Below are 57,671 nucleotides of genomic sequence, written 5' to 3'. Positions count from 1 at the left end.
ACAACATTATCAAGTTCATATACCGGCAATTTCACCTCATCGGTTACCAACCTGAATATTTCCGGTAATGTTTCATTGACATCATCCAATTCAGGAGCAAACCTGTTTAATTCTACATTTAAAATAACAGGCGGTACCGCAGCAATTTCAGGTACAATTCAAACTACCAATACCGTGGGTACTACTTCAAGCTTTATAGTTGCACCAACTACAACGGCTACGCTGCAGCTTGCTGGAAGCGCAGCATTATCAGGCCTCTCATCTACCGGCACAAACGTAGTTACCTTTAATAATACAGGTGCTACAATTCAATATTCAGGCGCGGCACAAACGGTTTATACTACTGCCGCCATTACAGGTTTATCCTCTGGTGTAAGTTATCAGAATCTGGCATTCTCCGGAACAGGGGTAAAAACAGCTTTGTCCGGCAACTTAAACATCAACGGAGATTTTACCAATACATTGGCTAATGATGCTTCCAACTATGCAGCGCTGAGCAGCCCGGTTGTAAACTTTACCGGAACTACGGAAAGTCTTGCAGGTGGCCCGGGTAATGGCACAACTTTCTACTATGTTACCTTTAGCGGTGCCGGTACAAAAACTATGACCAGCGGTGGTTTCAATATTGCTTCTTCCGGTGTTTTGACCATGAGCGGAACCAACCCAGCCACAGTTTTAGCAGCTAATGGTAATCTGACCATCAATTCAGACGCCACCGGCTCTGGCTCGGTAGCAGCAATATCAGGGCCAAGCATTACAGGCAATGTCAATGTACAACGTTATTTAACAGGCGGTAACATAGCCTATCGCAGTTATCATTTGGGTTCGTCACCTGTATATGTAGCCTCAAACGGGTCTGTTAACGTTTTCAGTTTAAATTATTTGCAAAACAGCATGTACCTGACGGGGGCCGCCGGTGGTGGATTTGATAAAACCGGTAATCCGACTCTATATATGTTCCTTGAAAATGTTACGCCGTCAAATGCATCGTTCGTGAGCGGAAATTTCTGGGGAGTGGACAAATTAAATAATTCACCGTCTTATAATTATGCATTGTCAGGAGCAACTGGCTCGGGTACTTATTCATTCCCTGTGGGTAATGGCTACCTGTTCTTTTTCAGAGGCAATAGGGCATCGGCTTCAGTTGCTACCGAAACAACAGTGGGTTATGTACCTGTATCGGCTACCATGACGGCAACCGGAACGTTAAACCAGGGACAGGTTGTCGTTTATATTTGGTATACCTCCGGTTCGGCTAATTTAAATTATACAGGCACAGGAACGGGAAGTAATACCAATTACGCTGTTCGCGGATTTAACATGGTGGGTAACCCATACGCCAGTTCTATCGATTGGGAGCAGTTCAACTCCAGTTCACCTACCAGTGGTATTTATGGCAACAATGTAAGCACAACGGTATATGAGCTTAACCCGGCTACGCAAAACTATGATACTTATCAAAAAGGGGGCGCATATACGAACCATGGACGCAGAACAATTGTGAGTGGACAAGGCTTCTTTGTGAAGGCTACCAACTCATCGAGCCCCCAGCTTATATTCAACGAATCAGCAAAAACTGTGAACCAGAATACAGGGTTAAACCTGTTTATGGATACGCAAAGCGGACTGAATACGGCTCAAACACCTGTTGATGAGCATATACGTCTGCAAATGGCAGTAGCGCAAGACAGCATCAATACCGACGATACTTATATAGGATTTAGCTCGTCTTATCACCCGCAATTTGTAGTTGATGAAGATGCGCAATATAAACAGGGCACCGGTAAAGTAAGTATGGCCAGCTATACAAGCGATAGCGTACAGGTCAGCATAAATAAAATGCCTTTACCAGGGGTAAAACCACTAGTAATTCCATTGTATGCATCGGCTCGTGCGGCGGGTAATTATACCATGCAGATGACAGAGCTGGAAGCTATTGAACCAATCTATGAAGTGTGGTTGATGGATAAATATTTGAAGGATTCTGTAGATATGCGGAAAACGCCTCAATATTCTTTCACAATCAGCGCGGATACCAATTCATACGGAAGCAACCGTTTTCAATTGATAATCAGGCAAAGTGATTCGCTGCAATTTAAGCTGGTAAACTTTACCGGTACCAAAACACAATCCGGCTCGCAATTGCAGTGGACTGTAACCAACGAGCAGAATTACACGCACTTCACATTGGAGAGAAGTACTGATGGTGGTGCAACTTACAACATCATATATGGCAAACCTTCAACCGGACAAGGCAACTATAGCTTCCTGGACAGATCTTTCTCGGCAGGAGAGAATATCTATCGCCTGAAAATGGAGGATCTGAACGGAAATATTACTTATTCAAATGCAGTGGCATTGGTATATACCAACGGTCTTGGTGGTAACCTGACAATTTACCCTAACCCGACCAACGGACCGCTTAACCTGATCATTGCTAAGATCGACAATACCATCAGCTCGCCGGGAGGCAACCTGATAGGTAGCCCTATTGCAACGCCGACAACAGTTACCAATAATTACGCTGTTAAAATTGTAAGCACATCAGGAATATTGATAAAAACAATGTCGACTACCAATCCACGCTGGCAAACCGATGTAAGCAGCCTGATGCCGGGTACCTATATATTGCAGGTGGCTGATGAAAGCGATAATAAACTGGTTGGCCAGGCTACTTTTGTCAAGCTATAAAAAGGACTTCATATCGTCTCTAATTAATGCTAAAGGCCCGGTGTTACAGCCGGGTTTTTTGTTGTAATTTGCAAGGATTAAGCCGATATCCGAATAGTGACAGATACCATTAACCATACTCGAATAGCGCCTACCCCAAGCGGTTTTTTGCATGTGGGAAATATTCTGTCGTTCGCCATTATATCTGCCTTTGCAAAAAAGAACAATGCCAAGGTTTTACTGAGGATTGATGATCTTGACCAGGCAAGGGCCAATGAAGAATACGTCCAGGATATTTTCGATACGCTTAATTATCTGGAGATTTCGTGGGATATTGGTCCGCGGAATGTTCAGGACTTTCATGATAATTGGTCACAAACTCATCGGATGGAGTTATATCATGAAGCTCTTAATAAACTATGTGATAAAGGATTGGTCTTCGCCTGCACCTGTTCGCGCCAACAAATTAAGAATATACAGCCTTGTACTTGTCTTGAAAAGTATATCCCTTTGGATACTGAGAATGCAGCCTGGCGATTGATTACGGATGAAAAAGAGTTAGCTATCAGAAATTATGACGGAGAGATAACTTACGCCACTTTACCGCCAGAGATGCAGAACTTTGTTATCAGGAGGAGAGATAGTATACCAGCCTATCAGCTGGCTTCGATAATTGATGATCTTCATTATAATATTGATCTTGTTGTCCGTGGGCAGGATTTGTGGTCATCTACCATTGCTCAACATCAACTGGCTTTGGCTTTAGGTGAAGACAGGTTTAGCAGGATAAGATTTCATCATCATCCTTTACTGACAGAGCCATCAGGTCAAAAGCTATCAAAATCTGCAGGATCAACATCAATTAAATATCTGCGCGAGAATGGGAAAAAGCCGTCGGATATTTACACGATGATAGAAAGAATGCAGGATAAATAATAAGCAGATATGCAAATGTGCGGATGTGCAGATGAAAAATACATCGTAGTCAGATTTTGGAATTAAAAAGGGCATTCGCCATATTATAAAATTAAAAATCCATTTGCACATCTGCACATCCGCACATCTGCAAATCAATTCCATCTGCACATCTACTCCATCTGCACATTAAAAGGTTAAGGCCCTCTCTCCAAAGGGCCTTGTGTTAATAATAACCGAACTTATTATAAAGAACTAATGAGAATTCAGCTTAACCTGGTAGCTATTTCTTTTTGCTGCCACCGCCAAAGAAGGCGCCTATCTTGAAGGCGAAATAATTGGCGCCTTTACCCATAGCATCATAATCGGCAGATACACGGAGGTGCCCGTATTCAAAACCAAGCTCAGGGAACGCACCAACACGGCTTCCACCCGAAACCAAACCGGCGTAGTCACTATCACCACTTGCCGATCTTTGGTATACAAGACCTGCGCCAGCACCTATGAACGGCCTGAAACCATTGTTGGTGAAATAATATTCGGCAGTAAGCATATAAGAGGTAAGCAGGTAAACTTTGGTATCGGAACTAACAGCCTTATTGATATACCCAATAGCGGCGCCTTCAAGGCGTAAACCAAGCGCAAAATCGTTAGAGATTCTATAATGCGGCTGAATAGTAAAGGTCGCACCACCTTTGGTACCTCCATCGCCGCTGCTGCCGCTCGGACTGGCGTATCCAACCTGGATGTCAACCTTGAATGCATGGTAATCAGTTGATTGAGCATTTGCCATCAACGCGAAAGCAAATAGCAGGGGTAGTAGTAATAGTTTTTTCATTTTGTGTCAGGTTTTTTATGATTTTTTTAGATGATTGATTGTTTTATCTGGTACAGTAAATTGCTGTAAGTAATTCAAAAAGAATTGCTTATATAAATATGAATGAAATATTAATGTCGAAATTTTAAACTATACGAGCGAGCGTGTTTACTATGCAACTGTGCAGAAATACTACACCAATGGATGCGGCCTACGCAAGGGAAATCTTTTGACAGAGAGATAATTAAGGTTTTTGGCTTTTAAAGACCAAAATTGATTATTATTGCGTGTACCTATAACACAGTTAGGCCAGGTAACTGTACCAATTATTTTATGGATCAACAACCTAAAACAAGGAAGTTTTTGATAGCTACCCATGGTGCTTTTGCAAAGGGGGTAAAGTCGGCTTTGGACATGATTGCTGGCGAAATGGAGAATATACTCCTGATACAGGCATATTTGGATGAAAGCCGCCCCGTAGAGGATGAACTGGCAGATGTGCTTGCAACTATTTCTGATACAGATGAACTGATAATCTTTACCGACTTGCTTGGCGGCAGCGTGAACAATATTATGTTGCGCAATGCGCTTCGGGATAATGTGCACATAGTATCCGGTTTTAATTTGCCTTTGCTGATCGAGATCGCCCTGTCTGACGCGGATACCCCGGTAACCGAAGTAATTGAAGAAGCCATTCATAATGCCAAAGGACAAATGGTATATGTAAACCATCTCATCACCCTGAATAACGATAATGATTAAGCTAACCCGTATTGACGACCGTTTATTGCACGGCCAGGTATCTTTCACATGGACTCCCGCTATAAGCGCCGATTGCCTGATAGTAGCCAACGATAAAGTTGCCGCCGACGAGTTCATGAAAATGACGCTCAATTTGGCCAAACCACCTTCAGCAAAACTGCTTATCAAGTCGCTGGCTGATACCATCACTTTTTTAAATGACCCACGCAGTCAGCCTATGAAAGTTTTGGTGCTGATCAATTCGGTAAAGGATGCAGCTGCGCTGGCCAATGGGGTAAAAGAAATTCAGTCCATCAATTTCGGTGGATTGCGAACCAAAGAAGGGACAAAACTGATATCAAAAGCCATTGCAGTAACCGATGAAGATATTGAGATTGCAAAAGAATTGCTTGCCAAAGGAATCGAACTGGAAGTGCGGCAGGTGCCAACCGATAAAAAAATATTGATCGAAACGCTGATTTAAAACCCGATACCGTGCTCGCAACCTACCTGCTGCTTACCGCTATAGCCATTTTCGGTCATTTTGAAGACTTCCTGGGAACTACATTACTGAGCAGGCCGCTTGTTTTAGGACCTTTGGTAGGATTGGTGTTAGGCGATGTGACTCAGGGCGTAATGATCGGCGCCACGCTGGAATTGATCTTTATGGGAAATATCAAGGTAGGAGCAGCTATTCCGCCGGATATTATTACAGGTGGAGTGTTGGGTACTGCTTTTGCCATCATCTCGCATAAAGGCCCGGCTATTGCTTTGGCGCTGGCTGTGCCGATCTCTATTTTATCAGAAATGGTGATCAGCGGTTTGTTTGTTTTCAGGGCTGTGTTCAACAAGAAATTCAACCAATGCGCCGAGGAAGGAGATTACAAAAGTATACAGCGACTACATATCCTTTCGGGATTGTTGAAGCCTGTTCTAATGGGCATCATAATTTTTATTGCGTTAGAACTAGGTACCAATGCCGTAAAGTCTTTCCTGGATATGATACCGGCCTGGGTGCAATCAGGCTTACAGGTGGCAGGAAACATGTTACCTGCACTCGGCTTTGCCCTGCTGATGAACCTGATGTTCAACAAACGTGTCGCGCCTTATTTCTTCCTGGGTTTTATGCTGGCGGCTTTTTTAAAACTACCCATTATTGCGATTGGCGGATTGGGGGTGATCATTGCCCTGATCGTTACTCAAGATCCTCCAAAACCTGCCGCGACAACTAATGATGATTTCGATTTTGACGAACCTGCGCCAGAACCTGTAACCGTTTTAACCGGTCAGAAATTAAGCAATAGCACTATCAGATCGTTGTTTTTTCGGTCGCTTACCCTGGAGGCGAATTTCAACTTTGAAACCTGGCAGAATACAGGTTTTGCTTTTACTATCATCCCGGTTTTAAAGAAACTGTATAACACAAAAGAGGCCATGGCGTCTGCATTAAAACGCCATTTGCAATTGTTCAATACCAGTCCCTATGGTTCAACGCTGATCATCGGCATTACGGCGGCTATGGAAGAGCAAAATAGCCAGGACGCAGACTTTGATGAAGATTCCATCAGCTCGGTAAAACTGGGTTTGATGGGACCATTAGCAGGCGTGTTCGACTCGTTGTTTTGGGGAACTTTTAAAGTGATCGCGGCCGGAGTGGGCACCTCATTGGCCATGAAAGGTAATGTTTTAGGGCCGATTCTTTTCTTAGTGATATTTAACGTGCCACATTTGCTGCTTAGGTATAATCTCACTTTTATTGGCTATAATGCAGGAACTAAATTCCTTCAAAATCTGTCAAAAAGTAATGTGATGGATAAATTGACTCAAGGTGCTGCTATATTGGGATTAATGGTAGTAGGCGCTATGCCTGCAACTTTGATGTCCATCAAAACACCTTTGTCAATCGGTGGATCATCTTCCGCAGTTACTGTGCAGAGCGTTTTAGACCAGATCGTTCCCGCAATGATACCGCTGGGGTTGACCTTCCTGGTATACTACTTTGTGAAAAGGAATGTAAAAACTACCTACCTGCTGCTGGGCTTATTGGCGCTCGGCTTTGTGGGCAGCATAATCCATCTTTTTGTATGACGATCAGTGGCATAGGCGTTTCTCCAGGCATCGCGATAGGCAAGGCCCGCGTGATCAAAAAGCAGGCGGTTGCGCTGACTGGCACTCTTTTGTTGAATAATGAGGAAATTACTATCGCGATAGAAAAGTTTGATAATGCTGTAGCCGTTTCAGTTACCGAAGTGGAATTGATGATGAGCAATCACGACGCTTCACAGGGAAGTGAGGGCTTGGAGATACTTGAAGCGCACATCGAACTTTTGGGCGACCCGCAGATACGTGAAGATGTAGTAGAGAAGATCAAAGCAGAGCGGAAGAATGTAAACGATGCCGTAATCGAGGTTATTCAAGCTGCTGTTGAAGTATTCAAAAGCATGGATAATGACTACATGAGCGCACGTGCTGCCGATATAGAAGACATTGGCAATCGCATAGTCAAAAATTTAACTCCTGCCATAGGTATTGATCAGGACTATGAGGCAGGCACTATCATCATTGCCGTAGACCTGGCTCCATCAGACACCATTTCAATGGATATCACTAAAATTGCCGGATTCGCTACACAGATCGGTGGTAAAACATCCCATGCGGCTATTATTGCTAAATCAAGAGGAATACCGGCGGTTTTGGGATGTGGTGCAGATTTGCAATCTGTTGAAGACGGCGATGGGCTTATTCTTGATGGGCAAAATGGATCGATTATTATTAATCCTGATGGAGAAACAATAAAAGAATTTGAAGCAAAGCGTGATTCCTGGGTAAAGGAATTGAATTTACTCAAGTCACTAAAAGATACTCCTGCTAAAACGATAGACGGAACGGAAGCCCACCTACTTTCCAACATAGCTGACGCAGCTGAAATGGAAAATGCTTTGGAGTTTGGTGCACAGGGCTCGGGCTTGTTCCGTACCGAATTTCTTTTCCTGGGACGGAATGATTTTCCATCCGAAGAGGAACAATTTGAGTTTTATAAAGCGGTAGCCCTGAAAGCCAAAGGCAAGCCCGTTACTGTTCGCACCCTGGATATAGGCGGAGATAAACAATTACCCTATTTCAATTTTCCGGAGGAACAAAACCCCTTCCTGGGCTATCGGGCTATACGTTTATGCCTGGACAGGAAAGATATTTTCATTACGCAACTCAAAGCTATTTTACGTGCAAGCGCCTTCGGTAAACTGAAGATCATGTTCCCAATGATTGCTACGGTGAATGAGATCAGGACGGCAAAAGCTATTCTGAAAGAAGCAATGCAGGAACTAGCTAATCAAGGCATTTCATTTGATCGTGATATCAAAATTGGTATTATGATCGAAATACCATCTGCTGCGGTTATAGCTGATCTTTTGGCTAAAGAGGTTGATTTTTTCAGCATTGGCACCAATGACCTTACCCAATATACCCTTGCGGTCGACCGGATGAATGAGAAGATCAAAGATTTGTATGATCCGTTTGATCCTGCGGTATTGCGATTGATCGCGAATGTGATCGAGCAAGGGCATAAAGCCAATATCGAGGTAGGTATGTGCGGCGAGTTGGCTGGTGATCCGAGGGCGACTTTGTTATTGTTAGGCATGGGATTGACAGAATTTTCTATGAGCGCTTCATCCATTCCGGTGGTAAAAAGTAAGATCATCAAAGCCAGTTTAGCAGAAGCGCGAAAGGTATACGAAGATGTGAAGCAAATGGACAATTCCAAAGACATCACCAATTATTTGCAGGAGAAAACTCAATGATATCAAAAGATTACATTATCACTTCAGCTGAAGGGATACACGCCCGCCCGGCAACGGCTTTGGTAAAGCTGACCAAGAATTATAAATCAGTCATCAGCATAAAAAAAGGAGATAAGACGGTAAAGCTGAACAGCCTGCTGAATATTCTTTCCCTTGCTGCTAAAGGCGGCGAAACAATTTCTATTATTGCCGAAGGGGAAGACGAGACCGCAGCAATGGAAGCCATCGACCAATTTTTTAACGAACATCTGAAAGACCTATAAAAACAACCCAATGAAGATCACTATTTGCAAAGACGAACAGGAATTTAATATAACCGCAGCATGGCGCATCATAGCGCAAATGCTGGAGAAACCTAATGCCGTTATCGGTCTATCCACCGGGCAAACTACCATCGATATGCACCGTATTGTGTCAGAAATTTACCAGAAGTACCCTTTTGATGTCTCACGTATTACGTTGTTCAATGTAGATGAACTGACCAACCTGTCGCGCGATTATGCGGGCAGTTGCTATACCATGATCCTGAACCAGATTGCCGGTCCGATTGGTATTCCGGATGAAAATTTTATCATGCCGCCAACCCTTTCAGATGATTTTGAGGCAGAAGCATTACTTTTTGAAAAACGTTTAGCTGAGCGTGGAGGCCCCGACCTGCAAATGCTGGGCATCGGCAGCAACGGCCACATCGGCATCAACCAACCGGGAACCCCTTTTGAAAGCGAAACCTGGATATCGCCCATGGATACTGATTTTGAAGCAAGGGTTCGCCGCGAAACACAAGTACCTGATTCAGTTGAGCTGGGCGGACTGACGCGCGGTATCAAAAATATCATGCACACCCGAAAAGTGATCCTGATCGCAAAAGGCGCGCATAAGGCAGAGATTGTTCGCCAGGCTATTCTTGGTCCGGTAACTACGGATATACCTGCATCGGTGGTGCAATTGCACCCGAATTGTGAGATTTTATTGGACGCAGATGCGGGGGCTTTGATTGAAGATCAAGCCCGGAAAAGAGGGTTTAATTTTTGATATATGAGTTTTATAAAAAAGAACTGGTGGTTTCTTACTTTTTTCACCCTGTTAACAGCATACACGCTTTACAGTGAGTACTCTGATTATAAGTATACACATCTATTATCGTTAAATGGAAAGATAACGGGTATCCGGAAAACCATCAAAGAGGAAATGTATATTACTGTTTCGGGCAAAGAATACTTACTAGAGCATCATTGGCCACAGTTCCAAAAACAGGTTGAAATATCAGATTCCGTTTATAAAGCATCCCGGGATACTAATTTAATTTTGATCAAAACTAAAACGCATCAAAGAATTGTCTGCAACCTGCATTAGACTATTAAGAATAATTTATTCCATCCCCCAACCCATTCCCTTACCCGTCATATAAACAAAAGCTTCAGCTGCTTTTACGCCCAGTTCCCTGCCGCGAAAATCTTCCATAGCGGTGTGCCCGCAGGCGTAAATGCCGGGTGGGTCCTGGCTTTTGTGGCAATAAATGGCGTGGCGTTTTTGTTCCTGGGTATCGGTGATGTCTACATAATCCGTTGGGCGGAATATCATGGTTTGTTCTCCGGTGCACACCTCAAAAAAGTATAACGGGTATTTTTTACCAGAGCGTACCCACGTCTGTATCATCAGCAGACTTGCTATCTGGTGATCTTTATGGCTATCAACCGGCCAGTGGGTAAATACCATGTCAGGTTTTTCATCGGCAATAATCTTTTGCACTTTCTGCAGCCAGGAATTATCCATTATGGTATCGCCGTCTATCTGCCCAACAAAAATGTATTTGGTTTTCAAAATAGCACAGGCATTAATGGCTTCCTGCTTGCGAATGGCAGCGGCTTCGTCGTGACTTTTACCGTCTATGCCAGCTTCGCCGGTAGTCAAATAAATAATGGTTACATCATGACCTTTGGCAGCCAGTTTGGCCAGCGTTCCGCCGCAACCGCTTTCGGGATCGTCGGGATGTGCACCAAAGCAAACCACTTTCTTTTTTGAGCTTGCTTCAGCAGGATTCGCATGCAATAATTGTGGTAAGGTCAGAAGACCCAATCCTGCTGCGGTAGTTTTTACAAAATCGCGGCGGCTGTTTGATGGTTTTTCCATAAACTAATATTAGAGATATTTAATGGAAATGCAAAGCCGATTATAGCTGAAAAGAATAACCCACCCAATGATCGTGGTGCGTTAAAGAGATGGGTACTGGGATTTCGATTTCATCTTTCAATATGATCGGGCATGAATGCTTGTTTTTATCGATCTCCAATTCAGCATTCGGGAAAAAGGTATTCAACATAGTTAATGCAAAAAGCCGTACTGCTTTTGATTGATCGTCAGCATCTGGTGACTCGATTTTTTTAATGCCCCACATTACTTTTTCGAAATTATTGGTGTGGTTAACTACGGAAAAAATGAAATCATCCGTAATGATCGTCCGGGAATAAAAGGTATGCGGACTAATATCGAATACTCCTCTATAAACCGTTTCGCTATTAAAATCTCGCCCTTCAAAATTGGATGCATTTCCGGCAACAGGCGCAACGAGTTTAGCGAGCTTTATCTTAGAAGGAGAAAATACCAGATTAGGATTGACCCTCTGCAAATATTTAAAAACAGACTCCTTTACCGACCAGGCCAGCCAGACAAATTGCTCAAAAGGAAGCCTGTCCGAAAACTGCTCATCGTACAGAGCCTTTTCAGTTTCGGTAATGATCTTGCTGTAAAAGTTTTGCTGTTTGGTGCGGGCAACATTGATAGCCTTGAGCGCTACAATATCATTGCCCGTGCTGATCATTTTATCTTTGATTGATTTTTTCGGTGATCACATCCAGACAGCTGCCAACGTTAGTCATTCTGTCTGCCGAATCGTAATCGATCTCGATATCATATTTTGCTTCCGCGTCAATAATAATGTCAACCAAATTGGCCGAATTAATTTTTAAATCTCTTATCAGGTCTGTCTGGTCGTTAATGCCGGCCAGCATCTCCTTATTTACGGTATAAGGGGCAATTACCTTTTTAAGCTCATTTAAAGTTTCTTCTCTGGTCATTAGTTGTTAAATTTTGAAAAAATTAAGCAGGAATTAACGTCGCCAAAACCAAAATTTGCCTTCGCTACAATATTAATTTCCTTTTTTATCATACTCGTTGGTAAGCTATCAACGCTCACCATATTTATTATTTCTGTATTTGGATCCTCTAAGTTAATATTTGGATGCACAAATTGATGAAATATTTGCAATACGCATGCCACAGATTCAATAGAACCCGCCGCACTCAGGCTATGCCCCACCATGGATTTCAGCGAATTGGTCAACGGAAAATCTTTTCCACTGCGACCTAGCACTTTGCTCCAGTTCTGTATCTCCTGCCTGTCGGCCATAGTCGCTGTCAGATGTCCGCTGATCAGGTCAATGTCATTAGGGTTAATCCCTGAATTACGTACCGATTCCTCAATGCAACGAATCACTCCCGTTGAATTAGCCGCCGTCATCGAGCCTCCGCCACGCTGCCCGCCTGAATTGGACGAGCCTCCCAATACCTCCGCATAAATTTTAGCACCACGCTCTAACGCAAAATCAAGGTCTTCCAGTATAAGTGCTGCTGCGCCCGATCCCGGAACGAACCCACCTGCCGTCGCGCTCATTGGTCGTGATGCCCTTTCGGGCTGATCGTTAAACTTGCGCGATAACACCCGCATTGAATCAAAAGTTCCGAAAACATAAGGGTCTATATGTTCGGCACTGCCCACTACCATTCGTTGGGCATAGCCGTGCTTAATGTACTCGTAGCCCATCAATACCGCCTGCGTACCCGTAGCACAAGCCGACGAGTTGGTTACAACTTTGTTCCCCAAACCCAAACGGCCTGATATATAAGAAGTAACACCGCTGTTCATGGTTTGTTCTACCACGCGCGAGCCTAATTTTTTTGACTCTTTATTGTCAACGCGGGTAATCACATTCTTCATGGCCTGTGTGTCAGGCGTGCTATTTCCAAACACGCAGCCGGTTTCCCAGCGCGGTTCTTCGGTATCGAATTCCATTCCTGAGTCAGTCCAGGCATCCATAGCTGCAGTAATCCCGTAGCCGATATTGGTGCCCTTCAGGCCATAAAAAGTAACTTCCGAGATATAATTCCGCAGGTTCTCCCACTCAAAAGCAGGCTGTCCCGCTACCTGGCAGCTCATGTGGAGCTCCTCGTACAGCGGTACAAATTTTATCCCCGAAATTCCATGCTGTATAGCATTTAAAAAAGCTGGTATCCCAATTCCGTTAGGTGCAACAATACCCAACCCGGTCACCACAACACGCCTGTTCATTTTTTAATACTCACCTTTTTTACAATGCCCGAAAACATTCCTTTTGCAATTAAATCGTTAGAACTGTCCCACATCTCGACATAGCATTTCAGCTTGCCGAAACGAAAATATTGTTTTTTTGAGACAACCGTCACTCTTTCGCCCGGCAAAACTATTTTGTGGAACGAAATATCAGTAGACGTGAACAAAGGAAAGTTTGTTTCGCCTTTACCAGTTGTTGCCTCTTTTGATAACAAAAATATACCCAGCACCACCAACCCTATCTGCGCCATTATTTCGGTGATGATCACTCCCGGCGTAACCGGATTGCCCACAAAATGATCCTCGTAAAAAAAAGAATCTGGCCGCAAAGTATAATCGCCGGTTACCCCATCCTCATCCAGCGCAGTGATATGATCCACAAAGCGGAAGGATGATTTATAAGGAAGCTGGTCGAGTATATCCTTAAACATAATGTGCAGATGTGCGAATGTGCTGATGTGCAGATGAAATTTTATAATGTGCGAATGTGCAAATATGCAGATGTGCAGATGAAAAAATCATGATAGTTAGATTATGAAAATAGAAAAAGTAAATTTCTCATATTAATAAATTTAATAAATCAATTTGCACATCTGCACATCTGCAAATCCACTCCATCCGCACATCCTCGCATCTGCACATTCGCACATCTATTAACGACAGTGCTCGCCTCCATCTACGTGAATTAATGCGCCATTTATCCAGAACGCGTCGTCACTACATAATAACGAGATCACTTTAGCCACATCCTCCGGTTGGGTTATTCTTCCCAGCGGGTTACGGCTTTTGCCTATCTCTAATAGTTTTTCGCTTCCTGGGATCATTTTTAATGATGACGTAGCTGTAATACCAGCTTGTATCAAATTTGTTTTTATACCGAAGTGTGCAAATTCCACCGCCATATATTTAGCCAGACTCTCTAAGGATGCTTTTGCGATTGATACCGCTGCATAGCCATCCCAATGTTTATGGGCGCCCTCGCTGGTGAGGCCGATAACGCGCGCATCATGATGAAATAGTTCAGCATCGAGTATGGTACGTGTCCAGTCTAATAAACTGTTCGCCATGGCATAACTGGTGAACTGTATATCCTCGGTGGAAAGCTCATCATTTGTGTCTTTCACACCTGCCAGCGGCTTCAAATTTCCACGGGCGATGGAGTGCAGTAACAGTTTTACTTTATGTTTTGAAACGCCGTTTGTTGATGTAAATCTTTCAAGAAAAGTTTCCCGGCCTTCTGTGCTTAAAGCATTGATATTGTAAGGAAGGATCGTGATATTATTTTCAGATGCGATCTCTGCAAATTTTCCGAATAAAGCTTTCTCGCCAATTGAAGTTTCACGGTAAAGTGCAGCGATGTTCATTCCCTTCTGCGCCAGTTTTTCGACAGTTGCGAAACCAAACCCACTCGACCCTCCCAGAATAATAGCCCATAAGCCGGACAATGGCGCGTTTTTACTCACTTCAGAAATTTTAAACTTTTGTATACTTAGCTTGTCTTAACAGGGGACTTAATCAGCTATAAACTCGTTGCTTCTAAAAATGCAGCCTCAAAGTAAGCAAAAGTTAATTAGTTTTTACGCATAATGTTGCAATATAAGCCACTTTTTGCGGTTAATATTGAATTTATAAGTGTTGGCATAACAGCTAACAGGTTGCCCCGCCGTTTATTATTTATTATGTTTGGTATCGCTTAATATATGAATATAAGACTGAAATTGGGATTCATAAGCGTTTTTTTACTGCTCATAGTATCAGTAAAAGCAAATGCGCATCCGCAAAAATTTGAGAAGGCTGAATTTTATGAAGTGATGAAATCGGGCACCTTGGAAACCATCACCAATGAGCTGGAGGCCATCAAGGCCGCGCCTGAAAAAGAGCGTGACGGCTACGAAGGCGCATTGCTGATGAAAAAGGCCGGGCTATTGAAAAAGGCCAAGGACAGGCTTGCTTCTTTTAAGCAGGGACGCATTAAACTGGAGACCGCGTTATTAGCCGATCCTGAAAATACAGAATTTCACTTTTTGAGGCTTGCTATCGAGGAGCATGCACCGAAGATTGTCAAGTATCATTCGGATATTGAAAAGGACAAGGTTATTGTGATCAAGAATTTCAAGAGCCAATCCCCGGCGGTGCGCCATGCAATTTTAGACTACTGCGAAAATTCAAAAGTGTTGCACAAGGAAGATTTTTAACTTTGCCGCAGAATGGATAAAAAAGTATTGGCTATTTATTATACGCAATCGGGGCAAATGGGTGATATCATCAGCTCATTCACCGCGCCGATAGCCGAAGCCGGTGCAATAGTAGAAAAAGTTCGAGTACAGCCTGTTACGGAGTATAAATTCCCATGGAAAGGCAACCACTTTTTTTCGGTAATGCCTGATTGTGTGCTGAGCGTACCAACTGCTTTGCAGCCATTTGAGTTGAAAGAGAAAGCATATGATCTGGTGATATTGGGTTATCAACCTTGGTTTTTATCGCCAAGCATACCATCGAATTCTATCGTCAATAGTCCGGAATTTAAGGCGGTATTGAACAATACTCCGGTAATCACCATCAGTGCAGGTCGTAATATGTGGTTGAATGCTTTTGTTCGGATACGTAAATCGCTGAAGGATGCTGGGGGTAAATTGGTGGGCAATATTGCGTTAGTTGATAAACATTCGAACCCGATCAGCTTTATCACCATTTTTTACTGGATGCTTACAGGTAAGAAGGAGCGTTACCTGAATATTTTTCCGAAACCCGGTGTCTCTGATGAGGATATCAAAAATACGTCGGTATTTGGTGAGATCGTCGCAAAGCATTTAGAGACAGGCGATTGGAATAACCTGCAACAAGAACTTTTAGACAAAAAAGCTGTTGTGGTAAAATATCCGTTGATGTTTATTGAAGGGAAGGCCAAGTTTATTTTTGCGGCCTGGGCCAAATTTATTGCTAAGCGGAAAAACAAGGCGCCGTGGATATCCGCATTTAAATATTATCTTTTTGTTGCCCTGTTTTTAGGTGCGCCAGTTCTTCTTATTTTAGATGGGATTTTTATCAGGCCATTTTCAGCCAAACGGATTAAAACTAAGAAACAAAACTATTTACAAGTAATATAAAATATGTCTAACCAGGTTTATATAAACGCAACTTCTGCATATTTCCCGAACGGGCCTGTGGCGAACGATGAGATGGAGGAGTATTTGGGTTATATCGATGGTCGCCCGTCCAAGTCGAAAAAGATCGTGTTGCGCAATAACGGAATTACCAACCGCTATTATGCGCTTGACAAAAACGGCAAATCGACCCATACCAATGCGCAGATGACCGCCCTGGCTGTGAAAGAATTATTTAAGAATGATCCTGACAAAATAAAGGAGATCGAGCTGCTGTCATGCGGTACCTCATCGCCCGACCAGGTAATGCCAAGTCACGGCGTAATGACCCACGGTTGGCTGCCCGAAATGGAATCAATAGAGGTTGTATCGCCGGCTGGTGTTTGTTGCGCAGGCATGCACGCCATCAAATTTGCCTACCTAGCCATCAAATCAGGAGAGACTAAATTGGCAGTCGCTACAGGTTCAGAAAGATTCTCCGGCTTACTGGTTTCTGACGTATTTGAAGAAGAAGCACAGAAGCTGAAAGAAATGGAAGAAAACCCTTTCATCGCATTCCAGAAAGATTTTTTGAGATGGATGCTTTCAGACGGAGCTTCTGCATTTTTAATGTCAGACAAACCGAATGAGGATGGATTAAGCCTGCGCGTGGATTGGATAGAAGGCGCATCCTACGCCAACGAAATGGATACCTGTATGTATATGGGCGGCGAAAAAATGGAGGATGGCTCACTGAAGGGCTTTATGGATTATACGCCGGAAGAGATCATGAATAAATCCATTTTCAGCGTAAAACAGGACATTACCTTGCTGAGCGATAACATTGTTCACCTCGGAGGTAAAAAGATAAAAGAGATAATGGACAGACGCGGCCTTGGTGCTGCTGACGTAGATTACTTCCTACCCCACATCTCCAGCGACTTTTTCAGAACAAGGATATATGATCTGGTGGAGATCTACGGTGGCGGTATTCCATACGAGAAATGGTTCATCAACTTATATACAGTAGGTAATGTGGGCGCAGCATCTATTTTCCTGATGATCAATGAGCTGTTTAATAGTGGTAAGCTGAAGAAAGGTAACAGGTTGCTATTGTTGGTACCAGAAAGCGCCCGTTTCTCATATATGTATGCGATGTTGACGGTTGTTTAATAAGAAAAAACAGGGTGTCACACTGAGCTTGTCGAAGTGCGGCGCGTAGAGGCCTGCCCACCATGCTTCGAGAGCCTCAGCATGACACCCCTTTTAGTATCTTTGTAAATCCATAAAATCCAATAATCGTGTTCTATGAAGAAGGAAAATGTGCCACAGGATATGGGTGCGCTTGGAAAGATCACCAAAGAGGTTTGCTACGCTACTGATAGCAGCGGCAAATATGTGACCGAACTGAGCAGTGGATGGGATGTGAAATCCGGCGCGTTGGATGTGGCCTGGAAGGATGTGGAAGAACGCATTGCCGCAGCTAAACAAAAAGTATTGAACGGAGAAGCCAGTCCGTTGCTATTCTTTATGGAATACAGGTTGATGGATATGGAGATATTGGCAGGCTATTCCGGGTTTTGGAAATGGCAGGTAAAAAGACATTTAAAACCCGAAGTGTTTAAAAAACTATCTGATAAAAAACTTCAAAAATATGCCGACGCCTTTAATGTAAAGGTGGAGGATCTAAAAACCATGACCGTGCATGAAGCTTGATTTTGAACACCACCAATCGGCACATTGCGAGTCAGGGGTTACAAGCAGTTTATTAAGAGAAAGCTCATTAAATAAGATCACAGAACCGCTTGCATTTGGCATCGGCGCGGGACTGTTTTTCTGTTATATCCCGCTGATCAAAATAAATAATGGTCCGGCGATAGCGTTCCGCACTTTCCCCGGACTAATCTTCAAACGGACCTGCAATGCTTTGGGCATTCCTGTGATCCGCAAGAAATTCAGCTCAAAAGAGCAGGCTGAAAATTACTTGCTTGAGCGGTTGAAAGAGGGCCACCCTGTAGGTTGCCAGGTTGGAGTATATTATCTTTCCTATTTCCCGCGCGAGTATCGTTTCCATTTCAACGCACATAACCTCATCGTATTTGGTAAAGAGGATGATAATTACCTTATAAGCGACCCGGTAATGGACGCGCCAACTAAACTGACCAGCTATGAGCTGGAACGAGTTCGCTTTGCGAAAGGGGCTTTAGCACCTAAAGGGCAATTATATTATCCGCAAAGCAAAGCGGTCATCACTGACGAGCAGATCAGGGCGGCTATTATCAGCGGAATAAAATTGAACGTAAACCAGATGCTGCGCATACCCGGTAATTTTGCCGGCGTAAGCGGTATTAAGTATACAGGTAAGAAAATAAAGAACTGGCGCGATAAGTTGGGCCTTGAAAAAGCAGGCTCGTACCTGGCGCAATTGGTACGCATGCAGGAAGAGATAGGCACTGGTGGTGGCGGTTTCCGCTACATTTACGGAGCCTTTTTGCAGGAAGCGCAGGCTTACACACATAACGACCAACTGCCCGAAATTTCAAAATTATTTACCCAGGCAGGCGACCTTTGGCGCACCGCAGCCGTACATGCTGCAGGGATTTACAAAGGACGATTAGGCGGCCAGGAAGATTTTAACCAGATGGGCGATTACCTGATCGAGATAGCAGATTTGGAAAAGAATGCTTTCCTTGCTTTAAAAAATATTAAATGGTAACAAACGGCGAACTGGCGGTAAACATCGAGAATCTGGGGTTTCATTACCCGGGTAACGACGGTGTGATCTTCTCCGGCCTGAATTTGAAGGTGAAGAAGGGGGAGCGTTTCGGCCTTTTCGGCCCAAATGGAGCCGGCAAAACTACACTGCTTAGTTTGATGACCGGCTTGCTCTCAGCAGATTCGGGCACGATTACTTTGCTTGGCCATGATGTTCGCAAAAAGAATCATGATGTGAACAGACTAATCGGATTTGTACCGCAGGATTTTTCTTATTACCAGGAACTGAGCCCGGTTGAAAATTTAGAATTTTTTGGGGCATGGTCTGGTCTGAGTAAACAACAGATTAAAACAAGGACTGATGAATTGCTGCATATTCTCGGTCTTGAAAATGTCCGCAACAAGCAGGTAGATAAATTTTCAGGTGGGATGAAGCGCAGGGTAAACCTGGCAATAGGGGTAATCCATAACCCTGCGATACTGATATTGGATGAACCGACCGTTGGTGTGGACGTGCAAACGCGTCACGCCATCATCAACTATTTGATGGAACTAAATAAAAACGGAACTACTCTTATCTATACCTCACATCAACTAAGCGAGGCTGAAGGTTTATGCGAAGAAGTAGCCTTAATCGATGTAGGTAAGATCATCACACAGGATAGCCTGACTCACTTACTAAAAGAGCATAGACAAGATAGTTTGGAGGATCTGTTCCTCAGCCTGACCGGAAAGGAGTATCGCAATGATATTTAAGCTTTGGGCCACTATAAAGAAAGACTGCCGGGTGCTGATCCGCGATGGTATCGGGCTTTCGCTTATGTTCATCATGCCCATCGTGCTTGTCGTTGTAGTGACTGACATTCAGAACAGCACTTTCCAACTCATCAATAAAAATAAAATGGCCATCCTGGTTTGTAACCGGGATACTGGCGAATCAGGCAAACAGTTGATCGACGCGATCAATAAGATCGGCTTGTTCAAAGTTTACAATCTGCCTAAAAATCAGGATGTCAAAACCATCGCTGATTCGATGAAGGATAAGGATGCATTATTAAGCGTAACTATCCCGGAAGATTTTACCAAAAAAGTAAAGGCCAAAGCTAAAAGTGTCTCTAATAAGGCCATGATCAGCTTTGGTTTACAGGCCGACTCGGTTCAGAAATATACAGGTGATGTAAGTCCGCTCACTTTATACTATAATCCGGTTATACAGGAACAATTGCGGCTTTCGGTAAAAGGTGGTTTGCAAAGTGCCCTGCAAATAGTGGAAAGTCGCGAGACTTTACGTACGCTTTATTTTGCTATTAATGAAAAACCATTGCCTGAAAAACTGGAGAGCGAGATGCTGAGTAATAAAGCAGCCATCAATGAAATTCCTGTATCAAAAAATGGTACACTACGTGCACCAAATGCAGCCCAGCATAATGTGCCGGCATGGACCATCTTCGCTATGTTTTTTGTGATCATGTCTTTAGGTGGTAGCGTAGTTCGCGAAAAAGTAAGCGGCAGTTTTGTTCGCCTTAAAACCTTGCCAACCAATTTTGCTGTAGGTTTGTTGTCCAAACAGATCACCTATGTGGCGGTTACTGTTATACAGGCTATTGTGATATTTGCATTGGGTATCTGGGGCTTCCCACTAATGGGTTTGCCCGGACTGAATATCCCGTTGGACGTATTCGGACTATTAGTAGTAACCATCATTTGCGGGTGGTGCGCGGTAAGCTATGCTATTTGCGTTGGCGTATTTGCAGAATCGCATCAGCAAAGCAATGGTTTTGGCGCTATCTCTATTGTGATACTAGCTGCCATCGGCGGTTTAATGGTGCCTAGCTTTGCGATGGATACTTCTTTGAAGACTGTCGCCAACTTTTCGCCGATGCATTGGTGCCTTCAGGCTTATTATGGACTATTCCTGGAGGGCGGAAAGTTGACCGATATAATGCAATACCTTATTCCGCTGGTGCTGATCACTTTGGTACTGCAATTGATAACCTTTTTAGGTTTGAAACGAAAAAATTTAATATAATTACGGAATGGAACAGAATACAGAGCTGAAAGAGAAACTAAAAAGCCAGATCATATTATTTTTAAACTTAACCGACCTGACACCTGCCGATATTAAGGACGACGAGCCTTTATTTGGCGACGGTTTAGGTTTGGACTCCATAGACTCACTCGAGTTGATCGTATTACTTAAAAGAGAATACGGCATCAATATCCAGGATCCTAAAGAAGGCCGCAAAGTGCTGGTAGATATTAACTCGATGGCGGATTATATTGAACGGCATAGAACGAAGTAACAGCTTTGACCTTACATTATGATCGCTTCGAGGCCGTATATAATTTATAGTTTACCAAAAACGAGAACCACACAGGCGTTAACAGGTGGGAAAATTGAAAAAGTTTGGGAAAACATAAAAATATTCTTGAAAAATTGCACAACTGCAAATGCTGAAACTCCTAACAGCATCCATTTTCAAAGGTTCTCAGCAGACGAGGAACATGGCGAATCACCGATTTTAGCGGATAAGATTCTTAAAAATATTCAAGACAACTTTGGAGCAGGAGTAGTTTCTCCGGTCGCATATCATTACCCCAGCAATATTCCTACTAAGCAAATTAAAGTAGAATGGGATTTAACAGCTAATGAATTATCGAAATCTATAGATTACATGATAAAAGGGCAACCTTGGCCAGTTTATAATTTAGGGCCGGTTGAATTAATTTTATCTTATGATTTTAAATTAATTGGCCCAGCCACGCGCACTGAATTGCCGAACCAACAGTTTACTTCAAGTATTTTATTTTGGTTGACTAAAAGAAATTGTATCTGCCCAAGTTTATGTTTCCCTTTTGAGGAGCCGAATGAAAGATTCTGGGAATACCTTAAAGCTATTGAGCCATTTTTGCCATTCAAATTGGATCGGAAATATTTGAGATTAGGGCGTTCAAATAAGAAAGGGACATCAAATATATTTTCGAAACTTTAAACTCGTTTAGGTTAAATTTTCACATCTCAAAAAAACTCATTACATTCATACTTAATGAGTTTTACCAGGAACCTTTTCATACTATCATTATTGTTATTTGCCGTTAATATTTACGCGCAGGACAGATATACGATTAGCGGAGTTGTTAAAGATAACAAAGGACAAACCCTGCCGGGAGCGACTGTATTTTTAACCAATACCAAGATCATTACCGCCTGCAATGCGTCAGGCGAGTTTAGTTTAAGCAACGTTTCTCCGGGTACCTACCAATTGGTGGCAAAAATGATAAGTTATACGCCAGAAATTCTTCCCCTGACGCTGAAAAACAGCAATTTGTCTTTTACAATTGTTTTAAAGCCCAAAACCAATCAGCTAAATGAGGTGAGCATAAGCTTCGACCCGGATTGGGACAGGCATTATGCTGAATTTAAAGAACACTTTTTGGGTAAAACACCTAATGCTGCTGATTGCAAAATATTAAATCCAAAAGTTTTGCACTTCCATTACAGCAAACGCTTGAAAAAATTTACAGCAACAGCCGACGACTTTATCCAGATAAAAAATGATGCATTGGGGTATAAGATCAATTATCTGCTCAGCAATTTTGAATATAGTGATAGTACCCATATAATGGCGTATCAGGGTTCGCCGTCGTTTGAAGAGCTAAAAGCTAAATCGGATAAGCAACTAAAACAATGGGAGAAAAACCGGGCTGTAGCTTATGATGGATCGGTAATCCATTTGATGAAATCCATTTACAATGGCGATGTGGCAAAAGAGGGTTTTGAAGTGTTTAAGATCATTGGTAAGCCATCGGTGGGTTCACGTTATGAGCAGGATAAACCAATATTTTTTGATAACCGGCCAGTGATGTTCGATTCGTTATTAACTGTGCAGGATAACCATTTTAAGTCACTAACCTATAAGGATTGCCTGTTTGTTGTTTATGCCAATGAGAAAGAGCCCTACCAATTTAAAGATAGCGGTTATCAGTTGAAGCGCCCGGAAGGGGCTAAGGTACCAAATGGTCAATTTTCCATGGTGAATCTGATGGAGCCTAACGTGACTATAGATGCCAATGGCAATTTTAGTAGCCCGAATGCGCTTTTATTTGAAGGATATATGGCCTGGGAGCAGGTTGCCGATTTGATGCCGCTGGAATATGGTACTGAAAAATAGCGCCTGCTATAATTTTACAAAACTTCCCTGCAATTTGAAATAAATCGTATCAGGGTTACTCAATTTGGCGGTGACTGTAATGTTATTTTCCTCTGGTTGCTTATAAGTAATATCCAGTTCGATACGCGATGTAACTTCCGGATCGATCATCGTCATAAATTTAAGCTGATCCGCTTTTTTGAGTTGAAGCGTAATTTGTAACACCCTTTCCAAAACCTCTTTAGTGATCTGCAGCATGCAAGCTCCCGGCACCACGGGATGACCTGGAAAGTGTCCTTTTAAAATCTCACAATCAGCATTAATGCCCAATAATGCCTTGATAACACCATTTTCATGGGTTAATTCTTCAATGCTGAACAAGTCGTTGTTTACTGCCATAGTTTTGGATTAAATAGCAGAAACCAGCATTAATGAATGATATTTATGCAGGTAATGATTATAGATCAATACCATTTTTGGCGTCTTATCGTTTATTTGCTTTTCAATAACAGTCTGTGGTGTAATTCCTCTTTTAATAACATTAGCCGCCAGCCATAAAGCAAATGACGATGAAGTAGAATACTCGCCGCACAGATGTTTATAGTTGGCTATGTTGTTGTTTTTGAAGATGGAGGAATTTAACTGTTTGTAGACTGCATCATTTTTCAAATCACCGTTTTTTCCTGTGATCACCAGGTCGATATCCTCCGGCTTCAAATTATTTTCGGCAAGAAATTTAGCAATCCCAGCTTCGATATCATTTGTGTTATAAAGCGTTTTGACTGCGCCTAATGCAGCTAAATTATCTTCCGATGCTTTGTTGCTTAACAGGAAAAATGCTGCACCTTCACCGCCCATGGAACCTTTTGCTTCGGTTGATAGCAATTCCAGGTTAGAAGTGGGCTGACGTCTGTACAATCCTAAGCGTGTCAGAATTTTAAAACTGGTATCCACCATTTCTTCAGTGCCGCCAACCAAAATTTTATCCGCTTCCTGCTCGCGCAAAAGCATGATGGCATCGATCAACGCACTTTCAAAAGAGATGCCTTTGTGTACGAATGTGTTATTGTATCCATGGCATTTCAGCATTAATGCTACCTGTGCGGCAACCGTATTATGGGTAGACTGGATAAAGGCAGTAGGAGGAAGCAGTTCTTCATTTTGTTCTACCATGCGGGTCATAAAGCCCACGGTATCTTCCAAACAACCTAAGGCAGTACCGGTGACTATTGCCCCAGGCATTTCGACACCAGCCTGGTTTAGACAATCTTTTGCTGACGCTACGCCCATTTTGATTACGTTGCTCATGCGGCGTATCAGTTTCGGGTCGATAAACTCTTTGTAATCCGGTTCTATCGTATTAAGGCGTGTACCGGTATATTCAATGATATCAGTCAAAAAATCTTCGCTTCTGAAAGTTTTCTGCGGCGATATGCACGAGGCCGAACGGATATACGTTTTCATATCAGGCCCTCGAAAAGATTAAAGATGTACAATTACCGCCAAAGCCAAAAGAGTTGGACATGACGTGGTTGATCTGCTGTCCCCTCAAAAATTTGGTCTCAGGGGCAAATGGTAGATCGTTCATCTGTGTTTCAAACCGCAGGTTAGGGTAAATGATACCATGTTTGATAGCCAATACTGAAAATACCGCCTCAATGCCCCCACTCGCTCCCAAAGTATGCCCAGTGTAAGACTTGGTCGAACTCATCGGCGGATAATTCGGATTAAACAGGCGTTTTACTGCAGTCCCCTCGGCACTGTCATTATTTGGTGTACCTGTTCCGTGCAGGTTGATATAATCGATATCAGCTGGCTTTAATCCGCTTTTCTCCAATGCGCCTTTCATAGCCAGGTACGAGCCTGTGCCATCCGGAGATGAGGCCGTTTGATGATAAGCATCGTTGCTGTTGTTATAACCACTTAGTTTACAATAGACAGGTTTGCTTAAAGTTTGAGCCACTTTTTCGGATACTAAAACCAAATATCCTGCGCCCTCACCCAGATTAAGGCCTTCGCGATGCTCATCAAATGGTTTGCAGAATTGCTTATCCAATATCATAAGCGTATTGAACCCGTTCAGTGTAAATTTGGTGAGCGCATCGGTTCCCCCTGCTATCACTACGTCAAGCAGATCATTTTTGATCAATCGTGCACCATAAAAGATGGCGTTAGCCGATGATGAACAGGCAGTGCTGATCGTCGTCATATAATCGCTGATACCTAACTGATCAGCTACGATCTCCGTCTTGCTGCCGCATTCATGATCGAATACATTGCGTAGTTTGCCTTTATTATTATCCGCCAGGAAATCGACAAAGAAATCCTCACTCTTGTCCATCCCGCCAACGGTATTTGCCGATACAAAGCCAGTGCGTAATGACTCAAAATTTGCTATTTCCGAATCATTCAATGCCTCGCGAGCAGCAACCAAACTTAACAAAGCCGTGCGACTGGTGTTTGGAGGCAATCCTGTCATTGCAACCAGTTCTTTGTTACTTAACTTTACTTCAGCAACAGGCAATTCGCCTTTGTGAATGGTGTTCAGCATCGTAATATCACCCATACCCGCCTCTTCCTGCTCGAACGCACGAAGATGTTCCTCAACATTGTTCCCAATGCCCGAGATCACGCCGACGCCTGCTATATATACTGATGAACCCATATTTATTCCACCCGCAATTTTAAATTGTTTCGAATATACTATTGATATTTTTTATTGAAAATGGCTTAGAACTGTCAGTCTGATTTTTCTCAACTAAATACAATGCTGCTTTATAGTTCTGACCTAGCACATCAACCCAACCGCAAATACAGGCTTTCAGAATATTATTATCCAAAAGATAATTCACCTGTCCGGCAATAAAATCTGCATCAAATGAATCCTGAATATAAAAACTATGTTCGCCCTTAAAATTATTGCGGATACAAATTTCGCCGATAACAATATTTGGCAGGGTATAAACAAATAACGACGGACTGGCAATTTCCTTAGCCGACTCAAAATATTTAATATCGTTGTCCAGGCTTGAGTTCCGGTTAGCCAAAACCAAACCGATTTCTTCCGCCTGATACTGATCTTTTTGAAAACTATCCTTCAACAACACTTCCGATGCTAGCCAGCCCAGCTTGCTCAGGTTATCCATCTTATAAAATTTGGGATAGTTCAGCTGAAAATGCTGGTATACAGACAGCAGGAATTCAGACAGGTCTGCGTTCTTGTTTTCAAAAAGTGCTACGCCCTCTTTAAAAACAGTTCCCCGCTCAATTACACAACTGCTTATGATATGATTTTCTGCCAGCAATGTTTGTCCTTACCTTATCTGTCCAAAAATATTTATTCTTTGCCAAAAATCACGGCAGCATTGCAGCCTCCAAAACCCGAAGCTGTTTTTAAGAAGTTTTTCGCCTGGATTGGTTTAACATCTGCAACCACATTTACCGATTGCGTAACCCCGGATTCTTTATAACCTGGCGTCGGTAATAGCAGGCCGTCTTTTAATGATTGAATAGAGATGATTGATTCGATCAGCCCCGCTGCACCAAGTGTATGTCCGTAATAACCTTTCAGACTGTTCAACGGTACAGATTGCAACTGAGATAAATTGATGGCCTTAGCCTCCATCTCGTCATTATAAGGCGTTGCCGTTCCATGTGCTGAAATAAAATCAATGTCATCAACTGATAAGCCCGTTTCTTTTAAGGATTGATCAATAGCAAAACTCAACTCCTGTCCCGTACGCGAGGGCCCTGAAATATGGTTAGCATCATTACTTACCGAGCCGCCAAGCACCTTTATATTTTCCGCATATCTTTTATTCGTCGACAAAATGATCGTGGCGGCGCCTTCACCTAAATTCAATCCATCCCTTGATCTGTCAAACGGCCTGCATACCTGCGGACTTAATGCCTGGAAGGACTCAAAGCCCGACAATATAAATGAGGAGATCACATCCGCTCCTGCTACAACAGCATTTTCATATTGACCAGTTCTCAATAATCGCATCCCCGTGATGATCCCCATTACGCCAGAGATACAGGCGTTGGAAATGATGACCGGAGTATTGACAAACCCAAAGTGCTCCGCAATCAACCTGGCTGAAGTTGATAATGCAATGCGTTTTTGTAATTCCGGCGTACGCTCTTCTGTCTCCAGCAGACTGATATTCCCTTTGGTGGATGAAATGATCAGGACCGTCTTTTTATCTTTTGGATCGATATTGCTGTTTAGCAAAGCATCTGTTATTGAATTGATCAATAACTGCTCAAACCTGGTTCTGCCTGGCTCTACAGTAAAATCGCCCTCATTGAAAAGCGAAGCAAAAAATGACTTGCCTGAAATTGCCGGGTTATGTTGCTCCTTTACTCCTGAGATATTTTTTTTAAGCTGATCGAAATTCTTAGCAGTAGTTTTGCCTATGGGTGATAACACGTTATCAGCAACTACAAATACATCCTTTTCCATCTTATTTATTGCTGATAAACAATTTCATCTCACATTGTGCGAGTAAATTTCCATTATGCCAAACTCTGCCCGAAAGTACGGTAATATCGAATATTTGGTTTTCAACCCAGATCCCGGTTTCGATCTCATCGCCTATTTTGGGCAGATCGAATATTTCAAAATGGCTTACCGCGCCAATATATCCTACCGCAACCGGCTTATTTTCTGATTGTGCTACGTAGCCCGCGCGCAAAGCGGCCGTTTGGGCGATGTTTTCCATCAAGCCAGCTTCCTGGAATATCCCGTCTTTCACAAAAACATTATCCGGTTCGATAGTAAAACTGCTGCGGGTGCTTATTTCGTCGGTGAAAAGTAATTTGCCCACCATCACAAAAGGCGGTTTTTGTGGGATTAGCGGAATGATATTTTCTACTGGCAGCATCATGTATACAAGCCGCCGTTGATGGATAATACTTGTCCGGTGATATAAGCAGCTTCAGCTGAAGCAAAGAAGGCCGCAGCATGTGCCACTTCCTCAGGCAAGCCAAATCGTTTTGCGGGAATTAATGCTTTTAACTCTTTTTCATCCAGACCTTCAGTCATATCAGTTTTTATAAATCCCGGAGCCAACGCATTGACAGTTATGCCTTGTCGTCCTACCTCTTGGGCCAATGCTTTTGTAGCACCGATAACGCCTGCTTTTGCCGCTGAATAATTAGTTTGACCTGCAAGCCCTTTTATTCCCGAAAGTGAAACCACATTGATGATGCGACCATATTTACGGCCCAGCATGCTGTTGAGTGCCAGGCGCGTTACATAAAAAAAACTGTCGAGATTGGTTTTGAGCACATTATCCCACTGCTCTTCGCTCATCCAGGCCATGAGGCTGTCATCGCGAATACCGGCGTTGTTTACCAGCACCTCGATGTATTTATTATCCTCGTTGGCCTCGATCCATCCGCCTAAAATCCGTTTTACCTGGTCACGATCGGCTACGTCAAATTGTAATAGTTCGCCTCTGCTTCCGGCTTCTGTGATCTGTGAAAGCGTGTTATTGGCTTCTTCTGCGTTGCTTTTGTAGTTGATCAGCACATAGTAACCCAATGAGGCCATCTTTAAGCAGATTGCCTTGCCTATGCCCCTCGAACCACCGGTGACTAACGCGCATTTCATCTTAAAAAACCGAGATATGGTCTGATTCTATCAGGAAATCTTTTACTCTGGCCATTTCCTTGTATCGCGGCTGATCTTCAATAAATTTCGGAAATATGGCACGTACCTTATCATAAAGTGACATGGATGACGACGATAATCTGTCGTGGCATTCCAAATAGTCGATAGCCTGCAAAATGGTCATCAAATGAATGGCCAGTACTTCAAAAGAGTTATCGATCACCCTTTTGGTCATCAAAGCCGCATTGCAACCCATGCTCACAATGTCCTGGTTGTCGTTATTATTCGGGATGCTATGCACATACATCGGGAATGACAATGTCTGGTTTTCCGCTACTGTTGATGTAGCGGTAAATTGCATGCCCTGTATGCCGAAATTCAATCCAAGAACTCCTAAATTCACAAAAGGAGGGAGTTTTTGGTTTAACTTGTTATTCAACAGATAATTTAACTGACGTTCTGCAAGCATAGATAACCGGGTAATAGCAATTTTCAGCTTATCCATCTCCAGGGACACATAATCGCCGTGGAAATTACCGCCATGAAAAATATTGTGATTGATATGGTCGATCACCGGGTTATCGTTCACCGAGTTGATCTCATTCACCACCACATTTTCTGCCTGGTTGATGGTGTCGTAAATTGGTCCCAAAACCTGGGTCACGCAGCGTAGAGAATAATATTCCTGTACCTTATCCTCAAATACTTCCTGGTCAAGGTTATCAGGATTATACAAATGCTCCGAGCGGTCGCGGATCATTTTGCTGTCGCTCAGAATATCACGCATCAATGAGGCAATCTTATTCTGGCCATTATGATGCTTTACAATATTCAGCTCGTAAGAATAATGGTCATCAAAAGCCTCAACGATCTCATTGATCATCGCTGAAAATAAAACGGACCAGCTTAACAGTTTTCTTGCCTGCAGAATATTCAGCATGCCGATGCCCGTCATAGCCGAAGTGCCGTTCAGCACCGCTAGGCCTTCACGGATGTGAATTGAAAGCGGCTTGATATTAAACTTATTGAATATATCGATCGTTGGATGAACAGCGTCTTCAAATATCACTTCGCCTTCACCGATCAGTACCAATCCTAAGTGAGCTAACTGCACCAAATCGCCGCTTGCACCTACGCCGCCATGCTCATAAATGCAAGGACAAATGTCATTATTGATCATTTCCTTCAACAGTTCCACCACTTCAGGATGAACACCGGAATAAGCCTGCATAAAGCTGTTCAAACGGGCTATCATCAGCGCTTTTGACAGCTGCGCCGGGATCAGCTTACCACTGCCGGACGAATGGCTGCGGATGAGGTTATACTGAAGCTGTAAGATGTTTTCTTCGCTTACTTTATACTGCGCCATCGGTCCGAAACCGGTATTGATGCCGTAAATAAGTTTGTGCGACGAAAATTTTTTGAGGAACTCAAAATTGGTATTTACCTTGTTTAAAGCGTCTTTATCCAAAACAACTTTCTCATTCCTAAATATCAGCTCAGCAAAATCGTTTAAAGAAAGTGCGCTTTGTCCAATAGGTATCATGGGCAAACTATATGTTTTTCGGGTTTTTAAATTTAATTGGCTAAGGTAGAAATAAGTCGGGAAGTCGGCAAGTCAGAAAGTCCGGAAGTTAATGCTGTTTTGTTTCTTGCGGACTTTCGGTCTTATGCGGATTTCCGGACTACAAACGTCTGTCAATAAACTTAACAGGCTTCCTATTAGCTTCATTAAACTGTATTTTCTGTATCTCTTCGGCAGTCACATATTTAATGTGTGGGCTCACCCTTAACCTGGCTTGCAGATAAGAACGGATTCGGTGATCGCATTCTTCACTGTCTTCCGCCGGAACAACGTAAAGTAATACCTGATCAAGGTCGATCTCGTTGGATGATACCTCTACTACGTAATCCAGTATTTCCTCGCGCTCATTGAGCAAATCAAATAATGCAGGCGGATATAATGTTGTCCCTTTGAATTTGATCATCTGCTTTTTGCGACCCATGATGGATGACAGGCGCAAACTTGTTCTGCCGCAGGCGCAAGGTTCATCAAAATACATGCAGATGTCGCCGGTTTTGTAGCGGAGTAACGGCATACCTTCTACACCCAGGGTCGTGATGGTTACTTCTCCGGCTGTGTACGGCTCTACAGGTTGATCGTTTTCATCCAGTAGCTCTACTATCACCAGTTCAGGTTGATAGTGACCACCTTTACCTTCGCCGCATTCCGTAAATGCTGTTTGCATTTCGGTAGAGGCATAAGTAGAATACAGTTTGATATTCCAGGATTCAGTAATCTTTTTGCCAAGCATATTCAGCGAGAAATCTGTATTACGAATATTCTCGCCTATGCAGATAGCCTTTTTAACCGAAGTTTTATTAATATCGGTACCTGCTTCTTTGGCGAAATTGATGAGCTTTAATATAAACGAAGGAACAGCAACTATGGCTGTCGGTTTTAGCCGTTTAATGGTTTCCCATTGCAAAGCCGGGACACCCGGACCTAAGCGGATAATGCCAGCACCCAGTTTGCGTATACCGGAATAATAAGCGATACCGGCCATAAACTGCCGGTCAAGCGTCAGCATCAACTGATAAATATCTTCTTTTGAGCCATCGGCACAGGAAAATGAGTTATACTCGTTATAAGCGAGACGATTTAGATCATTTTCTGTAAGAGCAATCGTAACAGGACCGCCTAAAGTGCCCGAAGTAGAAGTATATTCTACCACCTGCTCGGTCGGCACGCATAGAAAATCATTATTACGCTGTTGCAGATCTTCCTTATGAGTTGGTGGTATTTGCGCCAGGTCGGCAATAGTTTTTATATTACTAATGTCGATCTTATTTTTCGCAAACAACTCTTTATAAAATGGCGAATGCTGTGAAACGTATTGCAGTAATTGCTGTAATTTCTGCTCCTGCATCTTTGTCTCTTTTTCTATCAATTGTTTATCCCCTTCCTCTAAAAACGCCATTGTTATCTGTTATTACTTTTTTCAAATGTAACAAAAATGCCAAAAGTGCTCAGCTGACAGCTGCACTAATAAACATTATCTGTAAATTCAGGTTATCAGTATAAACTAAATGCTAATCCAACTATTATGAAGTTTACCAAAATTTTGATCATCACTGTGTTAACAGTTTCCAGCTTTGGTTTTGCGAAAGAGGCTTCGGCAACACCGTTGCTTGCGGCGACTGCTTTTATTCAACGCAGACCACCACCCCCGCCAAGACCACCGCGTCATCGACGCCATCACAGGCATTACAGGCATCATCATAATAGTGTACATATCAGGTTGCCGAAGCCACCACCGCATCCTAAAGGCCCGCCACCTCCGCCACCACATCCATAAAGCAAAAAATGCCTCTCGTGTTATGAGAGGCATTTTTTATTACACGTAGAGACGCAATACTTTGCATCTCTCTAGGAATTATTTGCTCAGATACATCACATTATAATATTCATCGGCCATACGTCCCGAATCAAATGCAGGTGCAACATCAGCCGCTGCTTTACGAACAATAGATACCCATTTCTTTTGATCCTTATAATACATCGGGCGGATGGCATTATCCAATATATCCATCAATGTTTTAGATTCCAGCATATCTCTGTCGTGTTGGGGCAGGTTGTCGTCGCCCGGAGTGATCACAAAGCAATTTTCCTTGTCCTTCGCAAACTCAGGTACCCAGCCATCAGGAAGCGAGAAGTTGATGCTGCCGTTCATGGCTGCGGTCATGCCGCTGGTGCCTGATGCTTCGCGGTACATTTTTGGATTGTTTAGCCAAACGTCTGAACCCTTTTTAAGCAATGCTGATAAACCTAATTCATATCCGGTTAATACTGCGCAATTAGCAAAAGGCCACATTTTGCGTATGATCTGGTTAAACTGGTCTATAGCGCCGTAATCTTCAGGATATGGTTTGCCTGCCCATATCAATTGTACCGGCATTTCGGAAGTATATATCAGTTTGATAAAACGATCCCAGTCGTAAGTCATCAGATCGGCGCGTTTGTAACCAGCAAAGCGGCGTGCCCAAACGATGGTCAGCACGTTTTCGTCGAATATCTTACCACATTGATCGGCCACCACTTTAAATAGCTGGCGTTTCATCTCTTTTTTGCGGGCGATGATCGCATTGTCATCTTTTCCGGCTAAAGCAGCTTCAAACTGATAATCCTTCCAATAGGTTTTGTTTTGTGCGTTGGTGATGGAAGTGATCTCGCAAATACCAGGGTTATGGTCCCACATTTCACGGGCCACCTCACCATGTAATTTAGAAACCCCGTTAGCTTTTTTGGCGAACTTTAATGCTGCGAGAGTATAATTTAACCCCCATCCGTCAATATTCAGCACCTTCTTTACCTCTTCAACAGGGACGCCATAGAAGAACGACATCTTGTTCAACAGATCATAGCTGTGCTCCTCATTACCCGCAGCTTCAGGCGTGTGCGTAGTGAATATCACCCGCTTTTGCACTTCTTTTAAGCTTTTGAATTTGGAATACAGATAAAAGTTAAGCGGTAGGGAATGACCCTCGTTCATGTGATAGATATCGATATTCAAACCCAGCTTGTCGATCAGCATTGCGCCGCCAACACCCAGGATGATCGATTGCGCGATACGGGTAGCTTCGTTTGAATCGTATAGTTTATAGCTTATCGAGCGCGATTGCTCATCGTTTTCGTTCAGATTGGTGGTTAATAAAAAGATTGGTGCCGAGCCAAACGTGTCCGGATGTAACAGGAATGCCCTTACATAAACAGGGGTATCGTGCACCGGGACAGTGAACATAATGCCGGTATCCTGCAGAAAAGAATAACCCTTTTCAACAAACATCGGCTTCATGTTGGCGTTATTTTCGCGCTGCTGATCGTAATAGCCATATTTCCACAGCATGCCTATGCCAATTACATTTTGCTTCAGCTCGTAAACGCTGCGCATGTGCGATCCGGCCAGGAAGCCTAAACCACCGCTGTAAATTTTCAATGCCTGATCGATGCCAAACTCCATGGAGAAGTAAGCGACCGCCTTTTTATATTTTGGATCGGGTTGATAACCGAATATTTCGTCTCGTGATAACATGTTTAAACTTTGATTTATTGACAGCAATATTAAAAAACATCACCCTAATTTGTTCACCGCATTTTATCCACAAAAGCGTATTTCTTAACGCATAGCAAGTTATTTGCCTTTAGCAACCGGCTCTGCCATTGCAGTGATTGCCTGCATAAACCAGGCAGCATGCGGTATCCATTGCTCAGTCCAACGCCATTCGTTGCCTTCAGCTTCGGTTTTGAAATCGATGCCTGAGCCATCGTCGTTACCATCTTTACCTGTAATGCCATTAGAAATGCCACCCTTTTGCGAACCATGCCCAAAACTTGAGTGCATGTAAGGAACATTGTTTTTACCAAAGCCATACATAAAGCACATGGAGTAAGGATTGCAACCGGTGATCCACGATAATTGCTGAGAAGCAAAATTCGCCAGAGAGGTTTTAACACCCCATGCGCTCTGTGCCGGGTAAGCCAGGCGGCCCCCAACAATGGCAGCTGTAGCCAATGAGCCCAGCCGGGCATCTTCGCCCTGCCACCACCAGCCGGTTTCGTTGTCGTGAGGGATAAAAAAACCGTCCTTCACTTTACCATTGTACAAAAAGCTTTGACGGGCATAACCAAACGGATTGGTCACTTCGTGACTTACTCTCAAGTTATAATCCAGTGCCTTTTTAATAGTAGATAAAGCTTTAACCCTCAAAGCCGGATCAGTTTCTTTGGTCAGGTATCGTGATAAGGCAACAACAGGCATCCCCGCATCCGATGCATGCCAGTAAGGCCGATTGCTATCGTTAGCAATAAAATAGCCCCTGTCCGACATACGCTTAATCAAATTTTCAGCACGTTTGCGTGCTTCATCACGATACGAGGAATTATTTGTGCTGATCCAAAGTTCCGTAGCGGCCATCAGTGCGCAGTAATCATCGAGGATGTTTTCCTTTCCGTCGTCATCATATTTGGTGTTGTTCGCCAAAAGATGGTCAAATGCGCGTTTGGCAGCATCAAGATATTGTTGTGATGTGAATTCGCCGTGTTTTTTCATTCTTGAAATACGTGCCAATGCAGCTATCCCCATACCACCGCCTTCGCGAAACGCAGCCTGGTATTCGTTGGTCGTAACGCTATTGGCCCGTAGGCCAACTACTCGACGGTCGTTGGGATTTTTACTAAAATAGCTGAATACCGTCTCATAAAAATAACCTTCGGTTGAAAGAGAACGCATGATATAATCAGCACCATAACAAGCTTCATTTTCCAGCGAGTCCTTCAATCCCCATTTGGTAAGCAAACCCGGGATTTTCTCATCCACGCTAACCATCGACCAGGTAACCAGCGGAATTTGCTGTGGTGACATAAAATTGGCATAGGACAAATGCGAAAAATACTTACTTACATCACCTGAAGCGTCACACCATCCACCGCGTAAATCAACGGTTTTATCGCTGCCGTAGAGTTTGATATGCTGGTCGGCATCCAGTTCCTCCGGCGTATTAGCCCGTTGTTTATTGTAGTAATGAATGATGGATGATAGAGTGAGTTTAGCCAATCCATATTGTATTATTTGAAATGGCTCAGAGGTATATTTTTTGCCAGAAATAGTAATGGTCAGCATGTATTTACCATCCTTTTTGAATGACGAAAAGTCGGCTTGGTAGAAAGTTTTATCCTTATACCAATCTTCAACCTTTTGTGCTGCGCCAAGCGATCCACCGAATGCAACCTTACCGGAACTGGCATCGACTATCGAAAACGTCGTTTTTGCAGGCAATTCAGCATCTGATCCGATGACCGCTATTTTGGGCCCGTTTGTATCAAAACCGATCTGGCTAACATAAATAACAGGTTCAGCAAACACAGAAAAGGATAGCATCAGCAATAAACTGACAAGGGCAGATTTTAGGTATTTCATCGATTTTAAGTTTTATGGTTTGGCCGAGGCCCAGAATATGGCGTTGGTGAATAGCTTTTTGTAAGCGTCGTTTTGAAACAGGTCGGGAGAGTGCCCCATAAAAATATACACGTTGCGCGCCTTCACATGTTCATTGCTCCAGATTACCGGGTGGTCGCCCATTTTGACGTCTGATTTTGGGATGTAAGAATTTTCATCCACGCTGGCTATCACATGCACATTTGGCCGCGGACTTTTATCATAGGTGTAAAACTCTTCGGTCTTTATCCAGAATGAGGATGGAACTCCTTTCATTATAGGGTGCTGCTGGTCTTCCACGTTTACCTTACCCTGTACAAAAGTGGCGATATAGTTCTTCCAGCGGATGCCACCCATAAAATCGGAGAACCACTGCCACATCGGATAGCCATCAAACTCGCCCAAAAGCGTTGCATGATGAAAACCGATCCATCCGCCGCAGCCTTCTTCAATATATTTTTCGAAAGCTTTAACAGCATCAGGTTTCCAGGCATAAGGGGCATAATCAAGTTGAAGGAATAATTGGTAATGACTCAAGAATTCGTCGTTTATTTTATCTGTGTTCTGGATATAATCTATACTGAAATTGCTGTCGGCTGCCAGTTTATCCAGCCATACTTTAGCTGCTTTGGAGTATTCTACATGATGACCTCCGTTTTCATAAAGCGCAATGACCCGGAAACGGGGAGCTTTTTGTTGAGCAAATGACAGGGAAAAAGTGCAGAGCACGACAAGGAGCGTCGGGAAATTCTTTCTCATTAGGCTGGATTTTATTCAAATATAGAATTGTTAGTGAATGCTGCTGGCAAATCCCGCCAAAAACAATATTTTTATCAGCTAACATGCCCTCGTCACCTGCCATAAAGAAGATACGCCCGCTGCAATTGGTTGCCGTGATCTTTTTTACCGTTTCAGGAGGGCCTTACGGGCTTGAGCCACTTTTATCCTTTGCCGGCGATCATGGCGCATTACTGCTGTTACTGTTGACTCCAATGGTTTGGGATATTCCCGCCATTTTCACCGTATTGGAGCTGAACAGCATGATGCCCATTGAAGGCGGTTATTATCGCTGGGTGAAACATGCCCTGGGTACACGTTGGGGATTTTATGAAGGCTGGTGGACTTGGTTGTATACCTTTGTCGACCTGGCCATTTACCCTGTGTTGTTCGTTGAGTATGCATCCTTTTTCTTCCCCGAACTTGCGGCCTATAAAATCCCTGTATGCCTGTGCATCATCTGGGCATCAGCGGGCTTGAATATTCTAGGGATCGTTCCTGTAGGCAGGGTGTCGCTTGTATTGGGAATAGGTGTATTGACACCATTTTTAGTACTGATCCTGGCATTTTTTTATCATCATACAGGTGGGTTATCAATCCCTTCGCCATCATTAAAGGGCATCAGTTATCCATCAATGGGTATGGCCTTGTATACCGTGATGTGGAATTGCCTCGGATGGGATAATGTAACCACTTACGCCGAAGAAGTGGAGAAACCTGTGCGATCTTATCTTATTTCGGTATTTACGGCATTCATTTTGGTGTTGGTGGTTTATTTCTTCGCCATACTAGTTGCACAACAATCGCATATCGATCCTGCTACTTTAACGGACAAGGGTTTTCCAGAATTAGGAGTGTTGATCAGTGGGCGATGGCTTGGTATCATGCTTGCCGCTGGGGGGATGGCCAGTACATTAGGTATCTATGCTGCAGTATTACTCTCTGTTTCCCGCGTGCCGAAAGTAATGGCTGATGATGGATTACTGCCCGAATGGCTGAACAAATTACACCCGAAGTTCGATACGCCTTATGTATCTATTATTATTTGCTCCCTGGTGGTAAGCTTTATGGTACTTTGGACATTTGCCGACTTACTCATTATAGATGTTACCGTTTATGGAGCAGGATTATTCTTAGAATACATTTCATTGATCCGGCTCCGCCTGATCCAACCCGATACGCCCCGCCCTTTCAAAATACCGCTTAATGTCTTTGGCCTTTGCATAATGGCTTTACTTCCTTTGGTGGTGTATGGAGTAGCTTTGTCGGGTGCTTTAATATCGAACGGAAAAGGTATCATACCGGCTGTTTTTGCTGTTTGCGCGCTGCTTACTGCCGAGGTGGTATGGTGGATCATCAAGTGGACAAAATTACAGTGTGGATAGACACGCCTCAATGTTAATGCCGTTAATTTAAGGAAGCATCGTTTTAGCAATAGCTCCCTGTCAACTCACCCGAAAGCGCTACGCTGTTCTCCCTCTCTACCGCAAGCGGTAGGTAAAGAGGGAGAAAAAGAAAACAAAAAAGTCCCCTCTTTAAGCGAAGCTTAGAGAGGGTGGTCGATCCGCTGGCTAGCGGAATATGACCGGGTGAGTCAAATAGGCGACTTGCTAACCATCACGTCTTTCTACTAAAAACGTCAATCTATAAAACCTAAGCCGTTTCTTTGTAGTTATATTAGTGTAAAACAATTGGCTATGAGATCGATATGGAAAGGTTCGATTGGCTTCGGACTGGTTAATATTCCCATTAAATTGTATTCGGCGGTACAAAGCAGTTCACTTGACCTGGATATGCTCGACAGTCGTGACCATTCGCGTATCCGTTACCAGCGGGTGAATGAGAGCACTCATAAGGAAGTGCCTTATGATAAGATTGTTAAGGGATATAAGCTCGACGATGATTACGTAATACTGGAAGACCGCGATTTTGAAGACGCTGCACCCGAAAAAAGCAAGGTGATCGAAATAGAAAGTTTCGTCAATATATCGGAAGTAAACCCTATGTATTATGAAACATCCTATTATACCGAACCTGATACCAAAAACAATAAGGCTTACGCACTCTTGATTGAGGCATTGAAAAAGACAGGCAAAGCTGGTTTAGCCCGATTTGTTTTGCGCAGTACCGAAAGCCTGTGCATTGTTCACCCGGTTGGGCATGTGCTGGTGGTAACCCGTATTCGTTTCGCACAGGAAATCCGTAGTACGGATGACCTGAATATAGACGATGACGTAACTGTCGGCAAAAAGGAATTGGATGTAGGTATCGCTTTAATCAAACAATACGAAGAGAAATTCGACGTATCGAAATTCAAGGATGATTATCACCAGGAATTGCTGAAAATAATAGAAGCTAAGGCCAAAGGCAAACGTCCTACTATCAAAAAGCTGAAACCACATAAAACCACCAATAACGATCTTTACGACCAATTGATGCAGAGTTTGAACACACGAAAAGGAGCATAAATGGGTTTAGCAGAATATGTCAAAAAGCGGGTCTTTACCAAGACTACTGAACCAACTGGCGGCAAAAGTGCAGGCAAACAGTTAGCCTTTGTAGTTCAGCGGCACCACGCATCGCATTTACATTATGATTTCAGGCTCGAGCTGGACGGCGTGCTGAAAAGCTGGGCAGTACCCAAAGGACCTTCAATGAATCCAGGTGATAAGCGCCTCGCCATGATGGTAGAAGACCATCCTTTTGACTACCGGAAATTTGAAGGAATAATTCCTAATGGTAACTATGGCGCGGGTGTTGTAATTATATGGGACGAGGGTACTTACACGTCACTAGCCGAAAAGCGAACCGATGATGTAAAAACATTGCGTGCCGGACTAAAATCCGGTAACCTTAAATTCAGACTGAATGGCGAGAAACTGAAGGGGGAATTTGCCCTGGTAAAGCTGCACAGCGCCGAAGATAACTCCTGGCTGCTGATCAAGCACAATGATGAATTTGCAGTCCATAAAAACTATAGCAGTGAAGACCTGGTGCCCGACGAGATCAAAAAAATGCTGAATAATAAAAGCGGCAAGGCGACCTCATTGCCCCGTGTCAAAAAACGAAATGCTAAAAACGAGGCTGAAACGGACGAAGAAAGCCAGAGTGAGCCCGGTGACAAAGCTTATACGCCTATGATGGCTAAACTGGAAGCCAAAATATTCGACGACCCGGATTGGATTTATGAAAAGAAATTGGATGGTTACCGGGCTATTGGCTATACAGGTAAGAAGGCAAAATTAATTTCACGCAACAACATCGATTTCAGCAGAGACTATAAAGAAGTGGCTGATGAGCTAAAGGTAATTGAACAAGATGCTATTCTTGATGGAGAGCTTGTGATCGAAGATAAAGAGGGTAACAGCAAATTTCAGCATATCCAGAATTACAAGAATAACGCATCAGCCGGAACATTGAAATATTACGTGTTCGATTTGTTAAAGCTTAACGGACATGATCTGCGCGGAATGGAACTAACGAAGCGTAAAGAACTCCTTAAAGCATTGATCACATCTCTAAAAAGTGATCGGATCATTTATAATGACCACGTAACCGGTAAGGGAACTGAGCTGTTCGCAAAAGCGAAAAAAGAAGGCTGGGAAGGCATCATCGGTAAGGATATGCACAGCACCTATGCCAGTGGCAAACGATCAGACAGGTGGCAGAAATTCAAACTGCAAAATTCACAGGAAGCTATTATTTGCGGGTATACGGCACCGACCGGATCGAGAAAACATTTTGGTGCATTGGTGCTGGGTATCAATGAGGGGAAGAAAATAAGATATATAGGCAATTGCGGAACCGGGTTTAATGAGACCTCGATCCGGGAGCTTTATGACAAAATGCATCCGCTGGAGACCAGCCAAAAACCTTTTGAGGAAAAAGTGCATCAGCGCACAAAAGTCACCTGGATAAAGCCGAAATTAGTATGTGAAGTTTGGTATGCCGAATGGACGGCCGACGGGCATCTAAGGCAGCCGGTCTATAAAGGACTGCGCATAGATAAGAATGAAGAAAACGTAGTAATGGAAACACCTAACAAGCAAGTGGCCGACGAGGAAGTGTTCACTTTTGGCCGCGATCAGATTAAGGCAACTCACCTGAGTAAGGTTTTCTGGAAGGACGAAGGAATTACCAAAGGCGAACTGATCTATTACTATAAAGACATGGCTGACTATATTATTCCTTACCTGAAGGATAAGCCAATCTCCATGCGCAGGCAACCGAATGGTATTGCCGACCAGGGGTTTTTTCAAAAGGATGTGGACACCAGTCACTTGCCATCTTATATAAAAACAGAACCGCTTTATTCTGAAAGTAACGATAAGAATATCAATTATATCATCGGCAAGGATGCCGCGACCTTGCTTTATATGGTAAACCTGGGCTGCATCGAGATCAACCCGTGGCTCAGTTCCTACAAAAAGCCGGAGAACCCTGATTTTGTAGTGATCGATATCGATCCGCATGATGTGCCTTTTACCGAGGCGGTAGAAGTCGCCCTGAAAACAAAAGAGGTTTTCGACCGGATGAAACTGGATGTATTTATTAAAACCTCCGGCTCAAAAGGGCTGCATATTTATTGTTATCTTGGTGCAAAGTATGACTATGATTTCACCAAGATGTTTGCCGAGTATACCGCTAACCTCATACACGATGAATTGCCGGATATTACCAGCGTAGAACGTAATCCCGCGAAGCGGAAAAATAAAACCTATATCGACTTTCTGCAAAACCGTAGGGGGCAAACTATTGCCTGTCCATATTCTGTGAGACCAAAACCAGGTGCGACCGTTTCAGCACCATTGCATTGGAATGAAGTAAATAACGATCTCAAACTATCCAATTTCACAATTCATAATATGCGTGAACGGGTGAAAAATACCGAGGACCCCTGGAAAAATCTAACCAAAACTGCAGCTGATTTGAAGAAGGCTTTAGAATTGTTAAAGACATAAAGGGTATTTAGAATTATATTTCTAATTAATAATTTTTCTAATTATTAAAACCTAAAACGCACGCTATCTGTAGTTTATTAATAACAAACAATTTAAAATCTACACTATGGCAACCACAAAAACAGCATCACATCAGGCAGAAGCGGCTTCGGATGTGACCGAATCAGCATTGAATGAATTATTTATCGATGAATTAAAAGACATTTACTGGGCCGAGAAACATTTAACAAGCGCATTACCCAAAATGGCAAAGGCGGCCACCAGCGATGAACTACGTTCGGCAATTGAAAACCATTTGCAGGAAACCGAAAACCATGTAGATCGTCTTGAGCACGTTTTCGAATCAATCGGTGAAAAAGCAGTGGCAAAAAAATGCGAAGCAATGGCTGGTCTAATAAAAGAAGGTGAAGAGATCATTTCAGAAACCGAAAAGGGAAGCATCACCCGTGATGTTGGCATCATCTCTGCTGCTCAAAAAGTAGAGCATTACGAAATTGCTTCGTACGGCACATTAAAAACTCTGGCAGGTGTTTTAGGTTATGACGATGCTGTTGAATTACTCGAGGCCACCTTACAGGAAGAAAAAAATGCTGATGATACACTGACGCAAGTTGCTGAAAGCAGTATTAATCAAAATGCTAAAAACGAAAAGAAATAGGGGATTGAACATCTTTTCGTTTTGGGGGGCCGCCATGGGCGGCCCTTTTTTATGGATAAAAAATTCATAGCTTTAATACGAAAATATGGAATTGATGGATTATCCGAAAGTATACCTGTACCGGCGTATAGTTAAAGCCAAGTTGTTTATTGATGATAACTATGCTGACGCTATCGAGTTGGATCACATCGCGGATGAAGCTTTTTTCTCCAAATATCACTTTATCCGGCTTTTCAAAAAGGCTTATGGGAAAACACCTCATCAGTATTTAACTTATGTCCGAATTGAAAAATCAAAGCTGCTTTTGAAAGAAGAGATGGCCATTTCTGAAGTATGCTATGCCGTTGGTTTTGACAGTATCAGTTCATTTACCGGTTTGTTTAAGCGTGTGGTTGGACAAACGCCTTCGGCCTATCAGCAAAGTTGGATCAGTAAGCAGCTTGAAATCAAAACCACCCCTCTAAAACATATTCCCAATTGCTTTGCCGAAATGAACGGCTGGACTAAAAAGAGCAATTTTCAAGAAGTCTAAGCTGGTTTGATCTCAGATATTTGAGTCAAATCAATAAAATTATGATCACCAGATTAAACCATGTGAGCATCTTCGTGCTCGACCAGGACAGTGCCTACGATTTTTATGTAAATAAACTGGGTTTTAAAGTTCACACCGATGCACCCATGGGACCGGGAGCTCGCTGGCTTACGGTTACTCCGCCTGAGCAGCCTGAGCTTGAAATAGCCCTGATGGCCATAAGCGAAGGAATGATGTTCACCAAAGAATCAGCAGAAGGGATGCGCAAGCTTGTAGCGGGCGGAACATTCGGTTTCGGCGTATTTGAATGCAACGATCTGTTGGCAACTTATGAAGAATTAAAAGCAAAGGGAGTGAAATTTACTAAAGCACCAACGCAAGAGTTTTATGGTTTCGAGGCCCTGTTTAAGGACGATTCAGGCAACTGGTTCTCGTTGGGGCAAAAGGGCAAATAAAAAAAGCCGCTTAGAGCGGCCTTTTTGGTAGTTTTTTGAATTTATAGGGCCGTCGGTCGTCGCAGTAATCCTAAAATGATGGCGATAATCGCTATAACCAGCAATACGTGTATCAGCCCTGCGGCTGAATATACGAATACACCCAATGCCCATCCTATGATGAGTATAACGGCGATGATATACAATAATGAATTCATGGTAGATGATGTTTTAATTAATAATGTTTTTCACTATATATAAGTCTAAAAATGGCCTAATTGTTTCATTTGGGCCCAAAAAGCAACAAAGCTGCCTCGCGTAAACGCATGAGTCAGCTTTGTTATAAACTAAGTATTTGAAATTATCAAGCTGTTACTTGTAATCGTTCAGCAAGTTCTTTCGCAAACTCTTCCAATTTTATTTTGCCTGAGATTTTGCCGCCGGTTGCATCAAAATCTTTCCATAAAATGGCGCTGCGTATCGCAGTTCCCATCTCGGTAAAGTTTCGGGCCAGTTCAGGCGACAAACCGCCTTGCAGCATTCCGTCGTAAGATTGTTCATCTGTAAACTCAATCCACTTCAGATCAGGTTTGCCAACTGCTGTGCCTAAAACTTTAACTATTTCATCAAATGTGCGGTCATCGCTTACAGCATAGCGTACGCTTTTACCGGTGAAGGTGTTTTGCAATTCTTCTGCCACAATATTTGCAATATCCTGCGGATGTGTCATCACCAGGCGGGTTTGCGAGTTGTAGTTTGATCCAATAAATCCCTGGTTGATCATCGGGATATTGTTGTAAAAATTGGTATAGAAGAAACCTGCACGCACATGTTTAATGGCGACTCCTTCCAGCTTGTTTAATTCAATCTCAGCATCGTGCACACCTGAAATTTGTCCGGTACCGCCATCAATGTCGGCACCGATGCTGCTTAAGTTTACAATACGTTTGATTCCAGCTTTTTTAATGGCTTCTGCATAGGCTTTGCCTGAGTCGCCAACGTACTTGCGATAGTTGGTCGCTGCGAAGTTTGGCGGAATCATGGTGTACACCACGTCTGCGCCTGCGAAAATTTTCGCCAGGAAATCAATATCTGCAATTGATCCTATGGCAGCTTTGGCGCCCAAAGCTTCGATCTCATTTACTTTATCGGGGTTAGAGCTGATAATGGTCACGTCATGACCGTTTGCTATTAGTTGTTCGGCAAGTGGTTTGCTGATGTTACCCAGTGAGCCTGTTACTATAATTTTCATGTTCTTTTTAATTTGATTTTGTTGGGAACAAAGTTACTTTTGTACTTACTTTTTTACAAGTACTTACCCTAAAGTATGTATTATGACACTGGTAAAAGAAAGCTCGACCATACAGGAAAATAAAAAGTTCGCGCTTAGCGAATGCCCGGTTACTTATGTAATGGAAAGGATAGGCGGTTATTGGAAACCGATCATTTTATATCACTTACTTACCGGGAATAAACGTTACAGCGAGTTGCGCAAAGCAATTCCGGTTATTACGGAAAAAATGCTGATCCAGAATCTGAAGCAGCTGGAAGCTGATAACCTGGTGATCAGGGAATCAAAACCCGTAGTGCCGCCTTATGTTACTTATAGCCTGACTTCGGCAGGAAAGAAATTGCATGGGGTATTATTTGCTATGGCTAATTGGGCAATAGAGGATAGCGGGCTGCAGGAAACCTATGCAGGCAAAAGCATGGAACTTTTCCCGCAGCAGGGTTAAAGATTCAACTCACCCGGTCATTGCTTCGCTCGACCACCCTCTCTACCGCAAGCGGTAAAGAGGGGACTAAATAAATTTTCTTCTTCACCCTCTTTGCGCAGCAGAGAGGGTCGAACAGCGTAGCGTATTCGGGGTGAGTCCACACGTAGGCACAACTTTCCCTTTTATTGATTTTTAGCTTTTGTGGTCTTACAGCCTCAACCACTTTTTGCGCACTTTCAATTGTTGTGCGGTAGGCGAATCAACGCTGGTGATGCTATATTTAACCTGTGTCTTTTTAAGCAAGGTAACAGGTATTGTAAGCGGTAAACCATCCCTCAGTACCGACACGCTGATTTTATCTCCGGTTTTTTTGCCATTCAGGGCAGTAGTCATATCGGTGATCTTGTTGCCATCAATAGCAGTTATTTCGTCGCCTACGTTAATGCCATCAATCCAAGCCGCTGAATTGCGAACCACGTTGGTTACGGTGATCTTATTATTAGTTGAAGTAGTAATAACGCCTAATGACGGATCATTATTCCCCGCAAGCTCATCCTTTAACTGGTAACCGGCATAAGCCAGGTATTTGCCGTAATCGATATCGTCCAGGCCGTTGATGTACTTTTTATAAAACTCATCCAGATTCTTACCGCTGAATTTTTCCAGTGCAGCTTTAAATTCCATATCGGTATAGCCGCGTTTATAGGTTTTATAATAGGTATCGTACATATATTTCATCACATCATCAAGGCATGATTTGCCATGCGTATCGTTGATGATCTCCATGTCGAACATCAGCGCCATAATAGCGCCTTTACTGTAGTAGGAAATATTTGTATTTAATGAATTTTCATTCGGGCGGTAATATTTTATCCAGGCATCATAACTCGACTCAGAAAGTGTCTGCACTTTATTGCCTTCCTGGTTTGAAACATAATTAATGTCCCCGGCCAGAGCAGATAAATAAGTCTCAGCAGGATAAATATTCGTGCGATGAACAATCATGTTCTGGTAATAAGTAGTAAAGCCTTCGGCTATCCATAGGTCGGTTGTGTAGTTCTCATTATCATAGTCAAACGGGCCGAGCGCGATAGGCCTCAATCGTTTCACGTTCCACAAGTGGAAATGCTCATGAGCCACCAGGGTCAAAAAGCCACGGTAACCAGCATCAGTTGCATAATTATCGCGAGACATGCCCAATACGGTCGAGCTTAAATGCTCCAGGCCGCCACCGCCTTTTGAAGTGTTATGAACAATAAATACATAGCGTTTATTAGGGTCTTCACCAAAGATCGCAGCTTCCTGCTCAATGATCTTCGGCATGTCTTTCTTAAGCTTCTCTTTATCGTAATTACCCGTACCGCACATTGCCACTTCGTACTTTACACCCGCCACATCAAAGCCGAATACATCCTGCGTGCCCACTTCTATAGGCGAGTCGAACAAAATATCATAATCAGGTGAGTGCAGGGTAAAGGGATCATTATTCACCATATCAAGGCTTGTTGAAACGGTTGTCCAGCCTTTGTAAGGAATGATATGTATTGTGGATGGGTGGTGCAACATTCCGTCAGGATATAGGAAAACTCCGCTGCATGATAAAAATGCATGGGAAACGTCGATCAAACTGGTGCGAACCGAAAGTTCAAAGGCATACAGCTTATATTTTACTTTAATATCAGAAACATTGGCGGTTTGAATTTGCCAGATGTTTTTGCGGATCTTTTTTGAATCCAGCGGTTTGCCATTGGCTTCGGCGCTGAACGTTTCTACGTTTTTGGAAAATTCCCTTACCAGATACGAGCCTGGGGTCCATACCGGCATTTTGAGGTCGAGGGTGTTTTGTTTCAGGCCCGAAATGTTCATTTCTATTTCGGCATAATGTGCCTGGGCCTCGGGAAAGGTAACCGTATAAGATATCTGGACATTGTCGGCGGCTTGGCTGGTAGAATGGTTCATGACGAGCAATATTAAAGAAAAAAGCGCTGCTAAATGTGATAATTTCATCCGGGCAAGATATAAAAAATGGTGGTAATCATTTGTAATATCTTTATTAAGCTGTTGATAAACAGCAGGTATGTTTATGAAAATAAAAAACCAAACACATTCTTTTTTATTTTTATAAAAGTTATTTTTGAGGTGGATGTCAATTTATAAAACCTGTTTGCTGATAGACGACAATTACATCGATAATTTTGTCACACGCAAAATATTAGAAAGCGGCGAATTTGCTGAAAAGGTGGTCGTGAGCCAGTCGGCTAACGATGCCATTAATTCTTTGCGCACAGGGACAATAAAACCCGATGTGATATTTTTGGATATCCGCATGCCGATGATGGGGGGCTTTGAGTTTTTGCAGGAGTATGATAAGCTGGAGATTGATAATAAGCAATCCATAAAGATATTCATGTTATCCTCTTCGCTCGATCCAACCGATTTGAAAAAATCGACCAACAATAAATACATTACGTCGTTTATTCATAAGCCACTCACCCAAAAATCACTCGACGATATTTGTAAATGATTCTTGTTGCTGATAGCGGTTCCTCAAAAACAGACTGGTTGCTTGCTGTACCCGACAAGGAGCCGTTAGAATTTAAAACGGGCGGGTTAAATCCCTATTTTCTCACCGAAAAGGAGATGGTAAAGATCCTGCAGGACCAGGGTGCTGATATGGTGGCTCACGCTGCAGATGTTACTGAGATCTACTTTTTTGGCGCCGGTTGCTCAAGTCCCGACAGGCATGAGATTGTGACTAATGCTCTAAGTCAATTGTTCCCCAAAGCCTACATTAGCGCCGACAGTGATTTGCTCGGCAGCGCTTATGCTACATGCGGGCATGAAAAAGGGCTTTGTTGCGTATTGGGAACAGGTTCAAACATATCTTTTTTTGATGGCGAGGAAGTGCATTCAGGGAAGCATGGGTTAGGTTATGCTTTAGGCGATGAGGGCTCAGGAACCTGGTTCGGTAAAGCTTTGATCACTGACTTTTTGTATGGCAATATGCCTGCCGATATACATGCTCAGTTTGATCAGGAATATCATCTTACAAAAGAAAGCGTGATACGGGACGTATACCAGAAGCCGGCTGCTAACACTTTTTTGGCATCATTCTCCAGATTTTTAAATACCATTCGCCAAACCGATTATTGCCAGGCTTTGCTTGAAAGGGGCTTCCAGGAGTTTATCGATTCAGATATTAAATCGTTTCCCCAATATCATCGCTATAAATGCCATTTTGTTGGGTCGATCGCTTTTGTTTTTGCTGATGAATTAAGGGCGCTTTGCGAAAAGAATGAGATCCACCTGGGTAAGATCATCCGTCAGCCGATTTTTGATTTGATGCAGTTTATTGTGGGTAGGGAGGTATAATTTTAAGGGATTATCCATTTTGTCATTGCGATGAACGGCCTGAGCGGTGAAGAAGCAATCGCATGCTATACAGAGTGAGAATGCATAGCCGCTCTGCACAGTTCGCGATTGCCACACTACGTTCACAATGACATAGAGGTGTTTCAGACAGCCAACGCTTTCTTCTTTCTTATATTTTTTACGCTTCCAACCAGTATCCAAATAATTCCCGATATTGCAATCATACTCCCCGTTTTTGGAATGTAATCACCATATAAAGTATAAAAAGTCAAATCCGAATTGAGGTTGATATTCTGTTTAATGGCAGTGCGCGTCCACCATTTGGTTTGCTTTACTACATCGCCGCGTTGATTAATAAAGGCTGAAATACCTGTATTGGCCGATCGGCACACCCAGCGGCGCGTTTCGATAGCGCGCAGTTTGGCGTAATCCATATGCTGGTCTTTTCCTGAGGTATTTTCCCACCAGCCATCATTTGTGATAATTGCTATAAACTGTGCCCCTTTATGAACTGACCGGGCGATCCATTCGCCATAAATAGATTCGTAACATATAACCGGAGCAACACCGATTCCGCTTTGCGAATAAAATACACCCGGCTCTTCCTGGCCAGCCATACTGCCTGTCGCTCCTCCCAAATGTTCAAATACTGGCTTCATGAAGGATAAGGTATTACCAAATGGCAGTGACTCTACACCAGGAACCAGTTTGGACTTATGATAAAACTGGACTTCGGGCGAGTTCTCAATATTCAACGCGGCATTAAATTCGTCATAAAATTCATTACCCTGTGGATCTACCGGAGTAGCCGTTGCCGTTTTTCTTGAGTTGTAGAATTTAATGTCTTCTGAGCCGGTCAGTACGTTTCCATTTGCATATTTATGCAGAAAACGCTGCACCTGCTCAAAATATGGACTGCTGTGAATAATATCTTCATTTATTCCGTGCGGATCATAAATAGCAGTTTCGGGCCAAATAAAAAACTCTGTGTTCTTTTGAGCGATCGAGTCCGACAGATGAGTTAGAATCGCAATTTGTTGAGTTGCCGGTATACTTTCTACCTTTTCATAAGGGTCGATATTAGGCTGAGCAACAACGATATCCGATGGATTGGTCTGCTCATGATAATTATTGTACCGATGCAACGACCAGGCAATAGGCAAAAGGATCATCAACCCAAATGAAAGGATTAGAGCAACCTTCTTTTTGATATTATCCGTTTGCTTAATACTTTGATAGACCCCAAAGCCTAATATGTTAGCTATCAAAACCCAAATGCTGCCGCCATAAACGCCGGTATACTCATACCATTGTATCCATTTGTGGCTCATGGCAAAGCCGTTGCCCAAAGTCATCCAGGGGAAGTTAAGCTCCCAGGTTTGGTGCAGGTATTCGTAGGCGATCCAAAAGAAAATGAACCCAACCAAGCCAATCTCCGGCTTAGTTACACGCCTTAAACGGTAATATAGCCAGCAGGCAGTCGACATTAATAATGGTCCGAGTGAGTATGGTATTAGTGAGATCGGAACGGCAATTACAGCCCCGATAGTCTTGATTGAATTGTATACCCAGTAGATGGATAATATATTCCAGATAAAGAAACCAAGAAAAGTAGTCCAGAATATCTTTTTGCCCTTTTTAGTGTAGTTACCATTGATGATATTTTCTATAGCGATCAACATTGGCACTAAACCTATAAAAAGGAAGAAAGAAGTATATGGTGTAGGCGGCCAGGCGATCCAAAGCAATAAGCCGGAAAGGATAGATAGGGCTATGTTTTTTTTCATAAAGTATTACTCGTCATTGTAAGTTCTCTCCTTTGGAGAGGACTTAGGTGAAGCTCCCGCTACGCATATCACAAACTCCCCCTTAGCCGGATGCGTTTCAAAATACTGTTTCACTTCAGCAATACTACCCCGAACAGTCTCTTCAAACATTTTTGTCAGCTCCCGCGAAACAGATATCTGCCTGTCGATGCCGAAATAAGTAGCCATCTCATCCAGTGTTTTCAAAAACCGGTGGGGCGACTCATATAATATGATGGTGCGTTCTTCCTCGGCTAATTGCTTATAGCGTGTTTGTCGGCCTTTTTTCAGAGGCAAAAATCCTTCAAAGCAAAAACGGTCAGTTGGAAAGCCGGAATTGACAAGGGCAGGTACAAAAGCAGTTGCTCCGGGCAGGCATTCTACTTCTAACTCATATTTTAATGCTTCGCGAACCAGGTAAAAACCCGGATCAGATATAGCAGGAGTGCCGGCATCGGATATGAGTGCAATGTTTTTACCTTCCTTTAGGAATTTTACTATCTCACCGGATGACTGATGCTCATTATGCTGATGGTGTGCGTAAACCTTTTTCTGGATGTCAAAATGCTTCAGTAAAGGGGCCGATGTACGAGTGTCCTCAGCCAAAATCAGGTCAACCTCCTTTAAAACACGTATGGCCCTGAAGGTGATATCTTCCAGGTTGCCGATGGGGGTTGGGACTAAGTAGAGTTTACCGGGCATTTTTCAGTTTGCAGTTAATAGTTGGCAGTGGGCATGAAACGGTAAATTGATTATTATGCAACAAAAACCTGCAAACTGCATACTGCAAACTGCCAACTGATTATATTTGCTCAAAAAATAAAATAATGCTGCAAGTTAGTTATATCCGCGATAACAGAGAAAAAGTTTTAGAACGTTTGGCTGTGAAAAATTTCAAACAGCCTGAACTGGTTGACGAGATCATACAGATCGATAATGATCGCCGTCAAACACAAAACCGTTTGGACAATATCTCAGCTGAAGCTAATTCCGCAGCAAAACAAATAGGCGAGCTGATGCGCAACGGCAAAAAGGACGAAGCCGAAGCCATCAAAGCCAAAACAGGCGCCTGGAAGGAAGAGATCAAAACTTTAGGAGATGCGCTGAATACGTTAGAAAATGATCTGAACCAGAAACTGGTTTTGCTGCCTAATCTGCCGCATGCATCCGTACCAAAAGGATTAACGCCAGAAGAAAATGAAGTGGTACTGGAGAATGGAGCAAAACCCGATCTACCTGCTGATGCCTTGCCGCATTGGGAATTGGCAGCAAAATATAACCTGATTGATTTTGAACTGGGAGTAAAAATAACAGGGGCAGGGTTCCCGGTTTATAAAAACAAAGGGGCCAAGCTGCAAAGAGCGCTAATCAATTATTTTATTGACGAGGCTGAAAAAGCAGGGTACAAAGAAGTGAGTGTACCGCTGATGGTTAACGAGGCGTCTGGTTTCGGCACATCACAGCTACCAGATAAAGAAGGCCAGATGTATTTTGTAGGGTTGGATAATTTATATCTTATTCCTACCGCTGAGGTACCCATTACCAATCTATATCGTGATGTGATCTTAAAGGCCGATGAGTTACCTATTAGAAATTGCGGGCATACACCATGTTTTCGCCGCGAGGCGGGTTCTTATGGCGCACATGTGCGTGGGTTGAACCGTTTGCACCAGTTTGATAAAGTAGAGATCGTAACCATAGCTCACCCGGATGAATCTTACGATATATTGGAAAAGATGAGTGCGCATGTACAAGGCCTGTTGCAGAAATTGGGGTTACCTTACCGCGTATTGCGTTTATGCGGCGGCGACATGGGCTTTGGCTCGGCTTTAACTTATGATATGGAAACCTGGAGTGCCGCCCAGCAACGCTGGCTGGAGGTTTCATCTGTGTCTAACTTTGAGACTTTCCAGAGCAATCGTTTAAAACTACGCTTTCGCAATGCTGAAGGGAAAACACAATTAACGCATACATTAAACGGTAGTGCATTGGCCTTACCACGTATCGTAGCAACCTTGCTGGAAAATAATCAGACAGAAAAAGGAATAAAAATACCCGAAGTATTGGTGCCTTACACCAAGTTTGAGTGGATTGAGTGAGGAATAGTGATTTAGAGATCAGTTAATCAGAGATTAGTTGACTCTAAGCTCGAAGTTTTTGTAAAAGTCAGTAAAATGGTATTTGTTTGATCAGAAAGAAGCACTTACCAGTAAACTGGTCACAGCCGGATCGAGTATTGATTTTACGTGGTTCACTGTTTCCTTGGCGGTGCTGTACAGTTCATTTTTGTAGATCACATGATTAACCCCCAAAACCTTTAAAAAGGAATCTATTTTGCGGTTGGCGGTGCTTTTGAAGCAGCAGATCTTGATCTTATTGTAATAAGCGTTGGTGCGGATACGGCGCAGTATCTTTTCCATATCCTTATCCATATAATCATAATCAAATATGATCAGGTGCGGAGCAAGCTCATAAATGGCCGGAAATACGCGGTCGACTTCAGTGACATGCTTTATTTGCTTGTTATTCGCCAAAAGCTGCACGGAAAAAATGTTGGGGGCGACTAGAAGGACTCTTTCGGTCCTAAAATGTATCATGCTCAATTTTTTACGGATATTTAAAGTTAATACCTAGTTTGTATATTGTCAAGTATCTGTCAATCAGTAAGAAAGTAAATTGGCTGACGGGTCGTAAAAAAAGCAGGCCCTTCCATTTCTTTTTACGGGAGAGCCTGCTAAAAGTTGCACTATTTTTTAAAATATTATTGCGCTATTTCGAATATTGCCTGCACCTGAAAACTCAGTTTTATAGGCTTTATATCGATGTCAGAATCAGCGGTTTGGGGGGCGGCAACTAAAGCTCTGTTAGCATACATTTGTCGCGGCGCGGGGAAACTGCTGTTGTCACTTTCAGTGATATTTATCGGCCTGCCGACCTTTTCATTGATGCTATTCAGCAAGTAAGTTGCCTTCTCTTTTGCTGCTAGAAGTGCCTGAATTTTAAGCTCTTGCTTCAATTGCGGCATCTTCGAATAGTCATAACTTTCCACATATGTTGATTGTATTCCTTTAGGGTCAATCTGGCCTAAAATCTCGTTAAATTTGTTCAGATCGTGGAAGCGGATACTGTACTGTTTGCTTGCAAGGAAGTCGGGATTTTTCTTTTTCTGCAGGGTGTTGTTCCACGCAGAAACATTGCTTATAGTGAAATCTTCTTTAACTATACCGGCAGATTTTACCGCATTTTCGAGTTGATTTTCCAATTGGTTAATGGTGATCTTTTTTTTGCCGTCAAGGTACTCTTGTAACGAAATAGTTACATTAATAATATCAGGAGTTACTTCTTTTTCCGCAATTCCGGTTACTTCAATCTTTCTTCTCAGGTCCACATTCTGTGCAAAAGCACTATAGCTAAATAAGCTAAGCGCTGCAACGATCAATAGTTTCTTCATAGTTATTATAATATTTAAGATATTGACAATAGACGAAGTTAAAAGTTAATTCGCGACAGCTAAATTTAAAAATGACGAAGGTGGGTTTACTTTAAGGCGAGGCATATAAAAAATCAAAGGACAACCGTACTTGATACAGTTGTCCTTTTGGGGTAGGTAATAAGGACTAAGCATCACAAAGGACAGCATTAATTTTTTCAACCGCAACCCGTGTTTTCACGGTATTTTTAAATCTGCAAAAAATCGCGAACTTCATTTCTGATAGCATAGGGGCACTTTTTTGTTTATAAATTTAATCAATGATTAAAGTGAACTTTCATAAGCTTTTTTCGCATGTTCTCCGTACGATCAAAAATGCTGATTTTGTAAAAGATATTAATTCAATAAAAAAGCCGCGATTAAGCGGCTTTAAATTATTTCATCTCAGTTTAACTTTTATTTAATCATTTAATAATTGTTTGTCAATAGCTATTCTTTTGCAGGTTAACCTCAAATTTTCCTGACATCATATGAACATCAAGATAAGGCATAAGAAAGCTGTCTTTAAACCACATCACTGATGAAGTAGCTGCAATCTCTGAGCTTCCTATCTTTTTCTTCGGGATCCAGTTCATGGATTCGAACTTATTGCTGGACAAATTATAGATGCAAACAAATGCGTTCAGTGTGGTAAAACCGTGTTTATCATTGGTTATTACATATAATTTATTGTCCTTATGATAATACCCCACAGGTAGAGGCATATTTGGTACGGAATATTCTGAAGGGATTAATTGCTGGCTGCGTAAATGGAGATTGCTGTCGTAGTCATTAAGCAATAAGTTAGATTCTATAATCCACTGTCCGCTGCCAATTGTGCTCGACTGTGAGCTAAAGCTGGATAATATTACTATAACATGATCATCTACTTCCATTAGCTTGCGCACTCCGAGTTCTTTTATTCCGCCCAGGTCAGGAGAGCCTAATTTCTTGTTAAGCGGTACAAAATCCTTCTTTATGTCCTTAACATGAGATTTGGTAAATACCTCGTTTGCATAATCATTTTTTCCGGTAGAAAAATCAATTTTACCAATGCCCAATTCTCTTTCTTTATCCGGGTTCCTAAATGCTATGGAGTAATACAATACATTACTATTCTTTTTTGAAGGAGCCAGATCGATCATATCTTCTGCAAGGTTTTTTAGAATATCGTCATCAAGAACGATACTACCTGAAATTGACTTTAAAGGTTTATCTTTTCCGGCATCATATTTTACAAAATCAATTTTGTCTTTACCAAACCAATTAACAAATAAATCTCCCTGATTATTGGATGCCATACCAAGAAAAGTTTCATCGGCAGGAACGGCAGCTTTAAACTTATATACAGGCTCAAGTTTTTCATTAAAGTCCAGCACATCAAGTGATGTTGTTTGATGATACTGCTTATAATACCCATTGAATGATATAACAGACAGCATGCCTGGCATAGCCACGTGCATACGACGTTCAATAGTTGTTGTGCGTATGGCGAGTTTCAAAAAATTACCTTCGCCGGTAAAAAAGTATGGTGAGGTCAGGTAATCCTGCTGGCCATCATAAAGCACTTTTTCAAGCAGTACTTTGCCGCTTGCCGGGTCAATAAGAAATCCCTTAAAAGTGTTATTGTAACGTTTGGCTGAAGAAAAATCTGTGGATGCTATCGCAAGTATTTTATCATTTAGTTTTTTTACGACGTGTATATATCCTTTTAAACTTGTTTTCCATATCTGCTGCATTTCGTCATTCACCGCAATCACGTCAAAATTCTCAGAATCGTTGTTTACGGTCATGATATTTTCCTGGTCGTTAAACACGAAGGTTGCGGGAATATTCCGTGTCGATTTATAAAACTCTTTTACAACAGGGCCTTCTTGCTGGGCGAAAGAGAGAAATGGAGAAAAGAATAATAAAATAGCAAGCGCTTGTCTTTTCATAATAAGGTTTTTTATTGTGGTAATTAGTTTTGGCACTTATACGGCATAATATTGATGAAAGGTTTGACGAAAATAAAAAAAGCCGTTGTATTACAACGGCTTAAATATATTTATTTGCACTTAGTCTTTATTCTTCAACTACCTCGCTGTTGGGTGTGCTTACTTCAGGAGTTTGATGTTTAAAGTAATGTTTCTGATAAATAAGTATCAAAATAACACCTACCGAAATCGAAGCATCGGCTAGGTTAAACACCGGGCGGAAAAATATAAAATCCTGCCCGCCCCAAACCGGTACCCATGAAGGGAAATTGCCCGAAAGCAGTGGGAAATAGAACATATCTACAACGCGGCCATGAAAGATCGGAGCATAGTGGTAAAGGATACCATAAAATGTAGAGTCTATTATGTTACCCAGTGCACCTGCAAATATCAGGGCTACATTCATGATCAGTCCACGGTGATATTTATGTTTGATCAAATAAACCAAGCCCCATCCGATACCCACTACTGCACCTATCCTGAATAAGGTCAAGGCTAATTTGCCCAACTCGCCGCCAAACTCCATCCCGAAGGCCATGCCGTTATTTTCGGTATAATGAAGCATTCCCCGGCTGCCCAGGAAATGGATCTCCTCACCTAAATACATATGCTGCCGCACCCAAATTTTGATAACCTGGTCGGCAAGGATAATAAGAAAAGCAACAAGAAAGGGTTTTGTATAAGCAGCCTTCATTAATATTGCTTCAGTTTCGCTTCCATGCTCAAAGTTGTATGAGGTACAGCTCGCAAGCGTTCTTTTTGTATTAGCTTACCAGTTTCGCGGCACACGCCGTAAGTTTTGTTCTCAATGCGCACCAGGGCAGCCTCTAATTGCTCAATAAACTTTTTCTGACGGGCAGCCAATTGATTGATAGATTCTTTTTCAAGCGTAGCTGATCCGTCTTCCAGTGTTTTATAGGTACCGGCAGTGTCATCAGTACCATTTGCGTTTGGAGTACTTAATGACGAAGCCAGCGAGTTCAATTCCTCTTTTGCAATTCTAAGCTTATCCAATATCAAATCCTTAAATTCCTGCAGCTCTGCATCAGAGTACCTGGTTTTTTCTGTTTCTTGTTTCATTTATACTTTTGTTATAGAGATCAATACTTCGTTTTCATCAATTAATACAATATCGCCTTGAGTTAGCTGATCGTCGTGAATAACACTATCTGCTAAAATTTCGGCGCAAATATAGGATAAATTATTTTGTACAGATTCCCTAATTAAAAGTGAATCAGTACGGTAGCGAACGTTAATTTTGTCGGTAACTTCAAATCCTTTCTCCTTCCGCAGGTTCTGTACACGATTGATGAATTCGCGGGAAATACCCTCTTGTTTCAATTCGTTGGTGATGTTAACATCTAAAGCGACGGTTAGTTTTCCCAAATTTGCAACCTGCCATCCGGGAACATCTTCAGCAATGATCTCCACGTCCGATAAAAGTATCAAGTATTGAGTATCAAGTATCGAGATTTGTCCTTCAGCTTCCAACTCGGTTATTTGTTCTGCACTGAAATTAGTTATTGCTTCGGCAACCACTTTCATATCCTTACCTACTTTGGCGCCCAGGGCTTTAAAGTTAGGTTTGATCTTCTTTTTAACAAACCCGGCGGTATCGGTAATATACTCGATATCCTTAATATTCGTTTCCGAAAGGATAAGTTCTTTCACCAGTTCAACCTGTTTCTTAAAGGTTTGATCGAGGATAGGCAATAGTATGCGGCTTAAAGGCTGCCTTACATTGATGCTTACTTTTTTACGCAGCGATAATACCAGCGACGATATATCCTGCGCCAGTTGCATACGTTCTTCCAAAGCTTTATCAACCAATTGCTCATTGTATGCCGGGAAATCGGCCAGGTGTACCGACTCTACATTCTCCTTTTTAGTCACGTTGTTCAAATCGCCAAATAAACGCTCGGCAAAGAACGGCGCCACCGGCGACATTAACTTAGTGATAGTAGTTAAACAAGTATATAACGTTTGATAGGCCGAAAGCTTATCATCAGAGTTATCGCTCTTCCAGAAACGGCGACGGCTTAAACGCACGTACCAGTTGCTCAGGTGCGCGTCCACAAAGTTTTGGATAGCACGGGTAG

At 42.7% G+C, this 57,671-nt stretch carries 60 protein-coding genes (1 of these 60 running past the window's edge); 30 read left to right on the top strand and 30 right to left on the bottom strand.

Going from position 1 to position 57,671, the window contains the following annotated elements; genetic code table 11:
- Both VIM89_RS09220 and VIM89_RS09215 read left to right on the top strand, forming a co-directional pair.
- Positions 1-2,691: part of a T9SS type A sorting domain-containing protein coding region (locus VIM89_RS09220; RefSeq protein WP_488155866.1), annotated on the top strand (this coding region is incomplete at its 5' end). 647 nt of the annotated region lie to the left of the window's left edge; the window shows 2,691 of its 3,338 annotated nt.
- 96 nt (positions 2,692-2,787) lie between these two features.
- Positions 2,788-3,606 (top strand): glutamate--tRNA ligase family protein, encoded by an 819-nt coding sequence (locus tag VIM89_RS09215; RefSeq protein ID WP_488155865.1) that lies wholly within the window; start codon positions 2,788-2,790, stop codon positions 3,604-3,606.
- A 262-nt stretch (positions 3,607-3,868) separates the two neighbouring features.
- Here the strand turns inward: VIM89_RS09215 and VIM89_RS09210 are convergent, their stop codons facing one another.
- Positions 3,869-4,423 carry an outer membrane beta-barrel protein gene (locus VIM89_RS09210; RefSeq protein WP_488155864.1) on the bottom strand — a complete coding sequence of 185 codons (555 nt, stop codon included), beginning with the start codon at positions 4,421-4,423 and terminating at the stop codon, positions 3,869-3,871.
- Between the two features lie 312 nt (positions 4,424-4,735).
- Here VIM89_RS09210 and VIM89_RS09205 point away from each other — a divergent pair, with 312 nt between their 5' ends.
- Genes VIM89_RS09205 through VIM89_RS09175 form a run of 7 tightly spaced genes read left to right on the top strand, consistent with a single transcriptional unit; the run spans position 4,736 to position 10,296 of the window.
- Positions 4,736-5,164, top strand: a complete 429-nt coding sequence (locus VIM89_RS09205) for a PTS sugar transporter subunit IIA (protein WP_488155863.1) — start codon at positions 4,736-4,738, stop codon at positions 5,162-5,164.
- Positions 5,157-5,627, top strand: a complete 471-nt coding sequence (locus VIM89_RS09200; RefSeq protein WP_488155862.1) for a PTS sugar transporter subunit IIB — start codon at positions 5,157-5,159, stop codon at positions 5,625-5,627. Before VIM89_RS09205 ends, VIM89_RS09200 begins: the two co-directional genes overlap by 8 nt.
- Before the next feature lie 11 nt (positions 5,628-5,638).
- Complete coding sequence (locus VIM89_RS09195; RefSeq protein ID WP_488155861.1) at positions 5,639-7,231, top strand: PTS system mannose/fructose/sorbose family transporter subunit IID; 1,593 nt, start codon at positions 5,639-5,641, stop codon at positions 7,229-7,231.
- Complete coding sequence (gene ptsP / locus VIM89_RS09190) at positions 7,228-8,943, top strand: phosphoenolpyruvate--protein phosphotransferase (RefSeq protein ID WP_488155860.1); 1,716 nt, start codon at positions 7,228-7,230, stop codon at positions 8,941-8,943. Before VIM89_RS09195 ends, ptsP begins: the two co-directional genes overlap by 4 nt.
- The gene (locus VIM89_RS09185; protein WP_488155859.1) at positions 8,940-9,206 is read left to right on the top strand and encodes an HPr family phosphocarrier protein; all 267 of its coding nucleotides are present in this window, start codon (positions 8,940-8,942) and stop codon (positions 9,204-9,206) included. Before ptsP ends, VIM89_RS09185 begins: the two co-directional genes overlap by 4 nt.
- A 10-nt stretch (positions 9,207-9,216) precedes the next feature.
- Entirely contained in the window at positions 9,217-9,975 is a 759-nt protein-coding gene (locus VIM89_RS09180; protein WP_488155858.1) for a 6-phosphogluconolactonase, read from the top strand.
- A gap of 3 nt (positions 9,976-9,978) precedes the next feature.
- Positions 9,979-10,296, top strand: coding sequence for a hypothetical protein (locus VIM89_RS09175; protein ID WP_488155857.1), 318 nt, complete (start codon positions 9,979-9,981; stop codon positions 10,294-10,296).
- Between the two features lie 15 nt (positions 10,297-10,311).
- Here VIM89_RS09175 and VIM89_RS09170 read toward each other — a convergent pair whose 3' ends face one another.
- From VIM89_RS09170 to VIM89_RS09145, 6 genes are all read right to left on the bottom strand, one after another.
- The gene (locus VIM89_RS09170) at positions 10,312-11,073 is read right to left on the bottom strand and encodes a PIG-L deacetylase family protein (RefSeq protein WP_488155856.1); all 762 of its coding nucleotides are present in this window, start codon (positions 11,071-11,073) and stop codon (positions 10,312-10,314) included.
- Between the two features lie 40 nt (positions 11,074-11,113).
- On the bottom strand, positions 11,114-11,761 hold the full coding sequence (locus VIM89_RS09165) for a 4'-phosphopantetheinyl transferase family protein (RefSeq protein WP_488155855.1): 648 nt from the start codon (positions 11,759-11,761) through the stop codon (positions 11,114-11,116).
- 1 nt (position 11,762) lies between these two features.
- On the bottom strand, positions 11,763-12,017 hold the full coding sequence (locus VIM89_RS09160) for an acyl carrier protein (protein WP_488155854.1): 255 nt from the start codon (positions 12,015-12,017) through the stop codon (positions 11,763-11,765).
- Positions 12,017-13,288 (bottom strand): beta-ketoacyl-[acyl-carrier-protein] synthase family protein, encoded by a 1,272-nt coding sequence (locus tag VIM89_RS09155; RefSeq protein WP_488155853.1) that lies wholly within the window; start codon positions 13,286-13,288, stop codon positions 12,017-12,019. Before VIM89_RS09155 ends, VIM89_RS09160 begins: the two co-directional genes overlap by 1 nt.
- A complete protein-coding gene (locus tag VIM89_RS09150) occupies positions 13,285-13,740 on the bottom strand; it encodes a 3-hydroxyacyl-ACP dehydratase FabZ family protein (protein ID WP_488155852.1) in 456 nt (151 codons plus the stop codon). The genes VIM89_RS09155 and VIM89_RS09150 overlap by 4 nt, the downstream gene beginning before the upstream one ends.
- A gap of 222 nt (positions 13,741-13,962) precedes the next feature.
- Complete coding sequence (locus VIM89_RS09145; RefSeq protein ID WP_488155851.1) at positions 13,963-14,772, bottom strand: SDR family oxidoreductase; 810 nt, start codon at positions 14,770-14,772, stop codon at positions 13,963-13,965.
- Between the two features lie 237 nt (positions 14,773-15,009).
- On the opposite strand from VIM89_RS09145, the gene VIM89_RS09140 reads away from it, so the two are divergent.
- The 10 genes from VIM89_RS09140 to VIM89_RS09095 all read left to right on the top strand — a co-directional run bounded on the left by VIM89_RS09140 (position 15,010) and on the right by VIM89_RS09095 (position 23,279).
- On the top strand, positions 15,010-15,504 hold the full coding sequence (locus tag VIM89_RS09140) for a hypothetical protein (protein WP_488155850.1): 495 nt from the start codon (positions 15,010-15,012) through the stop codon (positions 15,502-15,504).
- Positions 15,505-15,516: 12 nt separating this feature from the next.
- Complete coding sequence (locus VIM89_RS09135; protein ID WP_488155849.1) at positions 15,517-16,416, top strand: hypothetical protein; 900 nt, start codon at positions 15,517-15,519, stop codon at positions 16,414-16,416.
- Positions 16,417-16,419: 3 nt separating this feature from the next.
- On the top strand, positions 16,420-17,565 hold the full coding sequence (gene darB, locus VIM89_RS09130; protein ID WP_488155848.1) for a dialkylresorcinol biosynthesis protein DarB: 1,146 nt from the start codon (positions 16,420-16,422) through the stop codon (positions 17,563-17,565).
- 135 nt (positions 17,566-17,700) lie between these two features.
- Entirely contained in the window at positions 17,701-18,108 is a 408-nt protein-coding gene (gene DarG, locus VIM89_RS09125) for a flexirubin biosynthesis protein DarG (protein WP_488155847.1), read from the top strand.
- A complete protein-coding gene (gene darH, locus VIM89_RS09120; protein WP_488155846.1) occupies positions 18,098-19,108 on the top strand; it encodes a BtrH-related acyltransferase DarH in 1,011 nt (336 codons plus the stop codon). The genes DarG and darH overlap by 11 nt, the downstream gene beginning before the upstream one ends.
- Complete coding sequence (locus VIM89_RS09115; RefSeq protein ID WP_488155845.1) at positions 19,102-19,863, top strand: ABC transporter ATP-binding protein; 762 nt, start codon at positions 19,102-19,104, stop codon at positions 19,861-19,863. The genes darH and VIM89_RS09115 overlap by 7 nt, the downstream gene beginning before the upstream one ends.
- On the top strand, positions 19,853-21,136 hold the full coding sequence (locus tag VIM89_RS09110; protein ID WP_488155844.1) for an ABC transporter permease: 1,284 nt from the start codon (positions 19,853-19,855) through the stop codon (positions 21,134-21,136). Before VIM89_RS09115 ends, VIM89_RS09110 begins: the two co-directional genes overlap by 11 nt.
- Positions 21,137-21,143: 7 nt before the next feature.
- A complete protein-coding gene (locus VIM89_RS09105; RefSeq protein WP_488155843.1) occupies positions 21,144-21,410 on the top strand; it encodes a phosphopantetheine-binding protein in 267 nt (88 codons plus the stop codon).
- Between the two features lie 18 nt (positions 21,411-21,428).
- On the top strand, positions 21,429-22,100 hold the full coding sequence (locus tag VIM89_RS09100) for a hypothetical protein (RefSeq protein ID WP_488155842.1): 672 nt from the start codon (positions 21,429-21,431) through the stop codon (positions 22,098-22,100).
- A 54-nt stretch (positions 22,101-22,154) separates the two neighbouring features.
- A complete protein-coding gene (locus tag VIM89_RS09095; RefSeq protein ID WP_488155841.1) occupies positions 22,155-23,279 on the top strand; it encodes a carboxypeptidase-like regulatory domain-containing protein in 1,125 nt (374 codons plus the stop codon).
- 6 nt (positions 23,280-23,285) lie between these two features.
- On the opposite strand, the gene VIM89_RS09090 is transcribed toward VIM89_RS09095, so the two are convergent.
- The 9 genes from VIM89_RS09090 to flxY form a co-directional block, all read right to left on the bottom strand.
- Positions 23,286-23,657, bottom strand: coding sequence for an ApeI family dehydratase (locus VIM89_RS09090; protein WP_488155840.1), 372 nt, complete (start codon positions 23,655-23,657; stop codon positions 23,286-23,288).
- 9 nt (positions 23,658-23,666) lie between these two features.
- Positions 23,667-24,722, bottom strand: a complete 1,056-nt coding sequence (locus tag VIM89_RS09085) for a beta-ketoacyl synthase chain length factor (RefSeq protein ID WP_488155839.1) — start codon at positions 24,720-24,722, stop codon at positions 23,667-23,669.
- 1 nt (position 24,723) lies between these two features.
- Entirely contained in the window at positions 24,724-25,923 is a 1,200-nt protein-coding gene (locus tag VIM89_RS09080; RefSeq protein ID WP_488155838.1) for a beta-ketoacyl-[acyl-carrier-protein] synthase family protein, read from the bottom strand.
- A gap of 19 nt (positions 25,924-25,942) precedes the next feature.
- Entirely contained in the window at positions 25,943-26,563 is a 621-nt protein-coding gene (locus VIM89_RS09075) for a hypothetical protein (protein WP_488155837.1), read from the bottom strand.
- 32 nt (positions 26,564-26,595) lie between these two features.
- Complete coding sequence (locus tag VIM89_RS09070; protein WP_488155836.1) at positions 26,596-27,723, bottom strand: beta-ketoacyl synthase N-terminal-like domain-containing protein; 1,128 nt, start codon at positions 27,721-27,723, stop codon at positions 26,596-26,598.
- Position 27,724: 1 nt separating this feature from the next.
- Positions 27,725-28,147 carry a hotdog family protein gene (locus VIM89_RS09065; protein WP_488155835.1) on the bottom strand — a complete coding sequence of 141 codons (423 nt, stop codon included), beginning with the start codon at positions 28,145-28,147 and terminating at the stop codon, positions 27,725-27,727.
- Entirely contained in the window at positions 28,144-28,875 is a 732-nt protein-coding gene (flxB, locus tag VIM89_RS09060) for a flexirubin biosynthesis SDR family reductase FlxB (protein WP_488155834.1), read from the bottom strand. The genes VIM89_RS09065 and flxB overlap by 4 nt, the downstream gene beginning before the upstream one ends.
- Position 28,876: 1 nt before the next feature.
- The gene (flxA, locus tag VIM89_RS09055; RefSeq protein WP_488155833.1) at positions 28,877-30,421 is read right to left on the bottom strand and encodes a flexirubin biosynthesis tyrosine ammonia-lyase FlxA; all 1,545 of its coding nucleotides are present in this window, start codon (positions 30,419-30,421) and stop codon (positions 28,877-28,879) included.
- Positions 30,422-30,560: 139 nt separating this feature from the next.
- Entirely contained in the window at positions 30,561-31,856 is a 1,296-nt protein-coding gene (gene flxY / locus VIM89_RS09050) for a flexirubin biosynthesis putative acyl-CoA ligase FlxY (protein WP_488155832.1), read from the bottom strand.
- A gap of 126 nt (positions 31,857-31,982) precedes the next feature.
- Here flxY and VIM89_RS09045 point away from each other — a divergent pair, with 126 nt between their 5' ends.
- Positions 31,983-32,234: a hypothetical protein gene (locus VIM89_RS09045; protein ID WP_488155831.1), complete on the top strand. Its 252-nt coding sequence runs from the start codon at positions 31,983-31,985 to the stop codon at positions 32,232-32,234.
- 78 nt (positions 32,235-32,312) lie between these two features.
- Here VIM89_RS09045 and glgP read toward each other — a convergent pair whose 3' ends face one another.
- From glgP to VIM89_RS09030, 3 genes are all read right to left on the bottom strand, one after another.
- On the bottom strand, positions 32,313-33,968 hold the full coding sequence (gene glgP / locus VIM89_RS09040; protein WP_488155830.1) for an alpha-glucan family phosphorylase: 1,656 nt from the start codon (positions 33,966-33,968) through the stop codon (positions 32,313-32,315).
- A 99-nt stretch (positions 33,969-34,067) separates the two neighbouring features.
- Entirely contained in the window at positions 34,068-35,852 is a 1,785-nt protein-coding gene (locus tag VIM89_RS09035; RefSeq protein WP_488155829.1) for a glycoside hydrolase family 9 protein, read from the bottom strand.
- A 12-nt stretch (positions 35,853-35,864) separates the two neighbouring features.
- A complete protein-coding gene (locus VIM89_RS09030; protein WP_488155828.1) occupies positions 35,865-36,629 on the bottom strand; it encodes a ThuA domain-containing protein in 765 nt (254 codons plus the stop codon).
- 83 nt (positions 36,630-36,712) lie between these two features.
- On the opposite strand from VIM89_RS09030, the gene VIM89_RS09025 reads away from it, so the two are divergent.
- The 6 genes from VIM89_RS09025 to VIM89_RS09000 all read left to right on the top strand — a co-directional run bounded on the left by VIM89_RS09025 (position 36,713) and on the right by VIM89_RS09000 (position 43,253).
- Complete coding sequence (locus VIM89_RS09025; RefSeq protein WP_488155827.1) at positions 36,713-38,032, top strand: APC family permease; 1,320 nt, start codon at positions 36,713-36,715, stop codon at positions 38,030-38,032.
- Positions 38,033-38,344: 312 nt separating this feature from the next.
- The gene (ku, locus tag VIM89_RS09020; RefSeq protein WP_488155826.1) at positions 38,345-39,115 is read left to right on the top strand and encodes a non-homologous end joining protein Ku; all 771 of its coding nucleotides are present in this window, start codon (positions 38,345-38,347) and stop codon (positions 39,113-39,115) included.
- Complete coding sequence (gene ligD / locus VIM89_RS09015) at positions 39,116-41,608, top strand: DNA ligase D (RefSeq protein ID WP_488155825.1); 2,493 nt, start codon at positions 39,116-39,118, stop codon at positions 41,606-41,608.
- A gap of 106 nt (positions 41,609-41,714) precedes the next feature.
- Complete coding sequence (locus VIM89_RS09010; RefSeq protein ID WP_488155824.1) at positions 41,715-42,266, top strand: YciE/YciF ferroxidase family protein; 552 nt, start codon at positions 41,715-41,717, stop codon at positions 42,264-42,266.
- An 85-nt stretch (positions 42,267-42,351) separates the two neighbouring features.
- Positions 42,352-42,798 (top strand): AraC family transcriptional regulator, encoded by a 447-nt coding sequence (locus tag VIM89_RS09005; RefSeq protein WP_488155823.1) that lies wholly within the window; start codon positions 42,352-42,354, stop codon positions 42,796-42,798.
- 41 nt (positions 42,799-42,839) lie between these two features.
- A complete protein-coding gene (locus tag VIM89_RS09000) occupies positions 42,840-43,253 on the top strand; it encodes a VOC family protein (protein WP_488155822.1) in 414 nt (137 codons plus the stop codon).
- A gap of 41 nt (positions 43,254-43,294) precedes the next feature.
- Here the strand turns inward: VIM89_RS09000 and VIM89_RS08995 are convergent, their stop codons facing one another.
- Entirely contained in the window at positions 43,295-43,450 is a 156-nt protein-coding gene (locus VIM89_RS08995) for a lmo0937 family membrane protein (RefSeq protein WP_488155821.1), read from the bottom strand.
- A gap of 146 nt (positions 43,451-43,596) precedes the next feature.
- A complete protein-coding gene (locus tag VIM89_RS08990; RefSeq protein WP_488155820.1) occupies positions 43,597-44,484 on the bottom strand; it encodes an NmrA family NAD(P)-binding protein in 888 nt (295 codons plus the stop codon).
- Positions 44,485-44,566: 82 nt separating this feature from the next.
- On the opposite strand from VIM89_RS08990, the gene VIM89_RS08985 reads away from it, so the two are divergent.
- Positions 44,567-44,968: a winged helix-turn-helix transcriptional regulator gene (locus VIM89_RS08985; RefSeq protein ID WP_488155819.1), complete on the top strand. Its 402-nt coding sequence runs from the start codon at positions 44,567-44,569 to the stop codon at positions 44,966-44,968.
- A gap of 189 nt (positions 44,969-45,157) precedes the next feature.
- Here VIM89_RS08985 and VIM89_RS08980 read toward each other — a convergent pair whose 3' ends face one another.
- Positions 45,158-46,909, bottom strand: coding sequence for a M61 family metallopeptidase (locus VIM89_RS08980; protein WP_488155818.1), 1,752 nt, complete (start codon positions 46,907-46,909; stop codon positions 45,158-45,160).
- A gap of 184 nt (positions 46,910-47,093) precedes the next feature.
- Between VIM89_RS08980 and VIM89_RS08975 the strand changes: the two genes are divergently transcribed.
- Both VIM89_RS08975 and VIM89_RS08970 read left to right on the top strand, forming a co-directional pair.
- The gene (locus VIM89_RS08975) at positions 47,094-47,474 is read left to right on the top strand and encodes a response regulator (protein ID WP_488155817.1); all 381 of its coding nucleotides are present in this window, start codon (positions 47,094-47,096) and stop codon (positions 47,472-47,474) included.
- On the top strand, positions 47,471-48,322 hold the full coding sequence (locus VIM89_RS08970) for an N-acetylglucosamine kinase (protein ID WP_488155816.1): 852 nt from the start codon (positions 47,471-47,473) through the stop codon (positions 48,320-48,322). Before VIM89_RS08975 ends, VIM89_RS08970 begins: the two co-directional genes overlap by 4 nt.
- Before the next feature lie 143 nt (positions 48,323-48,465).
- On the opposite strand, the gene lnt is transcribed toward VIM89_RS08970, so the two are convergent.
- On the bottom strand, positions 48,466-50,109 hold the full coding sequence (lnt, locus tag VIM89_RS08965; protein WP_488155815.1) for an apolipoprotein N-acyltransferase: 1,644 nt from the start codon (positions 50,107-50,109) through the stop codon (positions 48,466-48,468).
- A 6-nt stretch (positions 50,110-50,115) separates the two neighbouring features.
- Positions 50,116-50,829, bottom strand: coding sequence for a 16S rRNA (cytidine(1402)-2'-O)-methyltransferase (gene rsmI, locus VIM89_RS08960; RefSeq protein ID WP_488155814.1), 714 nt, complete (start codon positions 50,827-50,829; stop codon positions 50,116-50,118).
- A 125-nt stretch (positions 50,830-50,954) separates the two neighbouring features.
- Here rsmI and serS point away from each other — a divergent pair, with 125 nt between their 5' ends.
- The gene (gene serS / locus VIM89_RS08955) at positions 50,955-52,226 is read left to right on the top strand and encodes a serine--tRNA ligase (RefSeq protein WP_488155813.1); all 1,272 of its coding nucleotides are present in this window, start codon (positions 50,955-50,957) and stop codon (positions 52,224-52,226) included.
- Between the two features lie 90 nt (positions 52,227-52,316).
- Here the strand turns inward: serS and VIM89_RS08950 are convergent, their stop codons facing one another.
- The 6 genes from VIM89_RS08950 to VIM89_RS08925 all read right to left on the bottom strand — a co-directional run.
- Positions 52,317-52,724, bottom strand: coding sequence for a hypothetical protein (locus VIM89_RS08950; RefSeq protein WP_488155812.1), 408 nt, complete (start codon positions 52,722-52,724; stop codon positions 52,317-52,319).
- 164 nt (positions 52,725-52,888) lie between these two features.
- Positions 52,889-53,578, bottom strand: coding sequence for an SIMPL domain-containing protein (locus tag VIM89_RS08945; protein ID WP_488155811.1), 690 nt, complete (start codon positions 53,576-53,578; stop codon positions 52,889-52,891).
- 461 nt (positions 53,579-54,039) lie between these two features.
- Complete coding sequence (locus VIM89_RS08940; RefSeq protein ID WP_488155810.1) at positions 54,040-55,533, bottom strand: hypothetical protein; 1,494 nt, start codon at positions 55,531-55,533, stop codon at positions 54,040-54,042.
- 127 nt (positions 55,534-55,660) lie between these two features.
- Positions 55,661-56,266: a lipoprotein signal peptidase gene (locus tag VIM89_RS08935; protein ID WP_488155809.1), complete on the bottom strand. Its 606-nt coding sequence runs from the start codon at positions 56,264-56,266 to the stop codon at positions 55,661-55,663.
- Positions 56,266-56,652, bottom strand: a complete 387-nt coding sequence (locus VIM89_RS08930; protein WP_488155808.1) for a TraR/DksA family transcriptional regulator — start codon at positions 56,650-56,652, stop codon at positions 56,266-56,268. The genes VIM89_RS08935 and VIM89_RS08930 overlap by 1 nt, the downstream gene beginning before the upstream one ends.
- Positions 56,653-57,671, bottom strand: a 1,019-nt coding sequence (locus tag VIM89_RS08925; protein ID WP_488155807.1) for a class I tRNA ligase family protein, incomplete at its 5' end; no start/stop codon positions are given. It lies immediately after the preceding gene.

The organism is Mucilaginibacter sp. (genome assembly GCF_036568825.1).
Lineage (GTDB): Bacteria > Bacteroidota > Bacteroidia > Sphingobacteriales > Sphingobacteriaceae > Mucilaginibacter.
This window is presented reverse-complemented; position numbering and strand designations above follow the sequence as displayed.

Excerpts from the sequence above, each read along its gene's own strand:
- VIM89_RS09210 (WP_488155864.1), bottom strand. The coding sequence starts at position 4,423 with ATGAAAAAACTATTACTACTACCCCTGCTATTTGCTTTCGCGTTGATG.
- VIM89_RS09205 (WP_488155863.1), top strand. The coding sequence starts at position 4,736 with ATGGATCAACAACCTAAAACAAGGAAGTTTTTGATAGCTACCCATGGT.
- VIM89_RS09200 (WP_488155862.1), top strand. The coding sequence starts at position 5,157 with ATGATTAAGCTAACCCGTATTGACGACCGTTTATTGCACGGCCAGGTA.
- ptsP (WP_488155860.1), top strand. The coding sequence starts at position 7,228 with ATGACGATCAGTGGCATAGGCGTTTCTCCAGGCATCGCGATAGGCAAG.
- VIM89_RS09185 (WP_488155859.1), top strand. The coding sequence starts at position 8,940 with ATGATATCAAAAGATTACATTATCACTTCAGCTGAAGGGATACACGCC.
- VIM89_RS09180 (WP_488155858.1), top strand. The coding sequence starts at position 9,217 with ATGAAGATCACTATTTGCAAAGACGAACAGGAATTTAATATAACCGCA.
- VIM89_RS09175 (WP_488155857.1), top strand. The coding sequence starts at position 9,979 with ATGAGTTTTATAAAAAAGAACTGGTGGTTTCTTACTTTTTTCACCCTG.
- VIM89_RS09170 (WP_488155856.1), bottom strand. The coding sequence starts at position 11,073 with ATGGAAAAACCATCAAACAGCCGCCGCGATTTTGTAAAAACTACCGCA.
- VIM89_RS09165 (WP_488155855.1), bottom strand. The coding sequence starts at position 11,761 with ATGATCAGCACGGGCAATGATATTGTAGCGCTCAAGGCTATCAATGTT.
- VIM89_RS09160 (WP_488155854.1), bottom strand. The coding sequence starts at position 12,017 with ATGACCAGAGAAGAAACTTTAAATGAGCTTAAAAAGGTAATTGCCCCT.
- VIM89_RS09155 (WP_488155853.1), bottom strand. The coding sequence starts at position 13,288 with ATGAACAGGCGTGTTGTGGTGACCGGGTTGGGTATTGTTGCACCTAAC.
- VIM89_RS09150 (WP_488155852.1), bottom strand. The coding sequence starts at position 13,740 with ATGTTTAAGGATATACTCGACCAGCTTCCTTATAAATCATCCTTCCGC.
- VIM89_RS09140 (WP_488155850.1), top strand. The coding sequence starts at position 15,010 with ATGAATATAAGACTGAAATTGGGATTCATAAGCGTTTTTTTACTGCTC.
- VIM89_RS09135 (WP_488155849.1), top strand. The coding sequence starts at position 15,517 with ATGGATAAAAAAGTATTGGCTATTTATTATACGCAATCGGGGCAAATG.
- darB (WP_488155848.1), top strand. The coding sequence starts at position 16,420 with ATGTCTAACCAGGTTTATATAAACGCAACTTCTGCATATTTCCCGAAC.
- DarG (WP_488155847.1), top strand. The coding sequence starts at position 17,701 with ATGAAGAAGGAAAATGTGCCACAGGATATGGGTGCGCTTGGAAAGATC.
- darH (WP_488155846.1), top strand. The coding sequence starts at position 18,098 with ATGAAGCTTGATTTTGAACACCACCAATCGGCACATTGCGAGTCAGGG.
- VIM89_RS09115 (WP_488155845.1), top strand. The coding sequence starts at position 19,102 with ATGGTAACAAACGGCGAACTGGCGGTAAACATCGAGAATCTGGGGTTT.
- VIM89_RS09110 (WP_488155844.1), top strand. The coding sequence starts at position 19,853 with ATGATATTTAAGCTTTGGGCCACTATAAAGAAAGACTGCCGGGTGCTG.
- VIM89_RS09105 (WP_488155843.1), top strand. The coding sequence starts at position 21,144 with ATGGAACAGAATACAGAGCTGAAAGAGAAACTAAAAAGCCAGATCATA.
- VIM89_RS09100 (WP_488155842.1), top strand. The coding sequence starts at position 21,429 with ATGATCGCTTCGAGGCCGTATATAATTTATAGTTTACCAAAAACGAGA.
- VIM89_RS09095 (WP_488155841.1), top strand. The coding sequence starts at position 22,155 with ATGAGTTTTACCAGGAACCTTTTCATACTATCATTATTGTTATTTGCC.
- VIM89_RS09090 (WP_488155840.1), bottom strand. The coding sequence starts at position 23,657 with ATGGCAGTAAACAACGACTTGTTCAGCATTGAAGAATTAACCCATGAA.
- VIM89_RS09085 (WP_488155839.1), bottom strand. The coding sequence starts at position 24,722 with ATGAAAACGTATATCCGTTCGGCCTCGTGCATATCGCCGCAGAAAACT.
- VIM89_RS09080 (WP_488155838.1), bottom strand. The coding sequence starts at position 25,923 with ATGGGTTCATCAGTATATATAGCAGGCGTCGGCGTGATCTCGGGCATT.
- VIM89_RS09070 (WP_488155836.1), bottom strand. The coding sequence starts at position 27,723 with ATGGAAAAGGATGTATTTGTAGTTGCTGATAACGTGTTATCACCCATA.
- VIM89_RS09065 (WP_488155835.1), bottom strand. The coding sequence starts at position 28,147 with ATGATGCTGCCAGTAGAAAATATCATTCCGCTAATCCCACAAAAACCG.
- flxB (WP_488155834.1), bottom strand. The coding sequence starts at position 28,875 with ATGAAATGCGCGTTAGTCACCGGTGGTTCGAGGGGCATAGGCAAGGCA.
- flxA (WP_488155833.1), bottom strand. The coding sequence starts at position 30,421 with ATGATACCTATTGGACAAAGCGCACTTTCTTTAAACGATTTTGCTGAG.
- flxY (WP_488155832.1), bottom strand. The coding sequence starts at position 31,856 with ATGGCGTTTTTAGAGGAAGGGGATAAACAATTGATAGAAAAAGAGACA.
- VIM89_RS09045 (WP_488155831.1), top strand. The coding sequence starts at position 31,983 with ATGAAGTTTACCAAAATTTTGATCATCACTGTGTTAACAGTTTCCAGC.
- glgP (WP_488155830.1), bottom strand. The coding sequence starts at position 33,968 with ATGTTATCACGAGACGAAATATTCGGTTATCAACCCGATCCAAAATAT.
- VIM89_RS09035 (WP_488155829.1), bottom strand. The coding sequence starts at position 35,852 with ATGAAATACCTAAAATCTGCCCTTGTCAGTTTATTGCTGATGCTATCC.
- VIM89_RS09030 (WP_488155828.1), bottom strand. The coding sequence starts at position 36,629 with ATGAGAAAGAATTTCCCGACGCTCCTTGTCGTGCTCTGCACTTTTTCC.
- VIM89_RS09025 (WP_488155827.1), top strand. The coding sequence starts at position 36,713 with ATGCCCTCGTCACCTGCCATAAAGAAGATACGCCCGCTGCAATTGGTT.
- ku (WP_488155826.1), top strand. The coding sequence starts at position 38,345 with ATGAGATCGATATGGAAAGGTTCGATTGGCTTCGGACTGGTTAATATT.
- ligD (WP_488155825.1), top strand. The coding sequence starts at position 39,116 with ATGGGTTTAGCAGAATATGTCAAAAAGCGGGTCTTTACCAAGACTACT.
- VIM89_RS09010 (WP_488155824.1), top strand. The coding sequence starts at position 41,715 with ATGGCAACCACAAAAACAGCATCACATCAGGCAGAAGCGGCTTCGGAT.
- VIM89_RS09005 (WP_488155823.1), top strand. The coding sequence starts at position 42,352 with ATGGAATTGATGGATTATCCGAAAGTATACCTGTACCGGCGTATAGTT.
- VIM89_RS09000 (WP_488155822.1), top strand. The coding sequence starts at position 42,840 with ATGATCACCAGATTAAACCATGTGAGCATCTTCGTGCTCGACCAGGAC.
- VIM89_RS08995 (WP_488155821.1), bottom strand. The coding sequence starts at position 43,450 with ATGAATTCATTATTGTATATCATCGCCGTTATACTCATCATAGGATGG.
- VIM89_RS08990 (WP_488155820.1), bottom strand. The coding sequence starts at position 44,484 with ATGAAAATTATAGTAACAGGCTCACTGGGTAACATCAGCAAACCACTT.
- VIM89_RS08985 (WP_488155819.1), top strand. The coding sequence starts at position 44,567 with ATGACACTGGTAAAAGAAAGCTCGACCATACAGGAAAATAAAAAGTTC.
- VIM89_RS08980 (WP_488155818.1), bottom strand. The coding sequence starts at position 46,909 with ATGAACCATTCTACCAGCCAAGCCGCCGACAATGTCCAGATATCTTAT.
- VIM89_RS08975 (WP_488155817.1), top strand. The coding sequence starts at position 47,094 with ATGTCAATTTATAAAACCTGTTTGCTGATAGACGACAATTACATCGAT.
- VIM89_RS08970 (WP_488155816.1), top strand. The coding sequence starts at position 47,471 with ATGATTCTTGTTGCTGATAGCGGTTCCTCAAAAACAGACTGGTTGCTT.
- lnt (WP_488155815.1), bottom strand. The coding sequence starts at position 50,109 with ATGAAAAAAAACATAGCCCTATCTATCCTTTCCGGCTTATTGCTTTGG.
- rsmI (WP_488155814.1), bottom strand. The coding sequence starts at position 50,829 with ATGCCCGGTAAACTCTACTTAGTCCCAACCCCCATCGGCAACCTGGAA.
- serS (WP_488155813.1), top strand. The coding sequence starts at position 50,955 with ATGCTGCAAGTTAGTTATATCCGCGATAACAGAGAAAAAGTTTTAGAA.
- VIM89_RS08950 (WP_488155812.1), bottom strand. The coding sequence starts at position 52,724 with ATGATACATTTTAGGACCGAAAGAGTCCTTCTAGTCGCCCCCAACATT.
- VIM89_RS08945 (WP_488155811.1), bottom strand. The coding sequence starts at position 53,578 with ATGAAGAAACTATTGATCGTTGCAGCGCTTAGCTTATTTAGCTATAGT.
- VIM89_RS08940 (WP_488155810.1), bottom strand. The coding sequence starts at position 55,533 with ATGAAAAGACAAGCGCTTGCTATTTTATTATTCTTTTCTCCATTTCTC.
- VIM89_RS08935 (WP_488155809.1), bottom strand. The coding sequence starts at position 56,266 with ATGAAGGCTGCTTATACAAAACCCTTTCTTGTTGCTTTTCTTATTATC.
- VIM89_RS08930 (WP_488155808.1), bottom strand. The coding sequence starts at position 56,652 with ATGAAACAAGAAACAGAAAAAACCAGGTACTCTGATGCAGAGCTGCAG.